49 protein-coding genes, 2 pseudogenes and 1 riboswitch are annotated in these 55440 nt (G+C 72.8%); of the genes and pseudogenes, 26 read left to right on the forward strand and 25 right to left on the reverse strand.

The window, feature by feature from the left end; genetic code table 11:
* Window positions 1–64: 64 nt before the first annotated feature.
* Window positions 65–1099, reverse strand: a complete 1035-nt coding sequence (locus tag ACFQ79_RS13880; RefSeq protein WP_383582618.1) for an ABC transporter substrate-binding protein — start codon at window positions 1097–1099, stop codon at window positions 65–67.
* 295 nt (window positions 1100–1394) lie between these two features.
* Between ACFQ79_RS13880 and ACFQ79_RS13885 the strand changes: the two genes are divergently transcribed.
* Together ACFQ79_RS13885 and ACFQ79_RS13890 are read left to right on the forward strand one after the other, a co-directional pair.
* A complete protein-coding gene (locus ACFQ79_RS13885) occupies window positions 1395–2606 on the forward strand; it encodes a hypothetical protein (protein ID WP_383582621.1) in 1212 nt (403 codons plus the stop codon).
* A 49-nt stretch (window positions 2607–2655) separates the two neighbouring features.
* Window positions 2656–2784: a hypothetical protein gene (locus ACFQ79_RS13890; RefSeq protein WP_383582624.1), complete on the forward strand. Its 129-nt coding sequence runs from the start codon at window positions 2656–2658 to the stop codon at window positions 2782–2784.
* Window positions 2785–2901: 117 nt separating this feature from the next.
* On the opposite strand, the gene ACFQ79_RS13895 is transcribed toward ACFQ79_RS13890, so the two are convergent.
* The 3 genes from ACFQ79_RS13895 to ACFQ79_RS13905 are packed head-to-tail and all read right to left on the reverse strand — an operon-like array spanning window position 2902 to window position 5832.
* Window positions 2902–3846: a 3-oxoacyl-ACP reductase gene (locus ACFQ79_RS13895; protein ID WP_383582626.1), complete on the reverse strand. Its 945-nt coding sequence runs from the start codon at window positions 3844–3846 to the stop codon at window positions 2902–2904.
* Between the two features lie 15 nt (window positions 3847–3861).
* On the reverse strand, window positions 3862–4938 hold the full coding sequence (locus tag ACFQ79_RS13900; RefSeq protein ID WP_383582629.1) for a Zn-dependent alcohol dehydrogenase: 1077 nt from the start codon (window positions 4936–4938) through the stop codon (window positions 3862–3864).
* Between the two features lie 21 nt (window positions 4939–4959).
* On the reverse strand, window positions 4960–5832 hold the full coding sequence (locus ACFQ79_RS13905) for a MaoC/PaaZ C-terminal domain-containing protein (RefSeq protein ID WP_383582631.1): 873 nt from the start codon (window positions 5830–5832) through the stop codon (window positions 4960–4962).
* Window positions 5833–6108: 276 nt separating this feature from the next.
* Here ACFQ79_RS13905 and ACFQ79_RS13910 point away from each other — a divergent pair.
* The 3 genes and pseudogenes from ACFQ79_RS13910 to ACFQ79_RS13920 all read left to right on the forward strand — a co-directional run.
* A pseudogene (locus ACFQ79_RS13910) lies at window positions 6109–6258 on the forward strand (ATP-binding cassette domain-containing protein); the annotation flags it as partial.
* Window positions 6259–6317: 59 nt separating this feature from the next.
* Window positions 6318–7489, forward strand: a pseudogene (locus ACFQ79_RS13915) (sensor histidine kinase).
* Entirely contained in the window at window positions 7486–8091 is a 606-nt protein-coding gene (locus ACFQ79_RS13920; protein WP_383582633.1) for a response regulator, read from the forward strand. The pseudogene ACFQ79_RS13915 and the gene ACFQ79_RS13920 overlap by 4 nt, the downstream one beginning before the upstream one ends.
* A gap of 10 nt (window positions 8092–8101) precedes the next feature.
* Here the strand turns inward: ACFQ79_RS13920 and ACFQ79_RS13925 are convergent, their stop codons facing one another.
* Genes ACFQ79_RS13925 through ACFQ79_RS13940 form a run of 4 tightly spaced genes read right to left on the reverse strand, consistent with a single transcriptional unit; the run spans window position 8102 to window position 14386 of the window.
* Window positions 8102–9388, reverse strand: a complete 1287-nt coding sequence (locus tag ACFQ79_RS13925; protein ID WP_383582635.1) for a phosphatidylserine/phosphatidylglycerophosphate/cardiolipin synthase family protein — start codon at window positions 9386–9388, stop codon at window positions 8102–8104.
* Window positions 9389–9398: 10 nt separating this feature from the next.
* Entirely contained in the window at window positions 9399–10850 is a 1452-nt protein-coding gene (locus ACFQ79_RS13930) for an MFS transporter (protein ID WP_383582638.1), read from the reverse strand.
* Between the two features lie 49 nt (window positions 10851–10899).
* Entirely contained in the window at window positions 10900–12096 is a 1197-nt protein-coding gene (locus ACFQ79_RS13935; protein WP_383582640.1) for a lipid-transfer protein, read from the reverse strand.
* Window positions 12097–12109: 13 nt separating this feature from the next.
* The gene (locus ACFQ79_RS13940) at window positions 12110–14386 is read right to left on the reverse strand and encodes an acyl-CoA dehydrogenase (protein WP_383582643.1); all 2277 of its coding nucleotides are present in this window, start codon (window positions 14384–14386) and stop codon (window positions 12110–12112) included.
* Window positions 14387–14478: 92 nt separating this feature from the next.
* Here ACFQ79_RS13940 and ACFQ79_RS13945 point away from each other — a divergent pair, with 92 nt between their 5' ends.
* Entirely contained in the window at window positions 14479–14865 is a 387-nt protein-coding gene (locus ACFQ79_RS13945; RefSeq protein WP_383582646.1) for a hypothetical protein, read from the forward strand.
* Window positions 14866–14958: 93 nt separating this feature from the next.
* Window positions 14959–15363 carry a DUF4259 domain-containing protein gene (locus tag ACFQ79_RS13950; protein WP_383582649.1) on the forward strand — a complete coding sequence of 135 codons (405 nt, stop codon included), beginning with the start codon at window positions 14959–14961 and terminating at the stop codon, window positions 15361–15363.
* 4 nt (window positions 15364–15367) lie between these two features.
* On the opposite strand, the gene ACFQ79_RS13955 is transcribed toward ACFQ79_RS13950, so the two are convergent.
* The 5 genes from ACFQ79_RS13955 to ACFQ79_RS13975 all read right to left on the reverse strand — a co-directional run bounded on the left by ACFQ79_RS13955 (window position 15368) and on the right by ACFQ79_RS13975 (window position 23549).
* The gene (locus ACFQ79_RS13955; protein ID WP_383582652.1) at window positions 15368–16657 is read right to left on the reverse strand and encodes a hypothetical protein; all 1290 of its coding nucleotides are present in this window, start codon (window positions 16655–16657) and stop codon (window positions 15368–15370) included.
* 116 nt (window positions 16658–16773) lie between these two features.
* On the reverse strand, window positions 16774–21708 hold the full coding sequence (locus tag ACFQ79_RS13960) for an RICIN domain-containing protein (protein WP_383582655.1): 4935 nt from the start codon (window positions 21706–21708) through the stop codon (window positions 16774–16776).
* Between the two features lie 377 nt (window positions 21709–22085).
* Window positions 22086–22526, reverse strand: a complete 441-nt coding sequence (locus ACFQ79_RS13965) for a hypothetical protein (protein WP_383582657.1) — start codon at window positions 22524–22526, stop codon at window positions 22086–22088.
* Between the two features lie 2 nt (window positions 22527–22528).
* Entirely contained in the window at window positions 22529–22741 is a 213-nt protein-coding gene (locus ACFQ79_RS13970; protein WP_383582659.1) for a DUF397 domain-containing protein, read from the reverse strand.
* The gene (locus tag ACFQ79_RS13975; protein ID WP_383582660.1) at window positions 22701–23549 is read right to left on the reverse strand and encodes a Scr1 family TA system antitoxin-like transcriptional regulator; all 849 of its coding nucleotides are present in this window, start codon (window positions 23547–23549) and stop codon (window positions 22701–22703) included. Before ACFQ79_RS13975 ends, ACFQ79_RS13970 begins: the two co-directional genes overlap by 41 nt.
* Window positions 23550–23633: 84 nt before the next feature.
* Here ACFQ79_RS13975 and ACFQ79_RS13980 point away from each other — a divergent pair, with 84 nt between their 5' ends.
* On the forward strand, window positions 23634–24041 hold the full coding sequence (locus ACFQ79_RS13980; protein WP_383582662.1) for an ATP-binding protein: 408 nt from the start codon (window positions 23634–23636) through the stop codon (window positions 24039–24041).
* Window positions 24042–24087: 46 nt separating this feature from the next.
* A complete protein-coding gene (locus ACFQ79_RS13985; protein ID WP_383582664.1) occupies window positions 24088–24720 on the forward strand; it encodes a class I SAM-dependent methyltransferase in 633 nt (210 codons plus the stop codon).
* A 94-nt stretch (window positions 24721–24814) separates the two neighbouring features.
* Here ACFQ79_RS13985 and ACFQ79_RS13990 read toward each other — a convergent pair whose 3' ends face one another.
* Window positions 24815–26809 carry a hypothetical protein gene (locus tag ACFQ79_RS13990; RefSeq protein ID WP_383582666.1) on the reverse strand — a complete coding sequence of 665 codons (1995 nt, stop codon included), beginning with the start codon at window positions 26807–26809 and terminating at the stop codon, window positions 24815–24817.
* Between the two features lie 161 nt (window positions 26810–26970).
* Between ACFQ79_RS13990 and ACFQ79_RS13995 the strand changes: the two genes are divergently transcribed.
* The 3 genes from ACFQ79_RS13995 (at window position 26971) to ACFQ79_RS14005 (ending at window position 29977) form a co-directional block, all read left to right on the forward strand.
* Complete coding sequence (locus ACFQ79_RS13995; RefSeq protein WP_383582669.1) at window positions 26971–27888, forward strand: N-acetylmuramoyl-L-alanine amidase; 918 nt, start codon at window positions 26971–26973, stop codon at window positions 27886–27888.
* Between the two features lie 109 nt (window positions 27889–27997).
* A complete protein-coding gene (locus ACFQ79_RS14000) occupies window positions 27998–28843 on the forward strand; it encodes a DUF5336 domain-containing protein (RefSeq protein ID WP_383582672.1) in 846 nt (281 codons plus the stop codon).
* Window positions 28844–28966: 123 nt separating this feature from the next.
* A complete protein-coding gene (locus tag ACFQ79_RS14005; RefSeq protein ID WP_383582674.1) occupies window positions 28967–29977 on the forward strand; it encodes an LLM class F420-dependent oxidoreductase in 1011 nt (336 codons plus the stop codon).
* A 68-nt stretch (window positions 29978–30045) separates the two neighbouring features.
* Here the strand turns inward: ACFQ79_RS14005 and ACFQ79_RS14010 are convergent, their stop codons facing one another.
* Window positions 30046–30606, reverse strand: coding sequence for a hypothetical protein (locus tag ACFQ79_RS14010; RefSeq protein WP_383582676.1), 561 nt, complete (start codon window positions 30604–30606; stop codon window positions 30046–30048).
* Window positions 30607–30854: 248 nt separating this feature from the next.
* Here ACFQ79_RS14010 and ACFQ79_RS14015 point away from each other — a divergent pair, with 248 nt between their 5' ends.
* From ACFQ79_RS14015 to ACFQ79_RS14025, 3 genes are all read left to right on the forward strand, one after another.
* Window positions 30855–31862 (forward strand): helix-turn-helix domain-containing protein, encoded by a 1008-nt coding sequence (locus tag ACFQ79_RS14015; protein ID WP_383582678.1) that lies wholly within the window; start codon window positions 30855–30857, stop codon window positions 31860–31862.
* Between the two features lie 136 nt (window positions 31863–31998).
* Complete coding sequence (locus ACFQ79_RS14020) at window positions 31999–32400, forward strand: hypothetical protein (RefSeq protein ID WP_383582680.1); 402 nt, start codon at window positions 31999–32001, stop codon at window positions 32398–32400.
* Between the two features lie 101 nt (window positions 32401–32501).
* Entirely contained in the window at window positions 32502–33419 is a 918-nt protein-coding gene (locus tag ACFQ79_RS14025) for a hypothetical protein (protein ID WP_383582682.1), read from the forward strand.
* 21 nt (window positions 33420–33440) lie between these two features.
* On the opposite strand, the gene ACFQ79_RS14030 is transcribed toward ACFQ79_RS14025, so the two are convergent.
* The 4 genes from ACFQ79_RS14030 to ACFQ79_RS14045 form a co-directional block, all read right to left on the reverse strand.
* Window positions 33441–34274 carry a DUF2690 domain-containing protein gene (locus ACFQ79_RS14030; protein ID WP_383582685.1) on the reverse strand — a complete coding sequence of 278 codons (834 nt, stop codon included), beginning with the start codon at window positions 34272–34274 and terminating at the stop codon, window positions 33441–33443.
* Between the two features lie 168 nt (window positions 34275–34442).
* On the reverse strand, window positions 34443–35528 hold the full coding sequence (locus ACFQ79_RS14035) for a prenyltransferase (protein WP_383582688.1): 1086 nt from the start codon (window positions 35526–35528) through the stop codon (window positions 34443–34445).
* Window positions 35525–36259 (reverse strand): class I SAM-dependent methyltransferase, encoded by a 735-nt coding sequence (locus ACFQ79_RS14040; protein WP_229314938.1) that lies wholly within the window; start codon window positions 36257–36259, stop codon window positions 35525–35527. The genes ACFQ79_RS14035 and ACFQ79_RS14040 overlap by 4 nt, the downstream gene beginning before the upstream one ends.
* 88 nt (window positions 36260–36347) lie before the next feature.
* Window positions 36348–37682 (reverse strand): glycosyltransferase family 4 protein, encoded by a 1335-nt coding sequence (locus tag ACFQ79_RS14045; protein WP_383582691.1) that lies wholly within the window; start codon window positions 37680–37682, stop codon window positions 36348–36350.
* A 227-nt stretch (window positions 37683–37909) separates the two neighbouring features.
* Here ACFQ79_RS14045 and ACFQ79_RS14050 point away from each other — a divergent pair, with 227 nt between their 5' ends.
* On the forward strand, window positions 37910–38539 hold the full coding sequence (locus tag ACFQ79_RS14050) for a TetR family transcriptional regulator (RefSeq protein WP_037639037.1): 630 nt from the start codon (window positions 37910–37912) through the stop codon (window positions 38537–38539).
* A 147-nt stretch (window positions 38540–38686) separates the two neighbouring features.
* Here the strand turns inward: ACFQ79_RS14050 and ACFQ79_RS14055 are convergent, their stop codons facing one another.
* From ACFQ79_RS14055 to ACFQ79_RS14070, 4 genes are all read right to left on the reverse strand, one after another.
* Window positions 38687–39226, reverse strand: a complete 540-nt coding sequence (locus ACFQ79_RS14055) for a hypothetical protein (protein WP_383582693.1) — start codon at window positions 39224–39226, stop codon at window positions 38687–38689.
* Between the two features lie 99 nt (window positions 39227–39325).
* Entirely contained in the window at window positions 39326–39925 is a 600-nt protein-coding gene (locus ACFQ79_RS14060) for a hypothetical protein (protein ID WP_383582696.1), read from the reverse strand.
* 103 nt (window positions 39926–40028) lie between these two features.
* On the reverse strand, window positions 40029–40262 hold the full coding sequence (locus tag ACFQ79_RS14065) for a ferredoxin (RefSeq protein ID WP_383582794.1): 234 nt from the start codon (window positions 40260–40262) through the stop codon (window positions 40029–40031).
* Window positions 40262–41725 carry an aldehyde dehydrogenase gene (locus ACFQ79_RS14070; RefSeq protein ID WP_383582699.1) on the reverse strand — a complete coding sequence of 488 codons (1464 nt, stop codon included), beginning with the start codon at window positions 41723–41725 and terminating at the stop codon, window positions 40262–40264. Before ACFQ79_RS14070 ends, ACFQ79_RS14065 begins: the two co-directional genes overlap by 1 nt.
* Window positions 41726–41947: 222 nt before the next feature.
* On the opposite strand from ACFQ79_RS14070, the gene ACFQ79_RS14075 reads away from it, so the two are divergent.
* From ACFQ79_RS14075 to ACFQ79_RS14105, 7 genes are all read left to right on the forward strand, one after another.
* A complete protein-coding gene (locus tag ACFQ79_RS14075; RefSeq protein ID WP_383582701.1) occupies window positions 41948–43006 on the forward strand; it encodes an MBL fold metallo-hydrolase in 1059 nt (352 codons plus the stop codon).
* Window positions 43007–43037: 31 nt separating this feature from the next.
* Window positions 43038–43174, forward strand: a riboswitch (cobalamin riboswitch).
* A gap of 76 nt (window positions 43175–43250) precedes the next feature.
* Window positions 43251–44507 carry a prenyltransferase/squalene oxidase repeat-containing protein gene (locus ACFQ79_RS14080; protein WP_383582703.1) on the forward strand — a complete coding sequence of 419 codons (1257 nt, stop codon included), beginning with the start codon at window positions 43251–43253 and terminating at the stop codon, window positions 44505–44507.
* A complete protein-coding gene (locus ACFQ79_RS14085; RefSeq protein WP_383582706.1) occupies window positions 44504–45238 on the forward strand; it encodes an SCO2322 family protein in 735 nt (244 codons plus the stop codon). The genes ACFQ79_RS14080 and ACFQ79_RS14085 overlap by 4 nt, the downstream gene beginning before the upstream one ends.
* 7 nt (window positions 45239–45245) lie before the next feature.
* The gene (locus ACFQ79_RS14090; protein ID WP_383582709.1) at window positions 45246–46370 is read left to right on the forward strand and encodes an energy-coupling factor transporter transmembrane component T; all 1125 of its coding nucleotides are present in this window, start codon (window positions 45246–45248) and stop codon (window positions 46368–46370) included.
* Window positions 46367–48073, forward strand: coding sequence for an ABC transporter ATP-binding protein (locus tag ACFQ79_RS14095; protein ID WP_383582712.1), 1707 nt, complete (start codon window positions 46367–46369; stop codon window positions 48071–48073). The genes ACFQ79_RS14090 and ACFQ79_RS14095 overlap by 4 nt, the downstream gene beginning before the upstream one ends.
* Window positions 48070–48981: an ECF transporter S component gene (locus ACFQ79_RS14100; RefSeq protein WP_383582715.1), complete on the forward strand. Its 912-nt coding sequence runs from the start codon at window positions 48070–48072 to the stop codon at window positions 48979–48981. The genes ACFQ79_RS14095 and ACFQ79_RS14100 overlap by 4 nt, the downstream gene beginning before the upstream one ends.
* A 286-nt stretch (window positions 48982–49267) precedes the next feature.
* The gene (locus ACFQ79_RS14105; protein WP_209494572.1) at window positions 49268–49669 is read left to right on the forward strand and encodes a transglycosylase SLT domain-containing protein; all 402 of its coding nucleotides are present in this window, start codon (window positions 49268–49270) and stop codon (window positions 49667–49669) included.
* Between the two features lie 140 nt (window positions 49670–49809).
* On the opposite strand, the gene ACFQ79_RS14110 is transcribed toward ACFQ79_RS14105, so the two are convergent.
* Window positions 49810–50979: a steroid 3-ketoacyl-CoA thiolase gene (locus ACFQ79_RS14110; RefSeq protein WP_355964847.1), complete on the reverse strand. Its 1170-nt coding sequence runs from the start codon at window positions 50977–50979 to the stop codon at window positions 49810–49812.
* 251 nt (window positions 50980–51230) lie between these two features.
* Here ACFQ79_RS14110 and ACFQ79_RS14115 point away from each other — a divergent pair, with 251 nt between their 5' ends.
* The 3 genes from ACFQ79_RS14115 (at window position 51231) to ACFQ79_RS14125 (ending at window position 54344) form a co-directional block, all read left to right on the forward strand.
* Window positions 51231–52478, forward strand: a complete 1248-nt coding sequence (locus ACFQ79_RS14115) for a cytochrome P450 (RefSeq protein ID WP_383582718.1) — start codon at window positions 51231–51233, stop codon at window positions 52476–52478.
* 106 nt (window positions 52479–52584) lie between these two features.
* Entirely contained in the window at window positions 52585–53679 is a 1095-nt protein-coding gene (locus tag ACFQ79_RS14120; RefSeq protein WP_383582721.1) for a DUF2330 domain-containing protein, read from the forward strand.
* Window positions 53676–54344 carry an O-methyltransferase gene (locus tag ACFQ79_RS14125; RefSeq protein WP_383582724.1) on the forward strand — a complete coding sequence of 223 codons (669 nt, stop codon included), beginning with the start codon at window positions 53676–53678 and terminating at the stop codon, window positions 54342–54344. Before ACFQ79_RS14120 ends, ACFQ79_RS14125 begins: the two co-directional genes overlap by 4 nt.
* Before the next feature lie 89 nt (window positions 54345–54433).
* Here ACFQ79_RS14125 and ACFQ79_RS14130 read toward each other — a convergent pair whose 3' ends face one another.
* Window positions 54434–55306 (reverse strand): alpha/beta hydrolase, encoded by an 873-nt coding sequence (locus ACFQ79_RS14130; RefSeq protein WP_383582726.1) that lies wholly within the window; start codon window positions 55304–55306, stop codon window positions 54434–54436.
* Between the last annotated feature and the right edge of the window lie 134 nt (window positions 55307–55440).

Below are 55440 nucleotides of genomic sequence, written 5' to 3' on the forward strand. Positions count from 1 at the left end.
GCCCCGGGCGCCGTCGGCCGGCGCCGGGGCCGCTCGTCCACCGTCCGCTCGGCGCGTGGCCGCGTTACTTGACGAGGTAGCCGCGCAGGTCGTCGAGGACCAGGTTCGCCGCCGTCACGCCGAGGCCCAGGTACCAGGTCTCGTCCGGGACGTCCTCGGCCTGGCCGGCCTTGACGGCCTTGAGGTTCTTCCAGAGCGGGTTGGCCTGGGCGGTGTCCTTCTTGGTGGCCTTGGCCTCGCCGTACACGCCGGTGAAGATCCAGTCGCCGTCGGCCTCGTCGATCTTCTCCGGGCTGATCTCGGCGGCGAGCTCGTCGATCTGCTGGTTCTCGGGCCGCGGCAGGCCGGTGTCCTCGAGGATGGTGCCGATGAACGACGCCTTCGCGTACAGGCGGATCTTGCCGGGGAGGTAGCGGACCATCGAGACGGTCGGCTTGTTCGGGCCGATCGCCGTGCCGAGCTCCTCGGCCTTGGTCTCGTACGCCGCGAGCTTCTCCTTCGCCTCGGCGGTCCTGTCGAGCGCGGCGGCGTTGAGGAGGTAGTTCTCCTTCCAGGTGAAGCCCGGGCGGATGGAGAACACGGTCGGCGCGATCTTCGACAGCTCGTCGTACTTGTCCGCGGCGCGCAGCTGGCTGCCGAGGATCAGGTCGGGCTGGAGGTTGGCGATGGCCTCGAGGTTGAGGTTGTTGATGGTGCCGACGGACTTCGGGGTGCCGGCGTCCTTCTGGAGGTAGGCCGGGATGCCGTCGTCGCCTTCGGCGGGGGCGTAGCCGACGGGCTTGATGCCGAGGGAGACGACGTTGTCGAACTCGCCGACGTCGAGGACGACGACCCGCTTCGGGGCGGCCGGGAGCTCGGTCTTGCCGAGGGCGTGCGTGAGGGTGCGCGGGAACTGGCCGGCCTTGGCGTCCGTGCCCATGGCCGCGGTCTTCGCGGCGGCGTCGCCGAAGTCCTTGCCGCCGGTGGCGACGTCCTTCTTCTTGCCCGTGCCCTCCTTCGTGGAGGCGTCGGAACCTCCGTCGCCTCCTCCGCAGGCCGCGAGCGAGAGCGCGGCGGCGAGGGCGACGACGGCGGCGGTGCCGCGGCGGCGGAGGGACATGAGAAGGCTCCTGTACGTGTCCTGGCGGGGAGACGGGCGCGACCGGGCCGGAGTCGTGGGGGCTCCGTCCGGGGCTGCCGGCCGGAGTCGTGGATTCCGTCCGGAGCACGCCGGCCGGAGTCACAGCCTCCGTTTAGGTTCGCCTTACCTTACTCATCACGGGCAACTCCAGCACACCCGCCCCCCACCCCTCAGCCGAACCGCCGCACAGCCACCCTTATGTGTGAAGTGACCCTGCTCGTGTTGTTCGGCTGGAAGTGCGAAAACTAGCTTCATGGCCGGAGGTGACGAGTCGATGACAGCGTGTGCCATCGAGACCACGGCCGAGGACGACGACCGCGACGGGGAGCACCCCGGCCGCGGCGTCCGGCCGGCGGAGTTCACTACGGGTCTCACGATCACGGCGAACGGCGCGTACGCGGCCAGGCTCGCGGGCGACGGGGACGCCCTGTACGCGGAGCGGTGGACGCTCGACGGCCCCGAGCCGTACGCCGTCCCGCTCCCCCTCGACCAGCCGGAGGAGCCCGGCACCCAGCTGCTGCCCCTGGCCGACGGCCGGGTCCTGGTGGCCCGCCGCGTGGACGGGCGGCGGAACACGTTCTCGCTGCTCTACCCCACGGGACCGGCCACCGGGGAGCTCCGGCTCGGCGCCGTGGAGGCCCCCGGTTCGGAGCGGCTGGTGCTGCTGCCGCCCTCGCCGGACGGCGTCTGCGCGTACGCGATGTGCGTCGGCCCCGACACGACCACGCTGTGGCTGGTCGCGGGCGGGGCCTTCGGTCCCGAGCAGGTCGCGGAGGTCAGGGGCCGGTGCGCGGGCGGGGTGTGGCTCGACCGTGCGGGCCGGATACTCGCGCTCGACCGGCGGCTCGACGACGGGCCGGTGAAGGCGGTCGCCGTCGACCTGGAGCGGGGCGGCGAGGTGACGCCGCTGCTGCAGATCACCGAGGGCAGCGACGACCGGCTGCTCCTCGCGGACCCGGACAGCGGGCTGCTCCTGATCCGTTCCGACGCGCCGTCACCGGGGCACCACCGGCTGGGCTGGGGGGTGCTCGGCAGTCTGCTGCCGGTGCGCTTCCCTGAGTGCCTGCGGCTCGACGACGCGGCGCTGACGCCGTTCGCCGTCCAGCCGGGGCAGGTCCTGATGCCGGAGACCTGTGCGGTCGCGCTGCGCATCGACGCGGCGGGCGGCAGCTGGGTGGGGACGTGGCAGCCGACGGCCCGCCGGATGGGCCAACTGGCCGCACCGGTGGGGTGGCTCGCCGGGGCCGGCCTGTGGACGGCCGGGGGCGTGCTCCGGCTGCCGTACGCGACGGCCGGGGCGCCCTGCGGTCTCGCGGACGTGGAGGCGCCTCCGGAGCCGGAGCCCGACGCGGTCGCGACGGCGGCTTCGGCGGGGGCTTCGGCGGGGGGCTGCGCGGGAGCGGGCGCGGGCGTCGAGGAGCCCCGGGTGTGCCGTCCCGTGCCGTTGCAGCAGGCTCCGCTCACGGACGGGAAACCAGCTGGCTAGACTCTCGGGCTGCACAGCACGACCGATGTCAAACGGGGTGAGTTCGACCATGTCGGAGAACAGCACGAACGGGCAGGAGCCGAACGGCTCCGGAAAGCACCGCGGGGACGCCGCGCCGACGGAGGACTCCGCGTCCTCCCCGCACGGCCGTCACCGCCGCGAGCCCGTCTCGCAGTAACGAGCAGGAACGAGCAGTACCAGGCAGGGCGAAGGGCCCCGGGTCACCCCCGGGGCCCTTCGTCCTCCCCACCGTCCCCCGGCCGGGCCGCACCCCGGCCGGCGGTCACCCCCGGCCTCAGCCCTTCTTCAGGCCGAGGACCTCCGAGGCCGCGAAGGTCTCGCCCGCCGGGCGGGACGCGTAGTGCGGGGTCAGGAGGCCGTCCAGTTCCTCGTACGTGAACGCCTCCTTGGCCGTGTCGAACTTGGCCGCCACCCGCGGCCGGTCCACGATCGCGACCATCCCGCCGTGCACGACGAGCAGTTGCCCGCTGACCCCGGCCGCCGCCGGGGAGGCGAGGTAGCCGACGAGCGGCGCCACGTGCTCCGGGGACAGCGGGTCGAGGTCGCCCTCGGCCGCCGGCTCGGCGAAGCCCGCGAAGACGTCCTCGGTCATCCGGGTGCGCGCCCGGGGGCAGATGGCGTTCGCCGTCACCCCGTACCGGGCGAGCGCGAGCGCCGTGGACGTGGTCAGCCCCACGATCCCGCCCTTCGCGGCCGCGTAGTTCGGCTGGCCGGCCGAGCCGGCGAGGAAGGCCTCGGAGGAGGTGTTGACGATCCGGCCGTACACGCCGGTCTCCCCCGCCTTCGCCCGGCTCCTCCAGTGCACCGCCGCGAAGTGCGTGGTGTTGAAGTGGCCCTTGAGGTGGACCCGTATGACCGAGTCCCACTCCTCCTCGCTCATCGAGAAGACCATCCGGTCGCGCAGGATGCCCGCGTTGTTGACCAGGACGTCCAGCTTGCCGAACTCGGCCACGGCCAGGTCGATCAGGGCCCGCGCCGTCTCGAAGTCGGCGACGTCGCCGAGGTGCGCGACCGCCCTGCCGCCCGCCGCGCGGATCTCCGCGGCGACCTCCTCGGCGGGCGCGGCGGAGGCCGCGCCCGAGCCGTCGCGCCCGGGCTGGCCGTAGTCGTTGACGACGACGGCCGCGCCGAGCCGGGCCAGTTCCAGGGCCTCGGCGCGGCCGAGACCGCGCCCGGCGCCGGTGACGATCGCGCTCAGACCCTCAAGAGGGAGTGACATCTCGCAGAAGTCCTCTCAGATCTCGATGCAGGTACGGAGGGCCGCGCCGGTCCGCATCTGCTCCAGGGCCTCGTTGATGCCCGCGAGCGGTACGCGGTGGGTGATGAGGGACTCCAGGTCGATGCGGCCGGCCCGCCAGAGCGCGATGGCCCGCTCGTAGGAGCGGAGCACGTCGCCGCCGCCGTACATGGAGGGCAGGATCCGCTTCTCGTCGAAGAACAGCTCGAACATGTTGAGCTGGAGGTTGTCGTCCATCGCTCCGGCCCCGACGACGCAGAGGGTGCCGCCGCGCCGGGTGTTCTCGTACGCGGTGCGGGCGGTGGCGGACTTGCCGACGACCTCGAAGACGTAGTCGAAGCCCTCGCCGGCGGTGATCCGCTGCTTGGCGTCGGCGAGCGCGTCCGGGGCGACCGCCTCGGTGGCGCCGAAGCGCAGCGCGGCCTCGCGGCGCGACTCGACGGGGTCGACGGCGACGATCTGGGCGGCGCCCTGGAGCTTGGCGCCCTGGATCGCGGAGATGCCGACGCCTCCGCAGCCGATGACGGCGACGGACGAACCGGCCTCCACCTTGGCCGTGTTGATGGCGGCGCCGAGGCCGGTGGTGACGCCGCAGCCGATGAGGGCGGCGATGTCGAAGGGCACGTCGTCGGGGATCGGGACGGCGCAGCCCGCGTCGACGACGACCTCCTCGGTGAAGGTGCCGGTGCCGGCGAAGCCGAAGACGTCACCGCCGGGGCGCTTGAAGTTGGGCGTGCCGGCGTTCATGAAGCCGGCCAGGCAGAGCTGGGTCTGGCCGCGCTTGCAGGCGGGACAGCTGCCGCAGGCGGGCAGCCAGCAGAGCAGCACCCGCTGGCCCTGGGTGAGTCCGGTGACGCCGTCGCCGACGTCGAGGATCTCGCCCGCGCCCTCGTGGCCGGGGATGAAGGGGGCGGGCTGCGGGAGGACGCCGCTCATCGCGGAGACGTCGGAGTGGCAGAGGCCGGTGGCCCGGACCCGGATCTTCACCTTGCCGGGGCCGAAGCCCACCGCCTCGACGTCGTCGACGACTTCGAGCTTGTCCTGGCCGATCTCGTGCAGTACGGCTGCGCGCATGGTGCGGCTCCAATCAGGCGATCAGGCGTGTTCGACGAGGGTGTCGGCGAGGACCGGGGCGTCGTCGCGCTCCACGGCCGTCACCGCCACCTGGACGCGGCCGTCGCCGGCCCACATCCGGATGCGCAGGGTCTCGCCCGGGAAGACGATCCCGGCGAAGCGCGTGCGGTACGAGCGGACCCGGGCGACGTCCCCGCCGAGCACCGTGTCCACCACCGCCTTGAGGGTCATGCCGTACGAGCAGAGCCCGTGCAGGATCGGCCGGTCGAAGCCGGCGAGCTTGGCGAACTCGGGGTCGGCGTGGAGCGGGTTCCAGTCGCCGGAGAGCCGGTAGAGCAGGGCCTGTTCCTCGCGGATCGGCCGTTCGACGGTGACGTCGGGCTCGCGCTCGGGGAGCGCGAGCCGCTCGGAGGGGCCGCGGTCGCCGCCCCAGCCGCCTTCCCCGCGGACGAAGATCTGGGCGTCGCTGGTCCAGAGCGGGCCGTCGGCGTCGGAGGCCTCGGAGCGCAGGACGAGGACGGCCGCCTTGCCCTTGTCGTACACGGCGGCGACGCGGGAGGTGGAGACGGCGCGGCCGGAGACGGGGACGGGGCGGTGCAGGGTGACCGTCTGGCCGCCGTGCAGGACGGCGGCGAGGTCGATGTCGATGCCGGGGGCGGAGAGCCCGCCGACGACGCCCATGCCGGCGCCCGCGACGGTCGCGAAGCTGGGCAGGACGTGGAGCTTGGATTCGAGGGTGTAGCGGAGCTCGTCGGGGTCGGTCGCCGTGCTGCGCTCGCCTTGGGACGAGCCGGCGCCGAGTCCCAGGTGGTAGAGCTGGACGTCCTTGTGGTCCCAGGAGATCTCGGCGCTGCGGGGTTCGGCGGCGACGGCCTTTGCGGGGTCGATGGGCATCGGGCTGCTGCTCCTCGTGGCGGTGAAGACCTCGGCGCGGCCGTCCGCACCGTCGGCCGCACCGAGGCCGTGCGGGGACCGTCCCGTACGCGGCCGTTCTAGAACGCGTTCTAGGTCGGTGGTCCCCATGTATAGCCCAGGCGGGAAGAGTTGGGAACCCTCCCGGCGGCGATCACCTGACGGTACGTCAGGAGCCCGGCCCGGTACATTTGTCACGGCCAGGTCCGTACACGAGCGCCTGCCGGGCGAAGGCCCCCGCTTCGTACCGTCGACCTCATGACGAAGGACCTGACGAACGAACCCGCGGTCGCCTTCCGGGCCGCGACGAAGACGTACGGCGCCGTCCGCGCCGTCGACGGGATCGACCTCACCGTCCGGCGGGGCGAGACGGTGGCGCTGCTCGGCCGCAACGGCGCCGGAAAGTCCAAGTTCGGCGAGGACGGTGTGAAGGGGGCGACGGTGTGAGGGGGGCGACGGTGAGGAACATCCGGCGAGGCATCAGGGCGCTGCGCGATCAGCAGCAATGGGAGCGGGGCCCGAACGGGCTCAGCCTCCTCCCCTGGCTGCTGATGGGCCTGGGCGCGCTCTCCCACCTGCTCGGCGGCCAGGCCCCGAACCCGTGGATCGGTGGCCTCGGGCTGTTCACCTTCAACACCCTCTACATCGCCATCGTCTTCCGCGCCTGCCACCCGCCCAGCCGGGAGACGCCACTGACCTGGGGGCTCCTCGCCATGCTCGGGGTGCTGACCTTCGCACTCGCCATCGGTTACGGGAGGGAGTGGCTGCTCCTCTTCCCGCTCCTGGGCCTCGCGGTCGGAGCCGTGGTGCGGCACGGGAGGCTCCTGCGGTGGGTCAGCCCCCCGCTGGTCGTGGCGGTGGGGGTGGTGACCTTCTGGCGGGACGGCTGGGACTCCATCGGCGTCGTGTACGGCACGTTCATGTCCGTGATGGTGACGGCGGCGATCCTCGCGCTCGACGAATCGGTCCGGCAACTGCGGGCGACCCGGGAGGAACTGGCCACGGCCGCCGTCGAGAAGGAACGGCTGCGGTTCTCCCGTGACCTGCACGACCTGCTCGGCCACACGCTCTCGGTGATCGTGGTCAAGTCGGAGGTCGTACGCCGGCTCGCGCCGCGCGACCTCGACGCGGCCCTCGCCCAGGTGGCGGACATCGAGGCGGTCGGCCGGCAGGCGCTCACCGAGATCAGGGAGGCCGTCACCGGCTACCGCGAGGGCAGCCTCGCCACCGAGCTGGACCGGGCGCGCGACGCGCTGTCCTCGGCCGGCATCGAACCGGTCGTACGCCGCTCGGGCCCGCTCCTCGAACCGCAGACGGAGGCCCTGCTCAGCTGGGTGGTACGGGAGTCCACGACGAACGCGGTGCGGCACAGCGGCGCGTCCCGCTGCGTGATCGCCCTGGACGGCACCCCCGACCGGGTCCGCCTCACCTTCACGGACGACGGCCCGGGCCCGGGCCCCGCGCACCGGCCGCCGACGGCACCCCGGGCAGCGGTCTGCGGGGCCTGCGCGAGCGGGTCGCGGCGGCAGGCGGCACTCTTGACTCGGGACCGGCTCCGCGGGGCGGGTTCCGGGTCACCGCGGAGCTCCCCACGGAGACCCCCGGGCCGCACGAGTGCGAGGGGGAGCCGACGACATGATCCGTCTGCTGCTTGCGGAGGACCAGGGGATGATGCGCGGGGCGCTGGCCCTGCTGCTCGGGATGGAGCACGACATGGAGGTCGTCGCTCAGGTCGGGCGGGGTGACGAGATCGTGGACGCGGCGCTGCTGGCGCGGCCCGACGTCGCGCTGCTCGACATCGAACTGCCGGGCCGCTCGGGTCTGGACGCGGCGGCGGACCTGCGCGGGCAGGCCCCCGACTGCCGGGTCCTGATCCTCACGACCTTCGGCCGCCCCGGGTATCTCCGCCGCGCGATGGAGGCCGGCGCCGCCGGCTTCCTGGTGAAGGACGGCCCCGTGGAGGAGCTGGCCGAGGCGATCCGGCAGGTCCTGCGGGGTGAGACGGTGATCGACCCGGCCCTCGCTGCGGCGGCGCTCGGCGCGGGCCCGAACCCGCTGACGGCCCGTGAACGGGACGCCCTGGCGGCCGCGGTGGACGGCGCGACGATCGCGGACATCGCGGCGGCCCTCCACCTCTCGGAGTCGACGGTCCGCAACTACCTCTCGTCGGCGATCGGCAAGACGGGCACGCGCAACCGCATGGAGGCGGTCAGGGCGGCCCGCCGGCAGGGGTGGCTGTAGCTCCCGGGGTCTAGCGGCCCTCGATCGCCGCCGCCCGCTGGGCCCCGAAGTTCATCACATAGGCGTCGAAGACCGTGGCGTCCTCGTACGCGAGCAGCGTCTCGTCGTTGTACTTGAGCGCCGTCGTCGTGTAGGTGTGACTGCCGGTGAAGACGATCTTCTTGTTCACTCCGCCGTCGTACGTGCCTTCGACCAGCAGGTACTTGGTGTGGGAGTCGGAGCCGCCGCGCTTGTCGTTGTCGAGCTGGTGCAGCGTGATGCGGCCCTTGCCCGTCACGGGCCTGGTCAGCCAGTTGGCCACCTGTCCCATGGGCTTGTCGTCGGCCGTCCAGTTGTCGAGCGACCGGTAGACGATCTCGATGTCGCACCCGGAGTTCGCCAGCTCCCACAGCTTCCTGGCCACCTCGGTGCGGGTGATGTGGCCCTGCGCGATGCGGATCCTCGTACGGCCGTCCGCGGTGCCGACGCCCGGGGAGTTCCCCGTGCAGGAGTCCGGGGTGCCGACCGGCGCCACCGTCGCGAGGATGTCGACGACGGTGTCGGTGGTGGACCGCGGGAAGAAGTGGACCTTCGCCTTGCCCGCCTGGGTGTCGTGCGCGTAGTCCGCGACCTGAGGCGTCTGCCCGGCGGCGGCGGCCGCCAGGTCGTCGGCGTACCGGGTGTACGCGGCGAACAGCTCCGTGTTGCCGACGACGGTCAGCGCGTCGTTCCACCAGTCGTCGGTGTCCTGGCTCGTGAGGTTCCCGGAGCCCTGCACGACCACGTCGTCGACGAACACGTCTCCCTTGCCCTTGGTACGGGAGAACAGGAAGAACTTGTTGTGGTTGACGTTGTCGTACGTGCCGTTCGGGTCGGCCGCCGTGGTGCCAGGGTCCAGCGCCAGGCAGGCCTCCTCCGGCTTGCAGGTCCGCACCCAGGAGTCGGGGCCGCCCGCCGGGTCCGCCAGCCGGGTCTTCAGCGTCTCGAGCCCGGTGGACCTGCTGTCGGCGTCGACGACCACCTGGACGGTGACGCCCCGCTTGTGGGCGTCGCCCAGCTTGTTGGCCAGGTACACCGACTGGAACAGGTACAGGGAGATCCGGATGGACGACCCCGCCTCCGCGCCGTCGACGAGCCCCGCCAGGTGGGAGAGGATCCGCCCTCTGGCGGAGGCGTCGGTGCTGTTCGGGTCGTTGAACACGGCGCCGGTGGTCACGGCCAGGACCGGTTCCGCCGAGGCCGACGGTGCGACGAGGAGGGACGCGCCGACGGCCAGCACGGTCACGGAGGTCCTGAGCTTGTTCTTGATCGATATCACCGGGGCATTGTCACCCGCGGCCGGCCACCGGCTTGGCCGGCCTGGGGAGCCACAGGAGCATCAGCACCGCCGCCGCGATCAGCACGCCCGTCGCCACCCGGAAGGCCATCGCGTACCCGGGGACGAGGGACGAGGGGTCCGGTGCTCCCGAGGTGACGGCCGGGGTGGCCGCCGCGGCGATCGTCGAGAGGACCGCGAGGCCCAGCGCGCCGCCCATCGTGCGTGAGGTGTTGACCAGGCCCGAGACGAGGCCCGCGTCGGACGGGGCGGCACTGGAGGTGGCGAGGGCGGCCAGCGGGGTGGTGGCCAGGCCGATGCCGGCCATCATCAGGACGCCGGGGCCCAGGATCGTCCCGAGGAACGTGCCGTCGGCCGTGAGCGTCGACTGCCAGGCGAAGCCCGCCGCCCCGATCAGGGCGCCGATGACGGCGAGGTTCCGGGCGCCGACGGCCGGCATCAGGTGCGGGGCCAGCTTGGAGCCCACGACGACGCTGAGGGAGCTGGGGACCAGGGCGAGACCGGCCTGGAGCGGGGTGTACGCGAGGACGCTCTGCGCGTAGGTGGTCATGAAGAACCACATGCCGAAGGAGGTCGAACCGCACAGCAGGATCGCCACGTTGGCCGCCGACACCGCGCGCGTACGGAAGATGCTCAGCCGCATCAGCGGCTCCGCCGTGCGGGCCTCCACCACCACGAAGACGCCGAGGAGCGCCAGACCGCCGAGGAGCGTGAGCAGGGTCTCCGGGGCCGTCCAGCCCGCCTCCTCGGTCTGGACGATGCCGTACGCGAGGGTGGCGAGCCCCGCGGTGACGAGCACCGCGCCGGGCAGGTCGAGGCGGCGGCCCGCGCCGGTGCGGGACTCGCGGAGCCAGAGCAGCGCGCCCGCGAGGACGAGGACGCCGACGGGGACGTTGATGAGCAGGACCCAGCGCCAGGACAGCAGGTCGACGAGGACGCCGCCGACGAAGCCGCCCGCGGCGCCGCCGGCCGCGCCGACCGCGGTCCAGGTGCCGATGGCCCTGGTGCGGGCGGCCCCGGCGGGGACGGCGGCGGTGATCAGGGTCAGCGTGGCGGGCGAGAGGACGGCCGCGCCGAGTCCCTGCACGGCGCGGGCGGCGACGAGTTGCCAGCCCTCCTGGGCGAGGCCGCCCGCGACCGAGGCGGCGGTGAAGAGACCCAGCCCGAGCAGGAACATCGCCTTGCGCCCGTAGAGGTCGGAGGCGCGCCCGCCGAGCAGCATGAAGCCGGCGAAGGCGATGGCGTAGGCGTTGAGGACCCATTGCAGACCGAGCGCCGAGAGTCCGAGGTCGGTCCGCATCGACGGCAGCGCCACGTTCACGACGGAGACGTCGAGGACGACGAGGAACTGGCCCGCGCAGGCGGTCAGGACGACCGCCCAGGCGCGGGGCGTGGGGAGGGACGGGGTGGTGGAGGTCGTCCGTGCGGAGTCGGTCTGCGGCATGGGTGTCATGGTCGCAGACCGCATCCGCCCCGTACATGGGGAGAAGGTCCTACGACCTGCGCAGCAGCGTCACCACCGCCGCCCCGCCCAGGCCGATGTTGTGCGCGAGCCCGACCCGCGCCCCCGTGACCTGCCGGGGCCCCGCCTCGTCCCGTAGCTGCCAGACGAGTTCGGCGGCCTGCGCCAGGCCCGTCGCGCCCAGCGGGTGGCCCTTGGAGATGAGGCCGCCCGAGGGGTTCACGACCCAGCGGCCGCCGTACGTCGTCGCGCCGGACTCGACGAGCTTGCCGGACGCGCCCTCCTCGCACATGCCGAGCGCCTCGTACGTGAGGAGTTCGTTGACGGAGAAGCAGTCGTGGAGCTCGATCACGTCGACGTCCTCGATGCCGAGCCCCGAGCGCTCGAAGGCCTGCCGGGCGGCGGCCCGGGACATCGGGCGGCCGACGGCGTCGATGCAGGAGCCCGAGGCGAAGGACTCCTCGGTGTCGGTGGTCATCGCCTGTCCGGCGATCTCCACCGCCCGGTCCCGCAGCCCGTGCTCGTCGACGAAGCGCTCGGAGACGACGAGGGCGGCGGCCGCGCCGTCCGATGTGGGCGAGCACTGGAGCTTGGTGAGCGGCCGGTGGACGGTCTTCGCGGCGAGGATCTCGTCGACCGTGTAGACGTCCTGGAACTGGGCGTTCGGGTTGTTCGCCGAGTGCCGGTGGTTCTTGGCGCCGACGGCCGCGAGCTGCGCCTCGGTCGTGCCGTACCGCTCCATGTGCTCGCGGGCGGCGTTGCCGAAGATCTGCGCGGTGGGCGGGCTCGCCTCGAAGCCGTGGCCGGCGGCCATGATCCCGTAGTGCCGGGCGACGGGCGAGGTCGTGAAGTCCCCGGCCCCCGATCCGCCGCCGAGCGCGCCCCGGCTCATCTTCTCGAAGCCGAGCGCGAGGACGCAGTCGGCGATGCCGCCCTCGACGAACTGGCGGGCGGTCATGAGCGCGGTGGAGCCGGTCGCGCAGTTGTTGTTGAGGTTGTAGACGGGGATGCCGGAGAGCCCGAGTTCGTACACGGCGCGCTGTCCGGCGGTGGAGGCCTGGAAGCAGTAGCCGACGGCGGCCTGCTCCACGCGCGCGTAGGGGACGCCCGCGTCGGCGAGGGCGGCGGTCCCGGCCTCCTTGACCATGTCCCAGTACTGCCAGTCCCTGGTCTCGGGCTTCTCGAACCTGGTCATCCCGACGCCGACGACGTACGCCTTGGTGGTCATCTCGGTTTCCCCCTCAGTCTCGCGGCAGGCCGAGCAGCCGCTCGGCGACGACATTGAGCTGTACCTGGGTGGTGCCGCCCGCGATGGTGAGGCAGCGGGACATGAGCAGTCCGTGGACGGCCCGTTCGCCGGGGCCCTCGCGCACGGCGCCTTCGGGGCCGAGGAGTTCGAGGGTGAGTTCGGCGAGCTTCTGCTGGTGGAGGGTCTGGACGAGCTTGCGGACGCTGGCGCCCGCGCCGGGTTCGAGCCCGGACACCTGGAGCAGGGTGGTGCGCAGGCCGATGCACGCGAGCGCGTGCGCCTCGGCGAGCAGGGCGCCGATCCGTACCCGTACGGAGCTGTCGACCCGGTCCGCCCGGGCGATGACGGCCTCGAGGCCGGTGTCGAAGGCGACCTGGTCGGCCATGTGGACGCGTTCGTTGCCGAGGGTGTTGCGGGCGACCCGCCAGCCGTCGTCGACCTCGCCGACGACGGCGTCGGCGGGGAGGATCGCGTCGTCGAACCAGACCTCGTTGAAGAGGGACTCCCCGGTGATCTCCTTGAGCGGCCGTACGTCGATCCCGGGGGTGTTCCGCATGTCGACGAGGAAGTAGGTGAGGCCCTTGTGCTTGGGGGCGGCCGGGTCGGTACGGGCGAGCAGGATGCCGTGGTGGGCCCACTGGGCGGCGCTCGTCCACACCTTCTGGCCGTTGATCCGCCAGCGGCCGTCCTCGGTGCGCTCGGCGCGGGTCCGGAGGGAGGCCAGGTCGGAGCCGGCGCCGGGCTCGGAGAAGAGCTGGCACCAGAGGCGCTCGCCGCGCAGGGTCGGGCCGAGGTGTTCCTCCTGCTGGGCGGGGGTGCCGTGGGCGAGGAGGGACGGCACGACCCAGGTGGCGATGCCGAGCCCGGAGACGGTGATCCCCGCCTCGTCCAGGGCGCGCTGGACGGCGAGCTGCTGGAGGGGGCCGGCGCCGAGACCGTACGGCTCCGGGAGGTGCGGGGCGGCGTAGCCGGTGGGGGCGAGGACGCGGCGGGCGGCGGCGGGATCGAGCCCGGCGGCGGGGGCGACGGCCTCGCGTGCGGCCTCGCGGTACGGGTCGGCCTCGGGCGGCAGGTCGAGGCGGAGGCCGCGCCGGACGCCGCCGGCGGCGTGCCGGAGGGCGGCGAGCCGGTGCCGGTCGCCGGTGCCGAGGAGCTGGCGGGCGACGAGGGCGCGGCGGAGCAGCAGGTGGGCGTCGTGCTCCCAGGTGAACCCGGTGCCGCCGAGGATCTGGATGCAGTCCTTGGCGCAGGTGAACGCGGTGTCGAGGGCGGTGGCGGCGGCGAGCGCGGCGGTGAGGGAGCGGGCCTCGTCGTCCCCGGCCCTGGCGGCGTCCCAGGTGAGGGCGCGGGCCTGTTCGAGCCGTACGAGCATGTCGGCGCAGAGGTGTTTGACGCCCTGGAAGCGTCCGATGGGGCGGCCGAACTGTTCGCGGGTCCGGGCGTGTTCGGCGGCGGTCTCGACGGCGCGGGCGGCGGTGCCGCAGGCGTCCGCGGCGAAGAGGACGGCGGCGAGGTCGTGGACGAGGGCGGTGTCGAGGGGGAGCTCGCGGGCGGCGGGGACGTGGCGGGTACGGGCGGTGACCTCGGCGGTGGGGCGGGTGGGGTCGGCGCTCTCGTGGGGCCGGACGGCGAGGCCGTCGGTGTCGACGGCGAGCCAGACGGAGCCGTCGGCGGTGGCGGCGCGCAGGATGACGAGATCGGCCTGGGCGCCGCCGAGGACGGGGGGCGCGGCGCCGTCGAGGAGCCAGCCGCCGGTGGTACGGACGGCGGTGAGGGTGCCGGGGCCGGTGCTGCCCGGACCGCTCCCGGCACCGGAACCGGCGGGCCCGGACTCCGTACCCGGGCCGACGGGCCCGAACTCCGTGCCGGAGCCGACGGGCCCGAACTCCGTGCCGGTCTCGCCGAGTGCGACGGCGCCGATCCGCTCCCCGGACGCGAGGGCTCCGGCGAGTTCCCCGGCCCCGGCCCTTCGGAGCAGCTCGGCGGCGAGCACGGAGGGCAGCCAGGGCCCTGGCAGGAGCGCCCGCGCGGCCTCCTCCACGACCACGACGAGGTCCCCGAGGTCGCCGCCCCCTCCCCCGTACTCCTCGGGAAGGTGAACCCCGAGGAGCCCCTGCCCGGCGGCGGCGTCCCAGTAGGCCGGCCGCCCGGTGGCGGTGTCGGGGACGTCCAGGTGCTTGCGGACCTCCTCGGGCGGTACGGCGCGTCGGAGCCAGCCCCGGACGGATCGGGCGAGCTCCCGCTGGTCGTGCGTGATGGCGATGCCCATGCGCGGCAGACTAGAACACGTTCCATTCTGACGGAAGGTCAGATACGGGAATGGACGGAGGATCCGGGCCGGGAGTCCTGCACCATGAGCTCATGAACATCACCGACGTCCCGGACGACGACCCGATCCGACTGCTCGTCGGCCACGAGGTCAGCGCCGTGTCCTTCGTGCGCGACTTCGTCGAGCTGCACTTCGACGGCCCGGTGCTCCGGTGCCTGGCCGACCCCGTCGGGGTGTACGACGGCAGCGAGTGGCACTTCCCCGAGCCCGGCTCGCTCGACCTCATGCGCCGCTACATCGGCGAGACCGTCGACGGCTCCGAGCTGGATCCCGACCGGATCATCGCCCTTCGCTTCGGGCGGCACCGCTTCGTCGTCCCGCTGGACGACGGGTCGAGCGGGGGCCCCGAGTCGGCCCACATGGTCGGCACGGACGAGACCGGCCGCACGTCGATCCTCGGCGGCTTCTGGAGCTGGTAGCGCAGGATCCCGACACCGGACCGGCGTTGTCAGTGGTGCCTGCCACGCTGTCGGTACAGCGGAACGACCGCGCACGGAGAGAGCGAGTACGCCATGGGCACCTGGGACATCGGCCCCTTCGACAACGACACCGCCGCCGACTTCTCGTACCGGGTGGACGAGGCCCCGGCGGAGAAGAAGGCCGAGGTGCTGCGCACGGCCTTCCGCGAGGTGATCGAGACCGGCGACGCGTACCTGGACGCGGACCTGGCGGACGAGGCGATCGCGTCGGCGGCCCTGCTCGCGGCCCAGTGCCCCGGCGGCGACCCCGTCACCACCTCGTACGCCCCGAAGGACTCCCTGCCGCTCCTCCCGGCCGACCTGCGCCCGCAGGCCGTGACGGCCCTGGACCGGATCCTCACCGAGCCCTCCGAACTCCTCGAGCTCTGGGAGGAGTCGGACGGCGAGCAGTGGAAGGCGGTCGTACGGAAGCTGCGGGCGGTCCTCGCGGGGGCCTGACCGGTCAGCTCCGGGGGTCCGGCAGGTGGTCCTCCACGTGCTCCGGGCCGTAGCCGAGACGCCCGGCGAGCTCCAGGAACCGCGCGCGCCGGGCCCCCGTCACGGGGACGGCGTGCGCCGAGAGGAGCTGGAGGAAGAGCCGGAAGCCCAGATCGGGATCGACGGTGGTGACGACGTCCGCGAGGAGCGGCACCACGGCGCGCACGTCGGCAGGCTCGCCGTGCCCGGCTTCGCGGAGCTCCCGCAGGACGGCCTCCGCCGCATCGGTCCGAGCCGGCGAGACGTACGGCAGGTAGCAGGGGTCCACCGCGGTCAGCAGCTCCCGGCACTCCGCGGCGACCAGCTCGAACCAGGCCCGTACGTCGGCGTCGAACTCGTCCTGTCCGGTGGCGTACGTCCGCCGGGTGACGGCCCGCCACAGCGTGCTCAGGGCCGTGTCGGGGAGGGGGGAGTCGAGGAGGCGGCGCAGGTCCTCCAGGAGGACGGCGGCGTACGATCCGGGCACGTCACCGTAGTCCGCGTCGATCACGCGCAGGACGTTCTCCCGCACGGTCCCCAGGTGCCGCCACTCGGTTCCGCGGAAGACGGCTGCCAGCATCTGCACGCCGAACCGGCCGATGCCGAGGTCCCGCCGCCCGGGGTCGACGGGCGGCCAGCGGACCTCCAGCGTCTTCTGGACGGCGTCCGGCGGATAGGCCAGCCGCCGGCCCAGCTCGGTCAGCCGGTCGTACGCGTCCTTGCCGAGGAGGACGGAGTAGGACTTCGCCACCCGCAGGAACAGCCGGAGGCCGAGGTCCGCGTCGGCCTCCCGCACCACCCGCAGCAGGGCGGGCACGGCGTCCGGCACGGCGACGGCGCGGCCGAGCCCGGCGGCGTTCGCCTCGATCTCCGCCGTCACGGCGTCCCGCAGCTCGTCCTCGGCGACGACCGGCCTCACCTCGTCGAGGCTCGCCACCTCGTACGGGTCGCGCTCCAGGTCCCGGGGCGGGCACGCGTCGGACACCCGGCGCAGCCAGGAACGGACGTCCGTGCCCTCCAGGGCGGGGTCGAAGCGGCGGCGCACGGCCGCCAGCCACACCGTGTGGAGCGCCCCGTCCGGCAGTCCCGACTCCAGGAGGATCCGCGCGTCCCGGCCCAGCTGGACGTCCTCGTCGGCCGCCCGCGCCGCGGCGAGTGCCAGTGTCACGTCCTCGTCGAGCCGGAGCCCGGTCCGGCCCGCCAGCGCTCCGGCGTACCCGCTGAGTCCGAAGTCCGCGCCGTAGTCGTAGTAGTAGACCTCGCGCACCCGTGCCATGCTCCCTCTTCCTCCGTGCTCTTGCGTGCCCGAACGGGAACGGGCACCCCTCGCCGGGAGGGGTGCCCGTTCCTCGTCGTCCCGTCAGCCTGCCGGACGGGGGTCCGGCGGCCCCGCTACTTCTTCTCCGGGAGCGGGTACGACGTGTACACGACGTACCTGCTCGGGTTGTGGGGCGGCTCGGCCTTCTTCGGAACGTACCGGAGAAGCACCCGGATGGTGTTGCTGGCGTCCTCCCCCGCCTCGGCGCCGTCCCTGCGCCACACGGTCCCGAGTGAGCCCTTGCCCTTCAGCGTCCAGTCGAAGGGGAGGCAGTCCCGTGACGCCACGAAGCCGTTCTTGTTCTGCGACTGCTTCCGCTGCCAGTTCTGGAACGTCGTGGCGTTGTCCCCGTGCTTGATCCACTCCTCGATCGCCTGCTTGACGGCCGAGGCCGCCGTCGCCTCGTCGGTCCACCTGCCCGCGATCCCGTCGACCCGGGCCTTGGCCCGCATCGCGTCGTCGGACGCGCGGACGTGGACTCCCAGGGTGTGAGCCCCGAACAGCCCCTCGTCCGCGATGATGTTGGTGCAGTTGTGGACGAGGACGTCCTGGACCCGCTCGTCGCCCCGCGGGCGCACGTAGAACGTGTGCGGGCCGTCGACCGTGAGGTCGTACACCGTGCGGGGCACGAGGCCGGAGCGGTCGCGCAGCGCGGTGACGGTCTGCTCCGTGCCCTGCGGGGTGCGGAGCCGGTCGCCGACGCGCAGCTCGGCGACGGTGGTCCAGCCGCGGCCGGGGACGAGGAACCGGTGGCCGATCGTGCTGGTGAGCAGGCCGCCGTCGACGGTGATGTCCACCAGGCGCTCGGTGTCGTGGCGGAAGGTGTCCGTCACGTCCTGCGGGCGCAGGCTGCCGGTGCGGGGGTCGGTGGTGAGGACCCGGTCACCGATCCGCACGTCGCGGATCGGCCGGTGGGAGCCGTCGGCCATGAGGACGCCGGTGCCGCCGGGGAAGCTGTTCGTGCGGCAGGCGACGAACACGTCCTCGTAGACGTTGACGGTGTCCTCGAGCCGGGCGATGGTCGCCGGGTCGAGGTCGAGCGCCCGCAGCGCGTTGAACGCCTCGCGGACGCCGACGCCGGTGTGCAGGGAGGCGTTGAACGCGTGGAGCGCGTCCCCGATCGCCTTGTACGCCTTGCCGGGGATGAACCAGGTCGCGGCCCAGGCGCAGCCGGCCCAGCTGCCCGACTCGCCGCCGGGCGCGATCTTGTGGGCGCACTCGATGAAGTCTCCGAGGAGGATCTTCACCGGGTCGATGCCGGAGTTGAACTCGGTCATCGACAGGGTGTGCGTGACCTCGGTCTTCTGGTCCTTGAGGACGTCGGAACTCAGGTAGACCACCGATGCGGACGGGCAGCCGGCCTGGGTCGCCGGCATGTCCTCCGCGGTGCACAGGAACAGGTCGATGTAGGCGTCGAAGTGGATGACGGCCGTGATCACGCAGTCGCCCACGTGAATGATGATGTTGCAGTTCTCCTTCTTCTTTATCTCCGGTTCACCGACCGGGACCATCTTGTCGACGACGTAGAAGACCCCGCCGACGCCGGTGGTGCCGCCTTCGGCGATCGAGTTGTTCTTCTGCGCGGCCTCGGCCCGGTCGGCCGCCGCCTGCGCCTCCTCGGCGTACTTCAGGGCGTCCTTGGCGGCCTGCTCCGCCTCGGTGGCGGCGGCATCGGCCCGGTCGGCCGCGGCGCGCGCGTCCTTGGCGGACTGCTCGGCCGCGGCTGCGGCCTCGCGGGCTGCCTGGGCGTCGAGGGCCGCCTGGTCGGCGGAGTCCCGGGCCTGTGCCGCGTAACCTTCGGCGCGTCCGGCGGCCTTGTCGGCAGCGGCGGCGTCCGCGGCGGCCTGGCGGTCGTACTCGACGGTCCGGGCCAGTGACTGCGTCGCCTTGGCGGCGGCAGCGGCGGCGTCGGCGGCGTAGCCGAGTGCCTCCTTGGAGTAGCCGCGGGCGGTCGCCGCGTGTCCCGCGGCGGTGGCCGCGTGCTGGTGGGCGATCTTCGCGTCGCCGACGGCCTGGTCGGCGATGCTCTTGGCGGCCACCGCCTCCGCCTGGGCGTTCTTGGCGTGGGCGTCGGCGACGGCCTTCTGCTGGTCGGCGACCGTCTTGGAACCCTGGCCGGTCAGGACGACGAGGCCGGCGGCCGAGTCGGTGGCGGCGTAGGGCGAGCCGAGCTGGATCGCGTCGTTGGCCGGCTTGGCGACCTGGAGGGCGGCGTTGCCGGCGTCCACGGCGGCCTGGGCGGTGACGTGGGCGAAGCCGGCGGCCTTCGCGGCGGCGGCGACGGCCTTGGCGGCCTCCTTGCTCGCCGCGTCCGCCTCGGCCTTGGCGGCCTTGGCGAGCTTCTGCGCCTCGTCGGCGAGCCGGACGGCGGCCTTGGCCTCGGCGGCCGCGTGCTCGGAGGCGTCGATGGCGTCGGCGGCGGCGCTGGTCGCGGTCCGCACGGCGGCGTCGGCCTTCAGCTTGGCTGCCTGGGCGGCGTCCGCGTGGGCGCGGGAGCGCTTGGCGGCGGCCTCGGCGCGGGTGGCCGCGGCATCGGCTTCCGATGCGGCCCGGGTGGCCGCGTCGGCCTCGCCGCGGGCCCGTCCGGCGGCCGCCTCCGCGTCGTCGGCGTGCCGCGAGGCCGCGTCGGCCGCGTCGCGGGACTCCTGGGCGTACCCGTCGGACTCGTGGGCCTGGGCGTACGCCTCCTTCGCGTCGGCCTTGGCGCGAGCGGCGTCGGCCCGCTGCTCGGCCTCCCAGGCGTCGTCCCGCTTGGCCTTGGCGTTGTCGCGCGACTTCACGGCGGCGTTCTTCTTCTCGACCGCCGTGTTCTCGGAGGCCTCGGCCGCCCTCCTGGCGTCGTCGGCCCGGACGGCCTCCGCCTCGGCGTTCTGCCGGTGCTGCGACGCCTCCCCCTGCTTGACGGCGGCGGTGTCCTTCTCCGCCTTCGCCGTGGCCTCCTCCGCCTCGGCCGCGAGCCGCTTGGCGTGCGCGTCGGCGGCGGCCGCCTTGGCGTCGCCCTCGGCCTTCAGCGCGAGGACGAGCTTGGCCTCCGCCGTCTCCTTGTCCTTCTTCGCGTTGTCGCGGTGCAGCTTGGCGCCGTCGGACGCCGCCTTCGCCTGCTCCGCGGCGATGCGCGCGGCCTCCTTGCGGAACTCGGCGTTGACCTGCGCGGTCTGCGCGAGGGCGCGCTGGGTGATGGTCGCGCTGTCGCCGGCCGCGGCCCGGGTGGCGGCCTCCGCGGTCTCGCCGGCCTTCACCATCGCGGTGAGCGCCGCGACGGCGCCCTTGGTGACCTGGGCCTTCTGCTGGCCGACGAGGAGGCCGCGGCCGCGCGGGGCGCCGGCGGCGTCCGCGATGCCGTACGCGGCCTGCACGGCCGTGTCGGAGGCGGTGGCCGAGGTCTTGGCCTTCTCCAGCTGGGCCTTCACCGTCGCCAGGTGCGTCTTCGCCGCCGCGCGGGCGTCGGCAAGGCCCTTGGTCGCGGCGTCGAACTGTGCCTTGACCGGGTACGGGGTGCTGCCCGCGCCCTTCTTGCCGTTCGGCTTGATCAGGTACTTCTGCGCACTGGTGTCCTTGCAGTCGAACAGCCGGGCGTCGGTGCCGACCGTGAAGGCGCTCAGGTCCAGGCACTTGCCGGTGCTGACGCTCCGCAGGGTGGAGGGGGCGCGAACGTCCGCCTTCCACGACTGGCCCTTGGTGCTGTAGCAGTCCGTGATCTGGATCTTCGTGCCGTTGGCCGAGGCGTTCCCCGCCACGTCGAGGCACTTGAACGAGCCGGTGTTGCGGAGGTGGAGGTCCTCCTCGCCGCCTTCGAGCGACCACTCCTGCGCGGCGCTGCCGTTGCAGGTGTGGATCTGGACCGGCGTGCCGTTGGTCTTGCCGCCGCCCTGGACGTCCAGGCAGGTGCCCTTCGCCCCTGGGACCTCGACGACCGTGTAGCCGTTGCCGATCCAGCCGACGCCGCCGGGGGTCCAGTGGTCCTGCCAGCGGGTGTAGTAGTCGGCGAGCCAGGACTGGCCGACGAGCATGCTGAGGCCGTAGGCGCCGTCCTGCAGCGCCTTGGCGGCGTCCTTGCCGGCGGTCAGGATCTGCTGCCGTTGGGCGGTCTGACCGGCTATCTCCTGCTGCCACTCGGACGCGGCCTGGGCGACCTGCTTGCCCAGGACCCGGTTCGGGTCGATCGGGTCGTGCCAGCCGCAGGCCCCGAAGCGGGCCTTGAGGTCCTCGACCGCGATGCGGAACTCCGCGGTGCCCGGCTCGGCGGCGGTACGGGGGAACCCGCCGGAGCCGAGGAAGATGCGGGCGTCATCGGCGAACACCCGGGGCACGAAGTACTGGTTGGGCTCGACCTTCCCCGAGTTCTTCTTCCACAGCGCCCACGCCTCCTGTTCCTTCGGCGTCCCGCCGGAGGTGTAGAGGGGGTCGCCGACGGCGAGCGCGGCGGCCTTCGTCTTGTCGTCGGCGGTCGGGGAGGACTCGTAGAAGGGGTTGAACAGGTTGAGCGGGTCCGAGTAGCCCTGGTACAGCCAGGGCAGCAGCCCGGTGCTGTCGAAGATCTTGCCCGCGTCCTTGGGCGCGTTGGGGTACGAGTCCAGGCTCGCGGCGCTGTTCCACGCGCTGCCCTGCTTCTGGACCTTGTCGAGCCACTGGTCCGTGAGGGTGCGGTCCTGGTTCCAGGCCGCGTGCAGCGGGGTCTTGTCGTCGAACATGTCCCGCTTCAGCTTCTCGTGGAGCTGATCGGGCGTCAGGACGAGGGCGCTCTGCGCGAGGGCGTACAGGTTGGGTCCGCCCATGCGCAGGGCCTCGGTGCCCATGCACTGGTCCTCGCGAAGCCGCTCGGCCGCCTTGACGTCGTAGCCGTCGTACGAGTCGGCGGTCGCGGCGACGGGCTCGACGTCCCGCACGGACAGGTCGGGCCGGACACCCAGACCGCCGAGGACGGCGAGCGCCGTGGCGGAGGTGAGGGCGGTGGTGAGAGTGGCGGACGAGCGTGATCGTGGGTTGAACAACCCCGGTTTGAACCGCACGGAAGGCTTCCTTCACAGCAGCGAACGAGGGCGGGCGGAGGATTCCCGGCGACGTTCACAGCGAGCGGGCATCGCGACGCGGCGACACCGATCCTCCCCGTGGCGGCACCGTTCCCCCGACCGCCGATGATGTGCGCGCGTCATGAGGGAAGGTCAGCTCCCGGACGCGCGGCGTTACTTAACCGCGAGTAACAAGCGCTCGGCAAGAGTGGGACATCACATCGGAGCGAGCCGCGGAAAACCGTTTGCCGGAGAGATCGGGGTGTGTCATGTGCAATCGCCAAGCTCACGAGCCGTGTGATCTGTGTGGAGCCTGTGAAGGAGCCGTAGAGCCCATGGGCGTTCTCCAGCCATACATTGGCCGGAAGTCATAGCCCTCACCTCGGTCGGGCATGTCCGCGGGGATGCCTCACGGCGAGGACCACGGCGGTGACCGTCGCGGTGACGGCGATGAGCGCGAAGGCGAGGAGGCCGGGGTTCACCCACCACGGGACGACCTCGATGCCGTGGCACACCAGGCTCACGGGCAGCGCACTGCTGGAGTCCGGGTAGGCCTTGATGCCCACGCCGAACCAGCACGCGTCCTCCGGGAAGAGGAACGGCAGGTACGACAGGCCGTACACGTGCACCGCGCCACCCGCGAGGTAGGCGAGCCCGGCGACCCAGGCGGCCTTCCTGGCGGGCGAGCGGCGGGACCGGGGCGGGCGGGGCGGGGGCAGTTCGTCGCCCCGACGGGCCCGGACAAGACCGACGTACGTGATCCCCGCCCAGGCCGGCAGGCCGATGGCGAGGATCATCGTCCCTATGAGGGTCGCCATGATCAGCGGCTGCCGATACGCCCTTCGGCGGCGGCGCCCACGAAGGCCGTGAAGGCGGCGGGGGTGGCGAGGAAGGCGGGGCCCGTGGGGTTCTTGGAGTCACGGACGGCGATGTGGGCGGTGAGGTCGGCGATCTCGATGCACTGACCGCCGGTGTCGCCGCTGTACGAGGACTTACGCCAGCTCGCTCCCGCCAGATTCTGGTTGGTCTCCATAGTGTTCCTCCATGACGCGGGTGATCAGCGCGGACGAATCCTCCACCGAGAGAGCGGCCGCTCGCAGGTGATCGTAACGGAGCAAGCCCTGCCTGAACGCGGCCGAATCCACGGTCATATGCCCCTGAACGAAGTCCTCGGTGTAGACGAGGTCAGGGTCGTCTTCGAAGCGGAGGAGGTTGAAGGAACCCATCTGTCCGCCGTGCGCGCCGACCTCGAACGGGAGGATCTGAATCTTCACCCACTCGCGATCCTGCATCCTCAACAGGTGAGCCAGTTGCTCCCGCATCACCGTCCGACCGCCGGTCTCCTGGTGCAGCACCGCCTCGCTCATGACGACCCAGAGCAACGGCGGGGCCTCGCGATCCAGGATCCGCTGGCGTTCGATGCGGGCAGCGACCAAGCCGTCCAGGTCGCTCTCGAACCTGGCGCCCAGGACGGCTCGCGCGTACCCCTCGGACTGGAGCAGCCCATCGACCAGCTGCGCCTGGAACGAGCACAGGTACGTCGCCCTCGACTCCATGTCCGCGTACGGCCTGAACCACGACGGCAGTTGACTCTTCAACACCAGCCCCACCAGCCGCGTGAAGAGCCCGCCCGTCATCAGTGCCGCGTCGAGCCGCTCCGAGAACTCCCTGGTCGGGACCTTTCTCGCCGTCTCGATCTGGCCGACCAGCGAGCCGGTGCAGAAGAGGACGTCCCCGAGCTGCGACTGGCTGAGCCCCGCCTCCTCTCTCAGACGGCGGAGTTCGTATCCGTAGTAGTCCAGCGGCGAGGCACTCGGATCCAGGCTGCGGATGTTGACCACGGCGAGGTCACCCCCAAGCTCACGCGGTGAGGCGTTGTATTCAGGTCGTAGCCGAGCGTAACGAAAGCCGCCCAGTCTGGTGGCATGAATCAGGCAACAGACCTCTACCCTGCGGCACTTGCGACGAGCTACCGCATGCGGTTCACCGTCGGTGAGCACTCCGCCGGTCACATGCGCCGCATCCTCCGCATGTTCCTCACGCGTTGGGAGCTCGACCGGCTGACGGACGCCGCGACCCTCGCGCTGACCGAGCTCGTCGCCAACGTCGTCCGGCACGTGCCCGGCCGGCATTGCGCGGTGCTGATCCTGCGGGAGCCGCACGGGCTCCGGGTCGAGGTCTCGGACGGCGTGCCCGGGGCCGTGCACGCGAAGGCGGCCGGTCCGCTGGACGCGGGCGGGCGGGGTCTGGTCCTGGTGGAGGCCGTGACGGACCGGTGGGGGGTCGACGAGCGGGCCGACGGGAAGACGGTGTGGTTCGAGTGCGACGCGTAGGGCACGATGGGCGCCGTCACCCGCGTACCCGCCAGTAGGAGTCACCATGTCCGAGCCCGCGCCCGAGATCCTCGCCGCCTTCGAGGCCGCCAAGGGCTTCATGCCCGTCGGCGAGGGGCTCGCCCTGTACGCGGCGGCCACCGAGGCCGCGAAGCTCGGGCTGCCGCTCCTGGAGGTCGGCACGTACTGCGGGCGCTCCACGATCCTGCTGGCCGACGTGGCGCGGCGGGCGGGGACGGTCGCGGTGACCGTGGACCACCACCGGGGCAGCGAGGAGCAGCAGCCGGGGTGGGAGTACCACGACGAGACCGTGGTCGACCCGGAGGTGGGGCTCATGGACACCCTGCCGACGTTCCGCCGGACGCTGCGCAAGGCGGGTCTCGAAGAGCACGTGATCGCCGTGGTCGGCCGGTCGCCGCAGGTCGCGAAGGTGTGGGGCGGACAGCTCGGGTTCGTGTTCGTCGACGGCGGGCACACCGACGAGCACGCAGGAAACGACTACGAGGGCTGGGCCCCGAAGGTCGCCCCCGGGGGCCTGCTGGTCATCCACGACGTCTTCCCGAACCCGGAGGACGGCGGCCAGGCGCCGTACCGGATCTACCTCCGCGCGCTGGAGTCGGGGGACTTCGAGGAGGTCTCGGTCACGGACTCGCTGCGGGTCCTGCGCCGCCGGGGCTGAGCCGCGGGCCGACACGCCGACGGCCGCCCCCTCGGAAGGGGACGGCCGCCGGGGCGATGCGCGCCGATGGGGCGGAGCCCGGGGGTCGGAACGGTCAGAACCCCGAGGTCACGTACAGGCAGTTGGTGTAGCTGTAGCCCGGTTCGATCTTCGCCTTGCTCGACTTGGTGTCTCCGGCCGTGGACGTGCCGGTGGAGACCCGCTTCTGGAGGAGGTGGTAGTCACCGGCGGGCAGCAGCAGGGTCGCCTTCGGGTACTTCGAGGACGGCCCCGTGCAGGCCTTGATCTTCTTGGATCCCGCGAAGATCGGGCTCGGGTACTTGGTGCAGGTCCCGCACGCCTTCAGGGTGACCTTGCCGGTCATCGGACCGGTGTAGAGCAGCTCGACCTCGCCCGGGCCGTCGTTGCTCACCACCATCACCATCCGCGTACCGCCGGGCACGTCGGCCGGGGGCAGCTTCCCGCCCGCCGCGGGCTCCTCCTCGGCGATCTCGGCGGCGATGGCGATGGAGCGGGCGTGCGCGGCCTGCGGGCTGCTCGGGTAGTCCTTCGCGTACGCCGTCATCGTGTCGAGGGCGGCCTTGAAGTCCTTGTCCCTGAACTGGTCGGTCCCGCAGGCGAAGTCGCCCTTCTGGACCGCCGCGTCGGCCTGGTCCGCGGCGGCCTCGACCGACGGGTCCGTCATGCCGTCGAGGGAGGCGCCGATGACGTGCAGTTCCTTGGTGGTGCCGCAGGGGGTGCCGCCCCCGGCGAGGGCGTCCGTCCTGGTCTTGATCGACGCCTCGAAGGCCGGCGCGACCTTCGGCGCGTACGTCGACTTCGGGAAGGTCTTGAGGAGTTCGTTGAAGCTCTCCCTGGGATCCGGCTCGTAGGTCGCGTTGCCGATGCCGGCCGCCCCGCACTCGTAGAGGGAGTGGGCCAGCGGCTCGTCGGTCTTGGCCGGCCGGGTGCCCAGGAGGTCCTTGTCGGCGGTGGCCGGGAGCCCTCGCAGGTAGGTGAGGCGCGGGACCGCGTCGCAGTACACCTTGTCGGCGTACGGCTTGGAGATCGTCGCGAAGTAGGTGTCGAGGCGCGCGGGGACGAGCTTCCCCGCCCGTGATCCCGCGTGCTCCCTGCCCAGCTTCTCGTACTCGCCGAGCGCCTTGCGGAAGGTCGGCTCGGCCTTGTCGAAGGCGAGGCCGTCGGCCGACTTCACGAGCTCGTCCGCGGCGGTGAGGCGGTCGAGCAGGGCCTGCTCCTTCGCCTCGTCGCGGGCCGCCCCGTAGGCGAGCGAGCCGCCCGCGGGCACGGCGAGCAGGACGAGGGCCAGGGGCAGCGCCAGGCGGCGGAAGGACGGGCCGATCCGCAGGTTCGCGCGCAGGCCGCGGCGGGCGCCGTCGGCCGCGACGGCCAGGAGGAAGACCCCGTAGCCGACGAGGAGCCCGACGGGCACGCCGTCGACGTCGGCGGGGAGGGCCAGGAAGAGCAGGGCCGCGGTGGCGATCCAGCAGAGCGCGGCGCCGACCCAGTTGCGCAGGAGGACGTAACCGAGGCCCAGGCAGGAGAGGTTGAGCAGGCCTATCACGGCGGCCTGGGCACCGTTCGCCTCGCCGGGCGGCTGCGCGGGCGGCTGCCCGCCGCCGGGCGGCGGACCGTACCCGGGAGGGCCGTAGCCGGGCGGCGGACCGTAACCCGGCGGGGCGCCGGGCGGCGGCGGAGGCGTGCCGGCACCGGCCCAGCCGGGCGCGGTGGCGGGACCGGCGGCGGGAGCGGATCCGGGTACCGCGCCGGGAGCGGGACCGGTGGCCTCGGGGCCCGGCCGGGCCGCCGCGCTCGGGGGCGGGTCGGTCGGCGGTCCGAAGCCCGCCGCGGGCCGCGCCTCCCAGGGCGCGGGGGCCACGGGCGCGGGCGCGGGCGCGGCCGGCGCGCCGGAGTCCGGGGCGGGCCGGTCCGCGGCGGCGGACCGCAGGATCTGTGTCGACGAGTCGAGCGGGCCCGCCTGACCGGGCTGACTCGGCTGGTTCGGCTGGTTCGATCTGTCTAATGCGTCGTCCCGCACAGGCCGGTCGGACGGCTCGGGACGTGCGTCGTTCGGTTCTTCCCCCACCACGGTTCCCCCTCGTGGGTCCATGCGCGGTGACACCCCACCGTCGCCTCTTGCACCTACCCTTCACGGTCTGCTCACACGCGTCCACCGTTCCGCGAAGCGGTGACCAAGCTGCGACGTACCCGCTGCGGGATTTCGTCCCGCGCAGGGCCTAGAGTCGCCGGGTGCCGTACGACCACCGGAAGACCACCCGCCGCACCCGCACCCGTACCCGCGGCCTGGCGCTCGCCCTCGCCGCCACGGGCTGCTGCGCCGTACTCGCGGGCTGCGGGGCCTCGCAGGCCTCACCGTCGGACGGGAAGTCCACGACGAGCCCGAAGGCCTCTCCCTCGGGCACGGCCGGCGGAGCCCCGAGCGGCGCCCCGGGCGATGCGCCGAGCGGTACCCCGGGCACCCCGGGGACAGGGCTCTCCCTCGCCGGGCGGACCGTCGTCCTCGACCCCGGTCACAACTCCGGAAATTTCCGCCATTCCCGGGAGATCAACCAGAAGGTGAACATCGGGACGAACCGCAAGGAGTGCGACACCACCGGCACCTCCACGAACGCGGGATACACCGAGGCCTCCTTCACCCTCGACGTGACCCACCGGCTGCGGGACCTCCTCGCGGCACGCGGCGCCGAGGTGGTCCTCACCCACGACGCCGACCGCCCCTGGGGCCCCTGCATCGACGAGCGGGCGAAGATCGGCAACGCGGCCCGCGCCGACGCCGTCGTCTCCGTCCACGCGGACGGCTCCGCCGTCGGCAACCGCGGCTTCCATGTGATCCTGCCCGCACGCGTCCGCGAAGGATCCGCCGACACCACGAAGATCGTCGGCCCCTCGCGCGAGCTGGGCGAGCGGATCGCCGACCGGTTCGCCCGCGCGACCGGAACGGCACCCGCCAACTACCTCGGTTCCGGTACGGGGTTGGACGTCCGCGACGATCTCGGCGGGCTCAATCTCTCAACCGTGCCCAAGGTGTTCGTCGAATGCGGCAATATGCGTGATCCGAAGGACGCACAACTGCTCACGTCGGCGGCGTGGCGGCAGAAGGCCGCCCAGGGGATCGCGGACGGCATCGCCACCTACCTCGAGGGGTAGAACCCGCGGGCGATAGATTCGCTCCGTACGATGGGGCAGCTCCGTGCCATCCCCCGTGCCATGACCTGAGCGCCACCCCGACGCGACGACCCGACGAAGGACTTCTTACGTGAATATCCGCTCCCTCACCCGAGGCGATGGCGTGCTGATCGGTGCAGCGGTGGTGCTGTTCATCGCCTCGTTCCTCGGCATTTCCGGCTGTGACGGACCTCAGGCGATCTGCGACCAGATCGAGAACCCGAACTCCTGGGAGGTCTCGTACCTCGGCTGGGGCTCCTTCTTCCTGGGCATCGCCGGTGCCGCGCTCGTCGTCTTCTCCCGCAGCCTGCCGGAGCAGCGCAAGGTGGCCGGCCTGGAGCTCGGCCAGGTCGGTGCCGCGTTCACCATCGCCTCCGCGTGGACCCTGCTGATGTGGGTCTTCGAGGCGAGCAACGCCGGCGCGGGCCTGATCCTCGGTCTGATCGCCGCCCTGGTGCTCGCCGGTGCGGCCGTCGCCGGACCGTTGGTCCCGGCCCTGAAGGCCCCGCTCGTCGGCGCCCCCAAGCCGCCGGCCCCGCAGCCCTACGGCATGCAGCCTGGCCAGCCCGGCCCGCAGGGCGTCCCCGGCGGCTACGGCTACCCGGGCGCGCAGCACCCGCCGTACGGCGGTCCGCAGGACCCGTCGCAGGGTGCCGGCCAGCCGTTCGCCCCGCAGCAGCAGGCCCCGCAGCAGCCCGAGCCGCAGGCCCAGGCCCCGCAGCCGGGTCCCGCGGCCGGGGGCTTCGAGCCGTTCTGGTTCGCGGTTCCGGTCGCCCGCCCGCTGTACGCGGAGGACGGCTCGCAGGCGCCGATCGCCGAACTGGCCCCGGGTACCTGGTACCTGGCGGTCGAGCAGCGCGGTGCCGCCCTGGTGGCCCAGACGCAGGACGGCCGTCGCGGTGTCCTGCAGGACACCACGGGCATCCAGCGCGGCTGATCCACCCCAGCGGCACGACCGACGGCCCCCCGTCCGGAAGCGAATCCCTTCCGGGCGGGGGGCCGTTGGCGTACAGTCCCCGCATCCACCCGAACTGACGGATCGTCAGAAAGGATGCGGGGCATGCGACTCGGACTCGCCCTCGGCTACTGGGGCCGCGGCCCCTCCCCCGACCGCCTCGACCTCGCCCGCGAGGCCGAACGGCTCGGCTACGACTCGGTGTGGACGGCGGAGGCCTGGGGCTCCGACGCCTTCACCGCGCTCACCTGGATCGCCGCCCACACCAGCCGGATCAAGCTGGGCACCGCCGTCGCGCAGATGGCCGCCCGCGCCCCCACGACCACCGCGATGCACGCGCTCACCCTCGACCACCTGTCCGGCGGGCGCGTCATGCTCGGCCTCGGCCTGTCCGGGCCGCAGGTCGTCGAGGGCTGGTACGGGCGGCCCTTCCCCCGCTCCCCGCTGACCGCGACCCGCGAGTACGTGGACGTGGTCCGCCAGGTGCTGCGCCGCGAGGCCCCGGTCCGGCTCGACGGGCGCCACCACTCCCACCCGTACACCGGCCCCGACGGCACGGGCCTCGGCAAGGCCCTCAAGCCGATCACCCACCCGCTCCGGGCCGACCTCCCGATCCTCCTCGGCGCCGAGGGGCCGAAGAACATCGCGCAGACGCTCACGATCGCCGACGGCTGGCTGCCGCTGTACTGGTCTCCCGAGCGCTGGTCCGAGGTGTACGCCCTGCCCGAGCGGCTCCCGGAGGGCTTCCTGGTCGCCCCCATGGTGCGCGCCCAGGTCTGCGAGGACGTGGCGGCCGGACTGCTGCCGGTCAAGGCCATGCTCGGCTTCTACATCGGCGGCATGGGGCACGCGGCCCGCAACTTCCACGCCGACCTGATGGGGCGGATGGGGTACGAGAAGGAGGCGCGGCGCGTCCAGGAGCTGTTCGCCGCCGGGCGGCGCGAGGAGGCGGTCCTCGCGGTCCCCGATGCCTTCGCGGACGAGATCTCCCTGGTCGGCCCCCGGCAGCGCATCGCCGAACGGCTGGACACATGGCGGCGGGGCCCGGTGACGGACCTCCTCGTCACCTCACCGGACCCCGCGACCCTCCGCCTGCTCGCGGAGCTCAACGCCTAGGGGGTGTCCTGCCGGTCAGGCCACGCGCCCGGCAGGATCGGCAGGACACCCCTCGCAGGTGCCCGGCGTCAGCCGCCACTGAGCTGGGAGGCGCTGGGGACCTTCTCGACGACCTCGGCGCCGGCGCTCTTGCCCGCGTCCTTGACGCTGTTGATGACGTTCTCGAAGGCGCCGACGTCCGCGTCGCCGACCTCGCCCTTGCGGAGCTTCGTCCCGAGCTCCTTGAGCGACTCGATCCCGGCCGTGAGCGGCACGACCGCCTTCGACAGCAGCGGGTCGCCCTTGGCGTTGTTCGTCGCGGCCTTGAGCCGGTTGTACGTGAACGCGCCCGCGAGGCCCGCCTTCACCAGGGCCAGGGTCCGGCCGTCCGCGCCCTTCTTGAACTTGCCCGCGCGGTACGGCTTCACGATCCACTGGTACGTCGCTCCCGCCGCCAGACCCGCGTTGGCCACGAACCGCGTCTTGGCGAGCTTCTGCTGCTCGAAGGTGCCCGAAGCCGTCGGGGTCGCGGCACCGCTCGCGTTCGCGCCGTCGTCGCTGCCGCAGGCGGCGGTCGTCAGGAGCAGGGTGCAGGACAGGATCAGGGCCACGACACCGCGGGACACGGACCGGGGTACGGATCTGGGCACGACAGGACCTCCCTGGGGGTTGTGGCGCCAGCCTCACCCGGGGCCCCCGGTGCCGCCACACGAGCGACTCCGAATGGGGCCCGCCCCTCGCCCACACATCCCTGCTTCAGGGAATCCTTGCAGGTCAGAGCTGTGGGACGTCCCTCGGCGTCCCTGGGACACCGCCGTCTCTGGCCCGCCGCCCACGCCGCCCGGAGAGTGGAACGGTCGGTCCGGGACGGTTCCGGACCCAGGGGGGGTTCTGACTCATGGTGACGCGCCGCGACTGCGACGCAGGCGGAAGATGCCAGTGGTTCTACGCGAGGCCCGACGCCCGGCTGAGGCCGGGCATCGGCGTCTACCGCGGCTTCCGCTCGACGGCCGGTACGCCGCAGGAGCGGCTGGTGGTGCCGACGGGCAGGGTGTCCCTGTTCATCGGGTTCGGAAGCGAGATACGGCTCGGACGTACGGCCGCCGGACGGGAGGGGACGGCCCGGCGGGACGGAGCGCCCCGGCGGGACGGGGGTGGCGAGTGCACCGGCACCGGCACCGGCACCGGTCGGGACGGTGGTGGACGTACCGGCCCCGGCACCGGTCGGGAGGGTGGTGGACGTACCGGCACCGGACGGAGCGCCGGAGGCCGCTCCGCCGCGCACACGTCGGTGGTGTCCGGGCTGCACACCCGCGCCCGGGTCCTCGGGCATCAGGGGGACCTGCACGGGGTCGAGCTCACCCTCGCCCCCTGGGCGGCCTACCGCCTCTTCGGCAGCCCCCTCGGTGAACTCGCGGACACCCTCACCGACCCGGCCGACGTGCTCGGACGCCGTGCGCGGGACCTCACCGCAGCCCTGGAGGCCGCACCGGGCTGGGCCGAGCGCTTCACCGTGCTCGACGAGACCCTGCTGCGGTGGGCCGCCGAGGTCGCTCCGTCCCGCGAGCCGTCCCCGGCCGTCCTCGACGCGTGGCGGCTGCTGAGCCGCACCTCGGGGACCGTCCCCGTGCGGGAACTGGCCGCCCGCTCGGGCTGGAGCGTGCGTCACCTGGAGAACCGTTTCCGCGAGCAGATCGGGCTCACCCCGAAGCGCCTGTCGCGGGTCCTGCGACTGAACCACGCGATCTGGCAGCTCGCGGCCGGCGGCCGGGCGGCCGACGTGGCCGTCCGGTGCGGCTTCTACGACCAGTCCCACCTCAGCCGCGAGTTCACCGCCCTGACCGGGATGCCGCCGGGCCGCTTCCTGGCCACCCGGAAGGCGGCCAGCGCCTGGCTGGCGGGCTGACCGGCGGCCCCCGCGCCGCTGTGCGCATTCGTCCAATACCCGGGCGCGGGACGGATGTCAGTCTTCCGTCGCGGAGTCCCGACGACACGGGGGTGTGTCGGGCCCCGTCCCCATCTCCTGAAGAAGGTTGACGAGCATGACGAAGAAGACCCTGGCCGCCTTCGCGGCCGCCGGCCTCGCCGCCGCCTCGCTGGTCGCCATGGCACCGACGGCATCGGCCGCGGGGTGTGTCGCCAGCGAGATCAAGACCGGCTACCGGGGCCCCGGCACGGTGGCCTACAAGGCCTCCAGCGGGTGCAAGGACCTCAACCTGACCTCCGCCGACTCCGCCAGCGGATGGGACACCTGGGACTGGTACGCCGGCTTCTACAAGAACGCCTCCGGCTCCTGGACCCAGGGCTCCCGCGGCTACGTGAAGGTCGACGACGGGTACTACGAGCTGGGCTCGATCGTCCTGGTCTCCGACCTCACCAACGGCCGCGCCTTCAGCGTGGCGAGCTACTGGGACAGCAACGACACCGTGTGGATCTACCACTGAGTCGACCGTGGGGCTCCGCCGTCCGTACGGGGCGGCGGAGCCCGTCGGCAGCACGTCCCCGAACCCCGCCGTCCCGCCCCCTCCCGGAGGTTGCGCGAGCCATGCCTCGCCCCGACCGAACCCCGCCCCGCCCCGGCCTCCGCCGTCCGGGCGTCGCGCTCCTGTGCGCCGCCGCCCTGGCCAGTGTCCTGAGCGCGTGTACGGGCGCTCCCGAGGCGGCCACCCGGCAGCAACAGGCCGCTGCCGCGCCCTCTGCGCCCGCCACGGCCTCTGTCCCGGCCAAGGTGTCGTACGGGATGCCGGCGGACGTCGCCTCCCTGGTCCTGCCCACGAGCGGCGAGGGCACCCGGGCGACCCAGGGCCTCGACGCCTTCGGCAAGCTGGCCTCCGCCTGGGCGGTCCACCACTGCGCGCGCGAGCAGGGCGAGACGGTGCCGGACGGCCCGCCGCCGATGTTCACCCGCTTCTTCGCCGTGCCCGATCTGGACTACCTCCGGGCGCACGGCTTCGGCGAGGCGGTCGACGTGCCCGGCGCCCCGCCCCGTACCCCCTCCTCCGCGCAGGCGCCCGCCGAGCCCGGCCCGGCCCTGCGGAAGTGCCTGGCCGAGGCCCGCTCCGGCGGTCAGGAGCTCCCCCGGGTCTACCAGGCGCTCCAGGCACGCTGGTTCCGGGAGTTGGCGCCCCTCGACCGGGCCCCCGAGGTCCTGCGGGCCCGTGCGGGCGTCCCGGGCTGCCTCGCCGCGCACGACGTGAAGGCCAAGGACGAGAACGCCTTCTTCGCACTGGTCGACGCCCGGCTCCAGGCCTCCGACGCGCAGGGCGGCCGCAGGCTCGGAGCCGTGTACGCGACGTGCATGGCGCCCGTGGAGGCGGTACGGGAGCCGCTGCGCAGGCAGCTGGCGGAACGGTTCCGCGCCGAGCACCGCGCCGAGATCGCCACGGTCGTCACCGAACTCCCGAAGAGGGTCCGCGAGCTGGAGGAGCGGTACCGGATCCGCTTCTCCGTTCCCGCCCTCTGACGGCCGGCCGGATCCCCGCGGTCAGTCCTCCTGGCTGGGGATGAAACGGCCGGTGCAGCTGCGCGCCTTGTCCTTCGGCAGGGCCGCGCAGACCCACACGGAACCGTCGTCCGGGGCCGCGATCAGGGGCGAGTAGACGTCCCTGTCGTAGTGGACGACGTCGGCCTGCGCCGCGCCGTCGGAGTTGTTGACGACGACCGTCGCACCGATCTCCGCGAAGGAGATCCGGCCCCACGCCGCCTGGCAGGCCCGGCTGTAACGGAGCTCGATCACCAGGTCCTTGGGGATGGACCCGGTGCGCACGGTGACCGCGTCGGAGCCGCAGTTCATCTTCTTGGGGTCCCTGCCCTCGCAGGCGGTCCCCTTGCAACCCGTCTGCGGGCCCGCGACCTTGACGGAGGCGGAAGGCCGGGGCGACGACGCGTCGCCGGCGGCTCCGAGCGTGAGGTAGGCGGCGAGAGAGCCGCCCGCCACCAGGACCACTCCGAGCACGGCGGCTATCCACAGGAAGCGGGGGCGGCGCCCGCGCGGCGGGGCGTCGCCGGTCTCCGGCTCGGCGCCCGCGTCGGGCTCGGCGCCGGCGTCCGGCGCACCGCCCTCATCCGACGCCTGCTCGGCCCCCTGGGCCTCCTCGGCCCCCGCCTCGCGTTCCGCCTGCGCCCGGTCCCACAGGTCGAGCAGCTGCGCGGACGGAGTCCCGCACAGACCGGCGAGGCTCTCCACCGCGTGGCGCGGCGGGAACTGTTTCCCGTTCACCCACCGCTCCCACGACGACTTCGCGTAGTGGGTCTTCTGGCTGAGCTGGGCGAAGCTCAGTCCCGACGCCTTCTTCAGGGCGAGCAGCTCACTCGCCAACTCCTCGGCCGAAGCCTTGGATCTACTGCCGACAGTCCCCGCACCGTCCACTTGGTCCTGCTCTCCCGCATCCCTTACTCATGCCCATGCCAGCCATGAACGGATGGAGTCTAAAGCTCCGAGAAGAACACGATTTGCCATTGCTTCCGCCGCGTGTCGGACGGGCGATCAGCAGCAGTCGGGGTCGAGTCCGGCCGGGAGACGTTCGCCGCCGAAGACGGCCACGGTCGCCTCCTCGCCGCCGAGGGCGGCCACCGCGAGCAGCAGGGAGCCGGCGGTCCAGGCCGTCTGCTCCTCGGGCCACACGGCCTTGTCGCTCTCCGTCTCGCCCTCGAAGACGTACCCCGTCCAGTACATGCCGTTCCCTGCGCGCAGGTGCTGGATGTCCTGGAGGACGGTGAGGGCCCGGTCCGACTCCCCCATCGCCCAGAGGGCGAGGGCGAGTTCACAGCTCTCGCCGCCGGTCACCCACGGGTTGGGGACCACACAGCGCACCCCGAGGCCGGGCACGACGAACGTGTCCCAGTCGGCCTCGATCCGTTCCTTCGCCTGGGAACCGGTGACCGCGCCGCCGAGGACCGGGTAGTACCAGTCCATCGAATAGCGCGACTTGTCGAGGAAGCGCTCGGGGTGGCGGCGGATCGCGTGACCGAGCGCTCCGGCCGCCAACTCCCAGTCCGGCTGCGGCTCTTCACGGGTCTCGGCGATGGCGAGGGCGCAGCGGAGCGCCTGGTGGATCGACGAACTCCCGGTGAGCAGGGCGTCGTTCACCGGCGTGCCGTCGGCCTCGCGCTTCCAGCCGATCTGCCCGCCGGGCTGCTGGAGCCCGAGGACGAACTCGACGGCCGCGTAGACGGCGGGCCACATCCGGTCGAGGAAGGCGTCGTCGCCGGTCGAGAGGTAGTGGTGCCAGACGCCGACCGCTATGTAGGCGACGAAGTTGGACTCACGGCTGCGGTCGGTGACCTGCTCGGGCTCGCCGTCGTGGTACGCCGCGAACCAGGAGCCGTCGCTGTTCTGGTGCCGGGCGAGCCACTCGTAGGCGCGGGCGGCGGCGGCGTGCTCCCCGGCCGCGTCCAGCGCCATGGCGGCCTCGGTGTGGTCCCACGGGTCGAGGTGGTGGCCCCGGAACCAGGGCAGCGCGCCGTCCTCGCGCTGTACGGCGAGTATCCCGGCGACGGTCTCGGCGGCCTGCTCGGCGGTGAGCACCCCGGGCAGGACGAGGTGTTCCGCGATCCGCTCGGGGGAGGTCACTGGGAGTCGGCCTTGGGCAGGTGCGGCTTGGTCGCGTACGCCACGAAGCTCTTGCCGACGACCGGGTTGAGCAGCTGCTCGGCGACCCGGGTCAGGGCGGGCTTCTTCATGATGTCCCAGACCAGGAGCTTGTGGTACGCGCGGACCGGCAGCGCCTTGTCGTTGTCGACGCCGAAGGCGCACTTCAGCCACCAGTACGGCGAGTGCAGCGCGTGCGCGTGGTGGGTGCCGTACGGCTTGAGTCCGGCCTGCCGGATCTTGCCGAGGAGTTCGTCGGCCTTGTAGATGCGGATGTGACCGCCCTCGACCTCGTGGTACGCGTCGGAGAGCGTCCAGCAGATCTTCTCGGGGCCGTACCGCGGGACGGTGATCGCGATGCGCCCGCCGGGCTTGAGGACGCGGACCATCTCGGCGAGCACACCCTTGTCGTCGGGGATGTGCTCCATGACCTCGGAGATGATGACGACGTCGAAGGACTCGTCGGGGAACGGCAGGTTGAGCGCGTCACCCTCCATCGCGGTGGCGGTCGCGCCCGCGGGGGCCTCGCCGGCCTCCTTCATGGCGGCGAACCACTTGGCGACCTCGCGGATCTCCTCGCCGTTCTGGTCGAGGGCCACGACCTGCGCACCGCGCCGGTAGCACTCGAAGGCGTGCCGGCCCGCACCACAGCCCAGATCGAGCACGCGGTCGCCGGGGGCGAGCGGGAAGCGGGTGAAGTCGACGGTCAGCACGAGCTGCCTGCTTTCGCGGTAGGAGTGGGTTGTGGGCAGTCGTTCCGCGGGGCGACGGGGGTCCCGGGTGCGCGCCGGAGGCGGGATGTCACCGGCGGGCCCCGGCTCCCTGACGGGCAACCGCCTCGCGGTACAGCTCCGCGGTGCCCTGTGCGGCCCTCGCCCAGGTGAAGCGCTCAAGAACCCTGGTGCGGCCGGCGCCGCCCAGACGGGCCCGGAGCGCAGGATCGTCGAGCACCCGCCCCAGCGCGGCGGCCAGCGCCGACGCGTCCCCCGGCGGCACCGCCATGCACGTCTCCCCGTCCGCCCCGGCCACCTCGGGAATCGCCCCGCCCGTCGTCGCGACGAGCGCCGTCCCCGTCGCCATCGCCTCCGCCGCCGGCAGCGAGAACCCCTCGTACAGCGACGGCACGCAGGAGACCTGCGCGGACCGCACCAGGTCGACGAGCTCCGCGTCGCTGATGCCCTTGACGAACTCGACGGCCCCGGCCAGCCCGTACCGCTCGATGGCCGCGGCGACCGGGCCGTCCTCGGCGCGCTTGCCGACGACGACGAGGTGCGCGTCCGGGTTCTCGGTGCGGAGCTTGGCGAGCGCCTCGATCAGATGGATGAGGCCCTTGAGCGGGACGTCGGCGCTGGAGGTGGTGACGATCCGGCCGGGGACCTCGGCGACGGCCGGGTCGGGCGACCACAGGTCGGTGTCGGCGCCGATGTGGACGACCCGGATGCGGTCCTCGCGTACGCCGAGGTGCTCGACGATCTCCTGCCGGGACGTGCCGGAGACGGTGAGCACGGACGGCAGCCGGCGGGCGACGCGCTTCTGCATGCGGGTGAAGGCGTACCAGCGGCGGACGGAGGCGCGGCGCTTCCAGTCGGCGGCGGCGTCGAGTTCGAGCTGCCGGTCGACGGTGATGGGGTGGTGGATCGTGGTGACGAGCGGGGCGCCGATCGCGCGCGGGCCGCCGAGGAGCCCGTACCCGAGGGTCTGGTTGTCGTGGACGACGTCGAAGTCGCCACGGCGGGCGGCGAGCATGCGCCGGGCCCGCAGGGAGAAGGTGAGCGGCTCGGGGAAGCCGCCGGTCCACATGGTGGCGACCTCGAGGCCGTCGATCCAGTCCCGGTACTCGTCGCGCTTCGGGGTGCGGAACGGGTCGGGCGAGCGGTACAGGTCGAGGCTGGCGAGCTCGGTGAGCGTGAGCCCCGTCAGGTCCTCGCCCTCGTCGAGGACGGGGTACGGCTGCGAGCCGATGACCTCGACGCTGTGGCCGAGGCGGGCGAGTTCGCGGGAGAGGTGCCGGACGTAGACGCCCTGACCGCCGCAGAAGGGGTTTCCCTTGTACGTGAGGAGAGCGATCCGCAACGGTCTGTCACCGGCTGCGGTGACGCCCTGTCGGGGGCTTGCCTCTATGGCCTCAGCGGTCATGCGCGACCCCCTTCGAGCGTGGTTTCGCCGGAGCGTAACCGCTCGCGCTAATCTAGAACAAGTTACAGACTTGATCGTTCTTGATCTTCTGGCCTGATCTTCTTGATCCTTCAAGGAGGACAGAATCTACCGGCAGGTAGCTCTGTGGTGAGAGCCGGAACAGGTGATTCGCGCCACGGCGCCCGCACCGCCATACTGTCGCTCCCCACCGCACGGAACGGGACCTCATGACCGCAGACATCAGAGCGGACCACAGACCCGCGGCACCGCCCCTCACGGAGCGCCAGGAGGCACGGCGCCGCCGCATCCTGAACGCCAGCGCCCAGCTCGCGGCGCGGGGCGGCTTCGACGCCGTACAGATGCGGGAGGTCGCCGAGGCGGCCGGGGTGGCCCTGGGGACGCTGTACCGCTACTTCCCCTCCAAGATCCACCTGCTGGTCGCGACGATGCAGGACCAGCTCCAGCACATGCACACGACCCTGCGGAAGCGGCCGCCGGCGGGCGCCGATCCGGCGGAGCGGGTGGCCGAGACGCTGATGCGGGCCTTCCGCGCGCTCCAGCGCGAGCCGCAGCTCGCCGACGCGATGGTGCGGGCGCTGACATTCGCGGACCGCGGGGTGAGCCCCGAGGTCGACACGGTGTCGCGGCTGACGACGGCGATCATCCTGGACGCGATGGGCACGGAGCACCCGACTCCGGAGCAGCTCTCGGCGGTCCGGGTCATCGAGCACACCTGGCACTCGGCGCTGATCACCTGGCTGTCGGGGCGTGCCTCGATCGCGCAGGTGAAGATCGACATCGAGACGGTCTGCCGGCTGATCGACCTGACGGCCCCGGAGGCCGCGGCACGCCGCTGACGGGTCGCGCCGCTGCCGGGACGCCTTGCTGCCGGGTCGCCTTGCCGACCGGACGCGCCGCCGACGGCCGGTCGATCTCGCCGCCCACGAGACGCACCCGCGCCCCCGGCGGCCGACGTGCCGGGGGCGCGGGGGGGTGCCGGTGGATCAGGACGACGGCGTGGCCTTGTTGGCCGCCGCGAGGGCCGCCGCGCACTCCGGGCTGCTGTCGACGGCCACGAACATGACCAGCTTCAGCGGGCCGGCGGAGTGGTTGCTGGCCTGGAGCTGCCAGCTGCTCTTCTTCAGGGACTTGATCACCGAGCCGCCCTGCTCGGTCTTCCGCTCCTCGTTCCAGCCGCCCTTGTTCAGGGTCGCGACCGTGTCCGCGTAGGACTTCGCCGGGTCCTTCGCCTTCGCGGCATCGGCCGTCCAGCTGACCATGCAGTCCTTGGCCTCGGCCGGAATCTGCTCGCCCGAGCCGTCCTGCGTGAAGCCGGCCGCGGTCGCCGCGCCGGTGAGCTCCTCGGTGACCGCGGCCCCGGTGAGCCGCTCACCGCCGGAGCCGCCGGAGCCGCCCGTCGAGGACGCACCGGCCGAGGAACCGGCCGAGGTCGAGCCGCCCTTGTCCGCGCCGCCCTCGCTTCCGCAACCGGCGACCAGCAGCACCACACCGGCGGCCGCGGCCACCATCTTCGCCTTGCGCACAACACTCCCAATGACGCACGTACGACGGCCTCTTGCCCCCGTTTTCAAGGGCACAGTTTTGCACGTGGGAACGGGCGGCGGGCGCAACGACGCCTTTCGTCAGCCCTGTTCGGCGTCCTCTCCGAACAGGGACTTCTTCTCCTGCTCGGTGAAGCGATTCATGCACGCGTTCTCCGTCGCCCGCAGGGAGATCATCTCCATGGTCAGCGACTTCCGCATGCCGGTGTGGCGGGCGTACAGCGTCCAGCCCCGCTTCCTGAGCGTGTGCTGGAGCATGGTGCCGCCCTTGTCGTCGAGCTTCTCCACCTGGCGCTCGCCCTGGACCCAGTCCTCGGCGACGAGCGCCGTGACCGCCTTCTCGAGGGCGCCGCGCGATCCGTCGACGGGCGGGCCGACGTACTGCCAGGAGGCGGTGCAGGCGAGGACGCGCTCCTGGAGCCGCTCCTGGTCCGTGGACGGGGTGGGGCGCGGCGTGGAGCCCGTCGGGACCGGCCCGCCGGCCCCCGGCAGGTCGGACTTCGGCAGCCCCGCCTGCTTCACGGCGGCGACGATCTCGGCGTGCGCCGCCTCACGGCCGAAGGCCGGGGCGGCGGCCCCTCCCCCAGCGCCGGTCCCGCATCCGGCCCCGAGGACCACCGCCGCCGTCGCACTCGCGACCGTCGCCCACCCTCTGCCCCGGCCCCTGCCCCGACCCCGCATGACTGCCCCGCTCCCTGCGCGTACGTACGTGTGCCGAGGGAGTCTCACACACGCGGTACGCGCAGGTCGCGGCGGTTCCGGCGGCCCGGGGCCGGCGGCCCGGCTACTCCTCCGGCGGGAAGACCGGCTCCCCGCCCTCCGCCAGAGTGATCATGATGGCCTCCACCGGGCACCCCTCGGCCGCCGCGAGCAGCTTCTCCCCCGCGTCCGACTCCGGTTCGCGTGCGTGGGACTGCCGGGCGGTGTCGAGGCGGAAACCGTCCGGGGCGTGGTTCACGCACATGCCGGAACCGATGCAGACGCTCCGGTCGACCTCGACGTGCCAGCGGTCCCCCATCACGCGCCGCCCTCGTAACCGGCCGGCAGGTGGATCATCTTGTGCTCCAGGTACTCCCCGAAGCCCTCGGGCCCGAACTCCCTCCCCAGTCCGGAGTTCTTGTAGCCGCCGAACGGGCCGAGCATGTCCAGGCTGAAGGTGTTGACGTTGAAGGTGCCGGTGCGCACGCCGCGGGCGAAGTCGATGCCGCGCTCCACGTCCCCGGTCCAGACGCTGCCGCTGAGCCCGAAGTCGGAGTCGTTCGCGAGGCGCAGGGCCTCGGCCTCGTCCCCGTACGGCAGGAGACAGATGACCGGTCCGAAGATCTCCTCGCGGGCGATCCGCATGGAGTTGTCGACGCCGCCGAAGAGCGTCGGCTCGACGTACCAGCCCCGTTCGAGCCCGGCCGGCCGGCCGCCGCCGGAGAGGACCTTGGCGCCCTCCTCCTGGCCGATCCGGATGTAGTCGAGCGAACGCTGCTGCTGCCGCTGGGCCACCAGCGGCCCGACCTGGGTGGCGGGGTCGAGCGGGTCGCCCACGACGAGCGCGCCGGCCGCCGCGGCGAAGGCCTCGGCGATCTCCTCGTACCGGGAGCGGGGGACGAGGATCCGGGTCTGCGCGACGCACGCCTGGCCGTTGTTCATCCAGGCGGCCGGGACGATCCCGGCGACGGCGGTCGCGAGGTCGGCGTCGGGCAGGATCACGGCGGCAGACTTCCCGCCGAGTTCGAGGGTGACGCGGGTGAGGTTGCGGGCGGCGACCTCCATGACGCGCTTGCCCGCGGCGACCGAACCCGTGAAGGAGACCTTGTCGACGCCGGGGTGCCCGACGAGGTACTCGCTGACCTCGCGGTCGGCGGGCAGGATGCTGAGCACGCCCTCGGGCAGCCCGGCCCCGGTGGCGATGTCGGCGAGGATGTACGAGTCGAGCGGCGACTCCGGCGAGGGCTTGAGGACCACCGTGCAGCCGGCGAGCAGCGCGGGCCCCAGCTTGGCGGCGGCGGTGAACTGCGGCACGTTCCACGGGACGACGGCCGCGACCACCCCCACCGGCTCGCGCCGGACGAGCAGCGGGCCGAGGACGCCGCCGCGCCGCTCCTCGTAGGTGAAGTCGCGGGCGACGGTGATCGCCGCGTCCCAGACCATCATCGCGCCGAGCGCCTGGGCGAGGACGGACCAGGAGTACGGGGAGCCGTTCTGCGCGCTGATGGACCGGGCGATCTCCTCGTGGCGTACGGCGATCGCGTCCTTGATGCGGCTGACGACGGCGATCCGCTCCTCCACCGTCATCCGGGGCCAGGGCCCTTCGTCGAAGGCCCGGCGGGCGGCGGCCACGGCCCGGTCGACATCGGCGGTGGAGGCGTGCGGGACGCGCCCGATGACCTGCTCGGTGTGCGGGGAGACGACCTCGATGACGTCCTCGCCGAGCGGGTCGGTCAACTCCCCGCCGATGAACAGCTTTCCGTGCTCCACAAGCTCGGTCATGACCGCCGCCTTCATGAGGAGATGTTGTCCCTGACGATGCATCAGAACTGATACCAGTTCTAGTTATCGAGGGCAATGCTCCGGACGGACCCCGGCCGCGCCCGCGCCCCGCCCCCTCCCGGCCATGGCCGAAGTCCTGTTCCCCCGGGCTACACCTGACGTATCGTCAGTTCCAGATACGGAGAACGCGCGCCCCGCACCGCCGCGGAGAGACGAGGACCCATGCCCGCTCCACAGGGACCGCTGCCCCAGGTGACCGAGCACGGCGGAGGCGTCTGGTCGCTCCGGGTGCCCATCCCCGACAACCCGCTCGGCCACACCCTGGTCCACGTCCTCGACACCGACCGCGGCCCGGTCCTCGTCGACACCGGCTGGGACGACCCGGCCTCCTGGACCGAACTCACCGGCGGACTCGCCGCGCTGGGCATCGACGTGCCGGACGTCCACGGCGTCGTCATCACCCACCACCACCCCGACCACCACGGCCTGTCCGGCAAGGTCCGCGAGGCGTCCGGGGCCTGGATCGCCATGCACGCCGCCGACACCGACGTCGTACGCCGCACCCGGGACGCCGAGCCGGGCACCTGGCTCGACTACCTCGCCCGCAAGCTCGCCGCCGTCGGCGCCCCCGAGGACCACCTCGTCCCGCTGCGGGCCGCCCGCACCTCCGGCCGGCTGCGCACCCTGCCCGGGCTGCGCTCCGCCCTCCCCGACCGGGAGATCGCCCCCGGCGAACTCCTCGACCTCCCCGGACGGCGACTGCGCGCGATCTGGACCCCCGGCCACACCCCCGGCCACGTCTGCCTCCACCTGGAGGAGGAGCACCCCTCCCGGCTGCCCGGCCACGGCCGGCTCTTCTCCGGCGACCATCTGCTGCCCGGGATCACCCCGCACATCGGACTGTACGAGGACCCCGACGACTCCACCGTCACCGATCCCCTGGGCGACTACCTCGACTCCCTCGAACGCATCGGCCGCCTCGGCGTCGCCGAGGTCCTCCCCGCCCACCAGCACGCCTTCACCGACGCCGCCGGCCGGGTCCGCGAACTCCTCGACCACCACGAGGACCGGCTCACCGGACTCCTCGACCTGCTCGCCACCCCGCTCACCCCCTGGCAGCTCGCCGTGCGGATGGAGTGGAACCGCCCCTGGGACCAGATCCCCTACGGCTCCCGCAACATCGCCGTCAGCGAGGCCGAGGCGCACCTGCGCCGCCTGGTGAAACTCGGCCGCGCGGAGGCGGTGCAGGGGACGGACCCCGTGGAGTACGTGGCGGTGTGAGGCACCTCGCACCCGCCGGGCCGCGGGCCTACGGGCCGGTAGAGTGGGCGGGTCGTCATCATGCCCGTACGGGGGGAAGCCGGTGCGAATCCGGCACTGACCCGCAACCGTGAACGACCCCTACAGGGGAGTCGTGAGTCGGAATGCCCCGTCCGGGACGTGACCGCCGGCACCGTCGAGGAATACGGAGCCGGAGCCTGGTGCCCCTGAGGCGTGCCGGTGCCCGGCCGCAGGAGAGGGCCCCATGAACACCGTCCGCCGCGGCGCCACCGCGCTCGCAGCCGCCACCGTCCTGCTCGGCACCGGAGCGGCCGGGGTGGCGGGAGCGGCCAGCACCGCCCCCTCCCCCACGCCCTCCGCCGTCACGATCCCGGACGGTCTGTACGGCACGAACGACCCGACGTACGACGGTGTCTGGCGCCAGTCCCAGGCCTTCCTCGCCCAGCGCGCCACCGGTTTCCAGCCCGCCGACAAGTCCGTGGAGTGGCTGCTCGGCCAGCAGTGCGCGGACGGCTCGTTCAGCTCGTACCGCGCCGACGCCACGACGCCCTGCGACGCGAAGACCATGCGGGACACCAACGCCACGGCGATCGCCGTGCAGGCACTCCGGGCGGTCCGGAAGCAGTCGGCCTCCCCCGAGACGGTCGACAAGGCCGTCAAGGCGGGCTCCGACTGGCTGCGCACCGTCCAGAACAAGGACGGCGGCTGGGGCTACAGCCCGGGCGGCGCCAGTGACGCGAACTCCACCTCGGTCGTCGTCGGCGCGCTCGCCGCGACGGGCGTGCGGCCCGGCTCGTTCACCTCCGCCGAGGGCCGTACGCCCTACGACGCGCTCCTGTCCTTCGCGCTGCCCTGCACGGACAAGGAGGGCCCGGGGGCCTTCGCGTACCAGCCCGACAAGGCCGGCAAGCTCCTCGCGAACGCCGACGCCACCGCCGCGGCCACCCTCGCGGGCCTCGGCAAGAGCGTCGTCGCCACCAAGGCCTCGCCGGAGCAGCCGCCGGTCTGCAACGACCTGTCGAAGCCGACGATCGAGCGGGCCGCGCTCAACGGCGCCTCCTACCTGGCGAAGGCCCTCGCGAAGACCGGCCACCTGACCCTGCCGCCGATGCCGGGCGCCACCGACACCACCGAGCAGCCCGACATCGGCAACACCGCCGACGCCGTCGTCGCGCTCGCCGCGTCCGGCGCCTCGAAGGAGGCGAAGCCCGCCGTGGAGTGGCTGGAGAAGAACTCCGCCGCCTGGGCGAAGAAGGGCGGCCCGGCCGCGTACGCGCAGCTGATCCTGGCCGCGCGGGCGACGGAGACGGACCCGCGCGAGTTCGCTGCGGCGGACCTGGTGGAGCAGCTCAACGCCACCGGCCCGGCGCCGAAGACGCCCGACACCTCGGCCTCGTCCACGAGTGACGACGAGGGCGGCTTCGACATCTGGTGGATCATCGGCATCGGCACGGTCGTCGGCGTCGGCATCGGCTTCCTCGTGAGCGGCCGCAAGAAGTGACCGCCTCGCGAGGCGACGGTGCGCGAGGAACCGGTGCACGAAGGCGTGGCTCCCGTGCCGCGGGAGCCGCGGCCGGGGCGCTTCTGACGCTCGGCTCGGTCGTGGCCGCGGCGGCCCCGGCGCAGGCCGCCGGCTACCGCTACTGGTCGTTCTGGGAGAGCGACGGCGGGAAGGCCTGGACGTACGCCACCCAGGGTCCGGCGACCGCACGCCCCGCCGACGGCGACGCGATCGGCTTCCGCTTCGCGATCAGCAACGGCACGAACGACACCTCCCGGCCGTCCGTCGCCCCCGACTTCACGAGGATCTGCGGGGGCGTGGAGAAGAAGGACGGCACGAAGCGGGTCGCGGTCGTCGTCGACTTCGGCGGCCCGGCGGACGCGCCGCCCGGCGAGACCCCGCCGGAGAAGCGGGTCGAGGCCGGCTGCGCGCAGGTCCGTGAGGACGCGACGGGCGCGGAGGCGCTCGCCGTGGTCGCGAAACCGCTGCGGTACGACGGCGCGGCCATGCTGTGCGGCATCGCCGGCTACCCCGCGCGGGGCTGCGGCGAGCCGGTCGCGGAGACCGCTGGGACCGGTGGGACCGGGAAGACCCCGGCGTCGGCCGCGCCGAGCGCGTCGGCGACCGCCGGCGAGGAGGGCGGGGGCCCGTCCTTCGGCGTGCTCGCCGGCGGGGCGGCCGTGCTGGCCCTGGGCGGGGCGGCGATCTGGAAGGCCCGCCGGCGCGGATGAGCCCGGTATGAAGGTTCCTGACGTCCTCCGTGCCCCGGAGGCGAGCCGGTCCAACGCCCTGCACGCCGGGGCGTGGTGGGTGTGGGCGCTCGGCCTGGCCGTCGCCGCCTCCCGCACGACGAACCCCCTCCTCCTCGGCCTCCTCGTCGGGGTCGCGGGCTATGTCGTGGCGGCCCGCCGTACGGACGCGCCCTGGGCGCGCTCGTACGGCGCGTTCGTGAAGCTCGGCCTCTTCGTCGTCTTCCTGCGGGTCGTCTTCTCGCTGCTGCTCGGCTCCCCGATCCCGGGGACCCACCTGCTGTTCACGCTGCCCGAGGTGCCGCTGCCCGAGTGGGCGCAGGGGGTGCGGATCGGGGGGCGGGTGACGGCCGAGCAGCTGGTGTTCGCGCTGTACGACGGCGCGAAGCTGGCGACCCTGCTGATCTGCGTGGGCGCGGCGAACTCGCTCGCCAACCCGGCGCGGCTGCTCAAGTCGCTGCCGGGCGCGCTGTACGAGGCCGGGGTCGCCGTCGTCGTGGCGATGACCTTCGCGCCGAACATGGTCGCGGACGTGGTGCGGCTGCGTACCGCCCGACGCCTGCGCGGCCGCCCCACGGGCGGGGTGCGGGCGGTGCTCCAGATCGGGCTTCCGGTCCTGGAGGGGGCCCTGGAGCGGTCGGTCGCGGTCGCCGCGTCGATGGACGCGCGCGGCTACGGCCGGACGGCGCAGGTCCCGGCCTCGGTACGCCGCACCACGAACCTCCTGACCCTGGGCGGACTGCTCGGAATCTGCGCCGGTACGTACGGGCTCCTCGCGGCGGAGGGCGCGGGATACGGGCTGCCGCTGCTCGGCGCCGGGCTGGTCGCGGCCATGGCGGGGCTGCGGCTCGGCGGCCGCCGGACGGTCCGCACCCGGTACCGGCCGGACCGCTGGGGGGTGCGGGCCTGGCTGGTCGCGGGGTCCGGGGTGGCGGTGGCGGTCCTGATGATCTGGGCGAACACGTACGCGTCCGAGGCGCTGCACCCCGGGGTCGTACCGCTGGAGGCTCCGGAGCTGCCGCTCTGGCCGGCGGTGTCGATCCTGGTGGGCCTGGTGCCGGCGTTCGTGGCCCCCGTACCCGCGACAGCTCCCGCTGCGAAGGAGAAGGCGTGATCCGCTTCGAGAACGTCTCGGTGACCTACGAGGAGGATGCCGAGCCGACCCTGCGGGACGTGAACCTGACCGTCCCCGAGGGCGAGCTCGTCCTGCTCGTCGGCCCTTCGGGCGTCGGCAAGTCGACCCTCCTCGGCGCGGTCTCCGGCCTCGTCCCCCACTTCACCGGCGGCACCCTGACCGGCCGGGTCACGGTCGACGGCCGCGACACCCGCACGCATCCGCCGCGCGAGCTCGCGGACCTGGTCGGCACGGTCGGCCAGGACCCGTCCGCGCACTTCGTCACCGACACCGTCGAGGACGAGCTGGCGTACGGCATGGAGTCCCTGGGCCTCGCGCCCGGCGTCATGCGGCGCCGGGTCGAGGAGACCCTGGACCTGCTCGGCCTCGCGGAACTCCGCGACCGCCCGATCGCGACGCTCTCCGGGGGCCAGCGCCAGCGGGTCGCGATCGGCTCGGTCCTGACCCCGCACCCGAAGGTCCTGGTCCTGGACGAGCCGACGTCGGCGCTGGACCCGTCGGCGGCGGAGGACGTCCTGGCGGTGCTGCAACGGCTGGTGCACGACCTGGGCACGACGGTGCTGCTCGCGGAGCACCGCCTGGAGCGGGTGGTGCAGTACGCGGACCAGGTGCTGATGCTGCCGGAGGGCGTGATGGGCGCCCCCGCCGAGATCATGGCCGTGTCGCCGGTGCATCCGCCGGTGGTGGGGCTGGGGAGGCTGGCGGGGTGGGACCCGTTGCCGCTCACGGTGCGGGACGCGCGTCGGCGGGCCGGCGAGATGAAGGGGCGGCTGGAGGGGCGGGCCCCTGCGGGGCCGGCGGGATTCTCAGCCCGTCCGGCGTTCGAGGAGCGGGGTCCGGGGCGGAGCCCGGTTCCCGGGAAGGGGCGGGGTGGGGGACTCGACCTGTTCAAGCGGCGCCGTACCCCGTCCGCACCCGCCACCCCCACCACGACCCCCCTCGTCCTCGCCGACCGCCTCGGCGTACGCCGCGGCCGCGTCGAGGCGCTCCGTCGCATCGACCTCCAGGTCCAGGCGGGCGAGACCCTCGCCCTCATGGGCCGCAACGGGGCCGGCAAGTCCACCCTCCTCTCCACCCTCGTCGGCATGATCGCCCCGACCTCCGGCACCGTGCGTGTCGCGGGCCGGGTCCCGCACACCACAAGCCCCCGCGAGCTGATCCGCCAGGTCGGCCTGGTTCCGCAGGAGCCGCGGGACCTGCTGTACGCGGACACCGTCGCCGCCGAGTGCGCGGCGGCCGACGGGGACGCGGGCGCCGCGCCCGGGACCTGCCGGGCGCTGGTGTCCGAGCTGCTGCCGGGCGTCGCGGACGACACCCACCCGCGGGACCTGTCGGAGGGGCAGCGGCTGGCGCTCGCGCTCGCCGTCGTCCTGACCGGCCGCCCGCCCCTGCTCCTCCTGGACGAGCCGACCCGCGGCCTGGACTACGCGGCGAAGGCCCGTCTGGTCGCCCATCTCCGTACCCTGGCCGCCGAGGGACACGCGATCGTGCTCGCGACGCACGACGTGGAGCTTGCGGCCGAGCTGGCGCACCGGGTGGTGATCATCGCCGACGGCGAGGTGGTGGCGGACGGGCCGACGGCGGAGGTGGTCGTCTCCTCCCCCGCGTTCTCGCCGCAGGTGGCGAAGATCCTGGCCCCGCAGCCGTGGCTCACGGTCGAGCAGGTGGAGGCGGCCCTGTGAGCACCCGCCCGGTACGCGCGGTCCGGCTGGGACCACGCTCCGTCACCGCCCTGGCCCTGGTCTCCCTCATCGGTCTCTTCGCGTTCTGCTGGCCGCTCTTCGCGGACGCCGGTTCCGCCGTGACCTCGCACGCCGGGGACGCGCCGTGGCTGTTCGCCGCCCTGCTGCCGCTCCTCGTGGCGGTGGTCGTGGCGACGATCGCGGACTGCGGGATGGACGCGAAGGCGGTGGCGATGCTGGGCGTGCTGGCCGCCGTCGGCGCGGCCCTGCGGCCGCTGGGCGCGGGGACGGCCGGTCTGGAGCCGATGTTCTTCCTGATGGTGCTGAGCGGCCGGGTCCTCGGGCCGGGCTTCGGTTTCGTCCTCGGCGCGGTGACGATGTTCGCGTCGGCCCTGCTCACGGGCGGGGTGGGGCCCTGGATGCCGTTCCAGATGCTGTCGATGGGCTGGTTCACGATGGGCGCCGGGCTGCTGCCGGGGCCGGTGGGGGTCCCCCCTGCCCGAGCGGAGCCGAGAGCTTGGGGGAGGCTGCGGGGCCGGGGTGAGCTGCTGATGCTCTCGGCGTACGGGTTCGTGGCGGCGTTCGCGTACGGCACGATCATGAATCTGCAGGGCTGGGTGCTGCTCCAGGGCCTGAGCAGCGGGATCTCGTTCCAGCCGGGCGCCCCGCTCGACGAGAACCTGGTCCGTTTCCTCGCCTATGTCACCGCCACCTCCCTCGGCTGGGACCTGGGACGGGCCGTTCTCACCGTGGTCCTCACCCTCACCATCGGCGGCACGCTCCTGAAGGCGTTGCGGCGGGCGACGCGACGGGCGAACTTCGAGGCCCAGGTCACATTCGAGGGCCCTGAGAGGCCCTCCCCGGGTGAGCCGCCCCACAGGACCTACGTCACGTACGAGCCGGAATAGTAGTCGGGCGGTACCCGCCCAAACCGCCCACAGCAGGGCATGACCTGCGGAAACATCCCACACCCACCCCCCGGGACCTTCCTCCGGGGTCCGAACCTTCCTCGTACAGGGGGTCGTTGCGTCGGCGTTCCAGCCCTGCTTGTCTGGTGGACGTCGCCAGGCAGCCGGTGCTCACCACAGCGCCTCGGACGGCCGGTTCCCCCCAGTTCCCGGGTTCCCCGGGCTCTGGTTCCGGTTTGCCGAAATCGCCTGACGCAGCCCTTGTTCCCGAAGTTAGGTAGAGATCTTGATCCGCTCGATCACCACTCGTGTCGCCGCCCGCAAGAAGACCCTCGCCGGCACCGCGGCCGTTCTGCTCGCCGCCTCCGGTGCGGTCATCGGCACGACGGGCTCGGCTTCCGCCGCCAGCCCCCAGGACGTCGCCCGCAAGATCGTGCCCGCCTCGCAGTACGCGTCGTTCAGCAAGATCGTCGAGCACGAGTCGCACTGGAACCACACCGCGACGAACTCCTCCAGCGGCGCCTACGGCCTCGTCCAGGCCCTCCCGGCCTCGAAGATGTCCTCGGCCGGTTCCGACTGGAAGACGAACCCCGCCACCCAGATCAAGTGGGGCCTGAACTACATGAACGAGCGCTACGGCTCCCCGAACGCCGCTTGGGCGTTCTGGCAGGCCAACGGCTGGTACTAAGAGTCACCGCCGCACCAGCGCACACCCGCAAGGCCCCGCCTCCCGTCAGGGAGGGCGGGGCCTGCGGCGTTTCCGCGGGACAGGGCGGGACGTCCGCCGTCGAGGCCGGGCGCGCGGCGTTCTCCGGCCCCCGACGGTCCCTACAGCCGCTGGATGATCGTCCCGGTCGCCACCGCCCCGCCCGCGCACATCGTGATCAGCGCGAACTCCTTGTCGGTGCGCTCCAGCTCGTGCAGCGCGGTGGTGATCAGCCGGGCCCCGGTCGCCCCGACGGGGTGGCCGAGGGCGATCGCACCGCCGTTGACGTTGACCTTCGCCAGATCCTGATCGAAGACCTGCGCCCAGCTCAGCACCACCGAGGCGAAGGCCTCGTTGATCTCGACGAGGTCGATGTCCCGGAGCGACATCCCGGCCTTGCCGAGGACGGCGCGCGTGGCGTCGATCGGCCCGTCGAGGTGGAAGTGCGGGTCGGCGCCGACCAGCGCCTGGGCGACGATCCGGGCGCGGGGCTTCAGCTTGAGGGCGCGGGCCATGCGCTTGGAGGCCCACATGATCGCGGCGGCGCCGTCGGAGATCTGCGAGGAGTTCCCGGCGGTGTGGACGGCGGTCGGCATCACGGGCTTGAGGCGGGCGAGACCCTCCATGGTGGTGTCGCGCAGGCCCTCGTCGCGGTCCACGAGCCGCCACATGCCCTGCCCGGCGGCCTGCTCCTCCTCGGTGGTGGGGACCTGGACGGCGAAGGTCTCGCGCTTGAAGCGCTCCTCGGACCAGGCGTTCGCGGCGCGTTCCTGGGAGAGCAGGCCGAGGGAGTCGACGCGTTCGCGGGTGAGGCCGCGGTGGCGGGCGATGCGCTCGGCGGCCTCGAACTGGTTGGGCAGGTCGACGTTCCACTCGTCGGGGAAGGGCTTTCCGGGGCCGTGCTTGGACCCGGAGCCGAGCGGAACGCGGGACATGGCCTCGACACCGCAGCTGATCCCGATGTCGATGACGCCGGCCGCGACCATGTTGGCGACCATGTGGCTCGCCTGCTGCGAGGAGCCGCACTGACAGTCGACGGTGGTGGCCGCCGTCTCGTAGGGCAGGCCCATGGTGAGCCAGGCCGTGCGGGCCGGGTTCATGGACTGCTCGCCGGCGTGGGTGACCGTACCGCCGACGATCTGTTCGACGCAGTCGGCGTGGATGCCGGTGCGTCCGAGGAGTTCGCGGTAGGTCTCGCCCAGGAGGTAGGCGGGATGAAGGTTGGCGAGCGCGCCTCCGCGCTTGCCGATGGGGGTGCGTACGGCTTCGACGATGACGGGTTCCGCGGCCATGAGCTCGTCCTCTCCTCGACCGGACGGGGCGTCCCGGCAGCCCGTCGGTCGGCGTCACGGGGGAACTAGTACGCGTTCTAGTTCTGAGTGCAGTCTTATGACTGCTACCGCGGGTACGCAAGGGTCCGGGAGGCAACACTTCCCGTTCTGGCCCTTGCTACTTGTAGAACTCGTTACTAACTTTCCCGGCAACTCCTGACGGCCCATCAGATCCCCTCATCAGATTCCCTCAGATGCGGAGCGTGTTGCCGATGCCCTGTCCCCACCTTCCCGAGGGGTTCGACGCCACCGACCCCGATCTGCTCCGCGACCGCGTCCCCTTCCCGGAGTTCGCGCGGCTGCGGCAGACCGCACCCGTGTGGTGGTGCCCCCAGCCGCCCGGCGTGACGGGCTTCGCGGACGGCGGATACTGGGCCGTCACGCGCCACGCGGACGTCAAGTACGTCTCCACGCACCCCGAGCTGTTCTCCTCGAACGAGAACACCGCCGTCATCCGCTTCAACGAGCACATCACCCGGGACCAGATCGAGGTCCAGAAGCTGATCATGCTCAACATGGACCCGCCCGAGCACACCCGCGTCCGCCAGATCGTCCAGCGCGGCTTCACCCCGCGGGCGATCCGGAACCTGGAGACGGCCCTGCGCGACCGCGCCCACGCCATCGTCGACGAGGCCAAGCGCGCCGCGGACGCCGACGGCACCTTCGACTTCGTCACCCGGGTCGCCGTCGAACTCCCCCTCCAGGCCATCGCCGAACTCATCGGCGTCCCCCAGGAGGACCGTTCCCGGATCTTCGACTGGTCGAACAAGATGGTCGCGTACGACGACCCCGAGTACGCCATCACCGAGGAGATCGGCGCCGAGGCCGCCATGGAACTCATCGGCTACTCGATGAACATGGCCGCCGCCCGCAAGGAATGCCCCGCCGCCGACATCGTCAGCCGGCTCGTCGCCGCCGAGGGCGAGGGCAACCTCTCCTCCGACGAGTTCGGCTTCTTCGTCCTCCTGCTCGCCGTCGCCGGCAACGAGACCACCCGCAACGCCATCAGCCACGGCATGCACGCCTTCCTCACCCACCCCGACGAATGGGAACTCTTCAAGCGGGAACGGCCGGCGACCGCCGCCGAGGAGATCGTGCGCTGGGCGACCCCCGTCGTCTCCTTCCAGCGGACCGCCACCCAGGACACCGAGATCGGCGGACAGAAGATCGCCAAGGGCGACCGCGTCGGCCTCTTCTACTCCTCCGCCAACAACGACCCCGAGGTCTTCACCGACCCCGAACGCTTCGACATCACCCGCGATCCCAACCCGCACCTCGGCTTCGGCGGCGGCGGACCCCACTTCTGCCTGGGCAAGTCCCTCGCCATCAAGGAGATCGAGCTGATCTTCAACGCGGTCGCGGACGCCCTGCCCGACCTGACCCTCGCCGGCGAGCCGCGCCGGCTGCGGGCCGCCTGGCTGAACGGGGTGAAGGAACTCCGGGTCCGCGCCGGGTCCTAGGGGGTGTCCTGTCTCCGCGAGCCCGGTCTGATCGGCAAGACACCCCCCTAGCCCGCGCAGCGGGGCGGGACGGAACCGGAGGGTCACCCGGCACGTCCCACCCCGCATGCGGGGGACACACAGAATCCTGACCACCATCGTCGCGCTGCTCGCGCTCCAGCTCGGCTCGCTTCTCGCACCGGCGTACGCCTGCGGCTGCGGCGCCATGATCCCGACCAAGGACCAGCGCATCGGCGTCGACCGCGAGGAGTCGGCCGTCCACTGGGACGGACGGACCGAGACCGTCGTCATGCGCTTCAACGTCCACGGCGACGCCCGGCACGCCGCCTGGATCATGCCCGTGCCGAGCCGCGCCGACGTCACCCTCGGCGACCCCGAGCTCTTCGACTCGCTCGACCGGCTCACCGAGCCCGAGCAGCGCGAGCGCTCCTACTTCTGGCCGCGCGAGGGCGACTGGCCGTTCGACCGGGACTACGGGGACGGGGCCGGGGCTCCGCCGCCCGGCGCGGGCGGCGTCGGCGTCGTCGGCCGCGAACGGCTCGGCCCCTTCGACGTCGCCCGGCTGACCGCCACCGACCCCGACGCCCTCGGCGACTGGCTGCGGACCAACGGCTTCGAACTGCCCGAACGGCTGACCGGCGCCCTCGAACCGTACGTGGAGCGGCGGTGGGAGTACGTCGCCGTCCGCCTCGCGCCCCAGCAGAAGGACGCCGTCCTCCAGGGCGAGCTGACCCCGCTGCGCATCGGCTTCGAATCCCCCGAACTCGTCTACCCCATGCGCCTTTCGCGGCTCGCGAAGACCTCCCAGAGCCTCGGCCTGTACATCCTCGCCGAGCACCGGATGGAGCCCCGCTCCCCCATCGGCGGCGACGCCCCCGAGGTGACCTTCGCCGGCCGGATCGAGCCCGCGGGCCCCGTCGCCGGGCTCGCCGGGAACCGGCCGGTCCGACTCACCGTCCTGGAGCAGGAGTTCCCCCACCCGGAGCGGATCGACGACGACCACCACCTGAGGGCCGTCGCCGACACCCCGTACCGCCGGGTCGAGTACACCGACCGGCTGCTCACGGTGGGCGGCGGAATCCCCGTATGGCTCCTGACGGTGGGCGGCGGCCTGCTCCTCGCCGCCCTCGCGACGCTCCTGGCCGTACGGGCGACAAGGCGCCGCCCGGACCTCGGCGCCGGTGTACGTTCGGCCGTATGACGAACCCTCAGTGGAACGCAGTCGACGCCTACTTCACCGAGACGATCGCCCCCGCCGACGAGGCGCTGACCGCCGCGCTCAGCGCCTCCGCGACGGCCGGACTGCCCGAGATCGCCGTCGCCCCCAACCAGGGCAAGCTCCTCCACCTGCTCGCCCGGATGCAGGACGCCCGCAGCATCCTGGAGATCGGCACCCTCGGCGGCTACAGCACGATCTGGCTGGCCCGCGCCCTGCCCGCCGACGGCCGGCTCATCACCCTCGAGTACAGCCCGGCCCACGCGGACGTCGCCCGCGCCAACCTCGCCCACGCCGGCCTGGACAAGATCGTCGAGGTCCGCACCGGCGCGGCCCTGGACAGCCTGCCGCAGCTGGAGGCGGAGGGCGCGGGCCCGTTCGACCTGGTCTTCATCGACGCCGACAAGGTCAACAACCCGCGCTACGTGGAGTGGGCCCTGAAGCTCTCCCGCCCCGGCACGGTGATCATCGTCGACAACGTGGTCCGGGGCGGCAGGATCACCACCCCCGACCCGGACGACCCGGCGATCACCGGCACCCGCGAACTCTTCGAACTCGTCGCGGCGGAACCCCGCCTGGACGCGACGGCGATCCAGACCGTCGGCACCAAGGGCTACGACGGCCTGCTGCTGGCCCGCGTGGTGCGCTAGCGCCGGGACCCGGCGGGTGTCCCCCTTCCCCGCCGCACGGGGGAAGGGGGACACCCGGGGCGCCGGGGGAAGGGGACACCCGGGCCCCGTCAGACGAGGCCTGCCAGCAGTTCCGCGAAGAGCGCCGGCCGGCTGAAGTAGCCGACGTGCGAGGTGTCCAGGGTGTGCACCTCGAAGGGGTTGTGCGGCGTCAGCCCGTCCGCCTTGCGGATCATGTGGTCCTGCACCGCCGGGGTGATGCTCGCGTCCCCGGAGAGCCGGACGTAGGTGTGCGGGACCCGGCCCCAGCGCTCCGCGGTGACCAGCGCCCCCGGCTCCAGCACCCCGTGGTTCTCGTCCGGGTCCAGCGTGTCGAGCAGCGCTCCGAAGACGCGGTCGGTGGAGTCGGCCATGACGGCGGCCTTCAGCGCGGCGAACACGGCGGGATCGGCATGGGCCGCCCGCCAGTTCAGCCGGACCACCCGCGGATCGGCGGACTCGCCCGTGAGCGGCACGGCGATCCGCGCCACCGCCGCGTCCAGCAGGTTCTCGTCGACCACGTCCCACGCCCCGGTGAGCATCGCCGGGTCGGCGAGGCAGAACGCGGAGAGGTAGACCATCCGGTCCACCAGGTCCGGCACGGCGTCGGCGACGGCACCGATCGTCAGCCCGCCGAGACTGTTGCCGACCAGCACGACCGGCCCGAGCGGCGCCAGCCGCCGCAGGACGTCCGTCACGTGCCGGACGTTGTCCCGCAGCGTGACGCCGCTCATCGGGGACGGGGCGGCGGCCAGCGCCTTCAGGTCCTGGGGCTGCCGGTAGTAGGCGGCGGGACCATCGGCCCGGTCGCCGTGCCCGGGGAGATCGACGGCGTACGAACGGTGTCCGAGCAGCGCCAGCTCGTTCTGCAGCGGGCCCCAGGCCCGTGCGTTGCTGGAGCCGCCGTGGACGCATACGAAAATGGGGCGCGAGTGTGCGCGCATGGCGGGGTTCCTCGTCATCAGGAGGCGAACGGTGGACGCGGGTCCGGGTGCCGGGCACAGGCCGGCACCGCGGTCAGCACCCCGAACGGGTGCGGATCGCCTGCCGGTTGTGGATGACGGAACACATACGAGCG

Origin of the sequence: Streptomyces sp. NPDC056480 (genome assembly GCF_042795405.1) — a bacterium.
Taxonomy (GTDB): Bacteria; Actinomycetota; Actinomycetes; order Streptomycetales; family Streptomycetaceae; genus Streptomyces.

What these genes read in the sequence shown, in the direction of transcription:
- ACFQ79_RS13880 (WP_383582618.1), bottom strand. Translation starts at nt 1,099, where the DNA reads ATGTCCCTCCGCCGCCGCGGCACCGCCGCCGTCGTCGCCCTCGCCGCC.
- ACFQ79_RS13885 (WP_383582621.1), top strand. Translation starts at nt 1,395, where the DNA reads ATGACAGCGTGTGCCATCGAGACCACGGCCGAGGACGACGACCGCGAC.
- ACFQ79_RS13890 (WP_383582624.1), top strand. Translation starts at nt 2,656, where the DNA reads ATGTCGGAGAACAGCACGAACGGGCAGGAGCCGAACGGCTCCGGAAAG.
- ACFQ79_RS13895 (WP_383582626.1), bottom strand. Translation starts at nt 3,846, where the DNA reads ATGTCACTCCCTCTTGAGGGTCTGAGCGCGATCGTCACCGGCGCCGGG.
- ACFQ79_RS13900 (WP_383582629.1), bottom strand. Translation starts at nt 4,938, where the DNA reads ATGCGCGCAGCCGTACTGCACGAGATCGGCCAGGACAAGCTCGAAGTC.
- ACFQ79_RS13905 (WP_383582631.1), bottom strand. Translation starts at nt 5,832, where the DNA reads ATGCCCATCGACCCCGCAAAGGCCGTCGCCGCCGAACCCCGCAGCGCC.
- ACFQ79_RS13920 (WP_383582633.1), top strand. Translation starts at nt 7,486, where the DNA reads ATGATCCGTCTGCTGCTTGCGGAGGACCAGGGGATGATGCGCGGGGCG.
- ACFQ79_RS13930 (WP_383582638.1), bottom strand. Translation starts at nt 10,850, where the DNA reads ATGCCGCAGACCGACTCCGCACGGACGACCTCCACCACCCCGTCCCTC.
- ACFQ79_RS13935 (WP_383582640.1), bottom strand. Translation starts at nt 12,096, where the DNA reads ATGACCACCAAGGCGTACGTCGTCGGCGTCGGGATGACCAGGTTCGAG.
- ACFQ79_RS13940 (WP_383582643.1), bottom strand. Translation starts at nt 14,386, where the DNA reads ATGGGCATCGCCATCACGCACGACCAGCGGGAGCTCGCCCGATCCGTC.
- ACFQ79_RS13945 (WP_383582646.1), top strand. Translation starts at nt 14,479, where the DNA reads ATGAACATCACCGACGTCCCGGACGACGACCCGATCCGACTGCTCGTC.
- ACFQ79_RS13950 (WP_383582649.1), top strand. Translation starts at nt 14,959, where the DNA reads ATGGGCACCTGGGACATCGGCCCCTTCGACAACGACACCGCCGCCGAC.
- ACFQ79_RS13955 (WP_383582652.1), bottom strand. Translation starts at nt 16,657, where the DNA reads ATGGCACGGGTGCGCGAGGTCTACTACTACGACTACGGCGCGGACTTC.
- ACFQ79_RS13965 (WP_383582657.1), bottom strand. Translation starts at nt 22,526, where the DNA reads ATGGCGACCCTCATAGGGACGATGATCCTCGCCATCGGCCTGCCGGCC.
- ACFQ79_RS13970 (WP_383582659.1), bottom strand. Translation starts at nt 22,741, where the DNA reads ATGGAGACCAACCAGAATCTGGCGGGAGCGAGCTGGCGTAAGTCCTCG.
- ACFQ79_RS13980 (WP_383582662.1), top strand. Translation starts at nt 23,634, where the DNA reads ATGAATCAGGCAACAGACCTCTACCCTGCGGCACTTGCGACGAGCTAC.
- ACFQ79_RS13985 (WP_383582664.1), top strand. Translation starts at nt 24,088, where the DNA reads ATGTCCGAGCCCGCGCCCGAGATCCTCGCCGCCTTCGAGGCCGCCAAG.
- ACFQ79_RS14005 (WP_383582674.1), top strand. Translation starts at nt 28,967, where the DNA reads ATGCGACTCGGACTCGCCCTCGGCTACTGGGGCCGCGGCCCCTCCCCC.
- ACFQ79_RS14015 (WP_383582678.1), top strand. Translation starts at nt 30,855, where the DNA reads ATGGTGACGCGCCGCGACTGCGACGCAGGCGGAAGATGCCAGTGGTTC.
- ACFQ79_RS14020 (WP_383582680.1), top strand. Translation starts at nt 31,999, where the DNA reads ATGACGAAGAAGACCCTGGCCGCCTTCGCGGCCGCCGGCCTCGCCGCC.
- ACFQ79_RS14025 (WP_383582682.1), top strand. Translation starts at nt 32,502, where the DNA reads ATGCCTCGCCCCGACCGAACCCCGCCCCGCCCCGGCCTCCGCCGTCCG.
- ACFQ79_RS14045 (WP_383582691.1), bottom strand. Translation starts at nt 37,682, where the DNA reads ATGACCGCTGAGGCCATAGAGGCAAGCCCCCGACAGGGCGTCACCGCA.
- ACFQ79_RS14050 (WP_037639037.1), top strand. Translation starts at nt 37,910, where the DNA reads ATGACCGCAGACATCAGAGCGGACCACAGACCCGCGGCACCGCCCCTC.
- ACFQ79_RS14060 (WP_383582696.1), bottom strand. Translation starts at nt 39,925, where the DNA reads ATGCGGGGTCGGGGCAGGGGCCGGGGCAGAGGGTGGGCGACGGTCGCG.
- ACFQ79_RS14065 (WP_383582794.1), bottom strand. Translation starts at nt 40,262, where the DNA reads ATGGGGGACCGCTGGCACGTCGAGGTCGACCGGAGCGTCTGCATCGGT.
- ACFQ79_RS14070 (WP_383582699.1), bottom strand. Translation starts at nt 41,725, where the DNA reads ATGACCGAGCTTGTGGAGCACGGAAAGCTGTTCATCGGCGGGGAGTTG.
- ACFQ79_RS14075 (WP_383582701.1), top strand. Translation starts at nt 41,948, where the DNA reads ATGCCCGCTCCACAGGGACCGCTGCCCCAGGTGACCGAGCACGGCGGA.
- ACFQ79_RS14080 (WP_383582703.1), top strand. Translation starts at nt 43,251, where the DNA reads ATGAACACCGTCCGCCGCGGCGCCACCGCGCTCGCAGCCGCCACCGTC.
- ACFQ79_RS14090 (WP_383582709.1), top strand. Translation starts at nt 45,246, where the DNA reads ATGAAGGTTCCTGACGTCCTCCGTGCCCCGGAGGCGAGCCGGTCCAAC.
- ACFQ79_RS14110 (WP_355964847.1), bottom strand. Translation starts at nt 50,979, where the DNA reads ATGGCCGCGGAACCCGTCATCGTCGAAGCCGTACGCACCCCCATCGGC.
- ACFQ79_RS14115 (WP_383582718.1), top strand. Translation starts at nt 51,231, where the DNA reads ATGCCCTGTCCCCACCTTCCCGAGGGGTTCGACGCCACCGACCCCGAT.
- ACFQ79_RS14120 (WP_383582721.1), top strand. Translation starts at nt 52,585, where the DNA reads ATGCGGGGGACACACAGAATCCTGACCACCATCGTCGCGCTGCTCGCG.
- ACFQ79_RS14125 (WP_383582724.1), top strand. Translation starts at nt 53,676, where the DNA reads ATGACGAACCCTCAGTGGAACGCAGTCGACGCCTACTTCACCGAGACG.
- ACFQ79_RS14130 (WP_383582726.1), bottom strand. Translation starts at nt 55,306, where the DNA reads ATGCGCGCACACTCGCGCCCCATTTTCGTATGCGTCCACGGCGGCTCC.